This window comes from Deefgea piscis, from assembly GCF_013284055.1.
In the GTDB taxonomy this organism is placed as follows: Bacteria; Pseudomonadota; Gammaproteobacteria; order Burkholderiales; family Chitinibacteraceae; genus Deefgea; species Deefgea piscis.
The window spans coordinates 169,515-226,457 of the sequence record NZ_CP054143.1 but is presented as its reverse complement, the minus strand read 5'-3'; the positions used below and the strand labels follow the sequence as shown (position 1 = coordinate 226,457).

Below are 56,943 nucleotides of genomic sequence, written 5' to 3'. Positions count from 1 at the left end.
TGGTCATTTGGCGAGCTTAAATCAAGCGGCTAATTGGCTGGATAATTACCGCGAATTATTACGTGTTCCTAATCATTGGTGGGCAGTGAGTTTAACCGCGATGCTAATGGTATCGGGGTTTTTGGTGATTCCATTTATTGCCCCCACTTTGATTGCCAACGTGGGTTTGGCGCCCGAAGATTTAATGTATTTTTATTTAGTCGGTGGTGCGGCGACGATATTTAGCCGTCCGCTGATTGGCCGTTTAACCGATCGTTACCCAGCAAAAAAAGTGGTGGCGTATTTAATCTTGGCGAGTTTTATTCCGATTATTTTGGTTACGCAAAATTTAGCCGTGAGTTTGCCTTGGCATTTGGCGATTTCGGTATTGTTTTTTATTTTTGTCAGTGGCCGCTTTATTCCATCATCGACGATGGTGGCGGCAGCCACTCAGCCGCATTTACGCGGGCGCTTAATGGCGTTTAATTCGGCAGTACAAAACTTCGCCTCGGGTGCGGCCTCTTTGCTGGCCGGATTAATTTTAACGCAGCAAAGCGATGGCCATTTAGCCAATTATGCTTGGATTGGTGTTCTGAGTTGCGTTGCTGGTTTGCTGGCGATTTTCTTGGCGCGTAAAATTAAAGCCATTTCTTAAAATCGGTGGTGCAGCTTTTCGCTGTTATTTTTGGCCAATATTGATTTTTCTGCTGCTGATGCAATGGTTAAATCACGCTGGATCAAGATCTATTTGCGTGGTATTGGCCCGTTTATACCTAGGTATATTCGGGTCGCTAGTTGATTGCATCAATGACTCATCCAAATTATGGCTAGCGATACTTGTCGCTAAAGTAGCAAATCAGCATTTTATTTTGCGGCGCACGCCGCATTGTCAAATCAACTTCATTAAAATCGTTTATTCTCTATTTCCTATTTTTATTCAGGCATTTCATTGGCGCGCAATATAGGCCATTGGCTGGCTGCTTATTTCGTATTCCGATTGCGACGATTGCGAATGGCTTAATACGACATCAGCGTATGAGTTGGGATTTATTTTTGTGGTGGATGTATCGATCCACCTTGTTTTGAGGTTTTGATGACAATAGCGCGTGTAGTTGTTCGCCTTCATGCTCAGGGTGCGCTGGGAATTGAAGATTGGCTGGGCTTTGATGCCAATGGGCGTCAAGTGGCGCAAGGGCAGTCGGCAGTTTTGCCTGCTGCGGCCACGTATGAAATTGCGCTGTCTGCGTGCTGGCTCACCGTGCATTGCTTGACCTTGCCTGCAGTGGCGGCCAAACAGCAGCAAAAATTGATTCGCCAAGCACTGGAAGATCGGGTTTTAGGTGCTTTAGATTCACTGATATGGCGCGCCAGTCCGGCAGTGGCCGGTAAAACCTGGGTGTATTTACTCGAACAATCGCGCTGCGATCAAGTGCAGCAGTGGCTGGCCAGCCAAGCATGGACTGCGACGCGCTGGGTGCCGGAGTTTGCTTTATTGCCAGCGGGGACTGCGTGTTATGCGCCAAGCGACCATGGCGTGATGTTGGCGCATCACGGTGAGTATGCTTGGCTTGATAACGAGGCCGATTTACTTGCGCTGTATCCGGATGAAACTTGGCAGGCACTGACGACGGCAGATTTAATTGCGCCCGATGCGGCGAGTGTGTCCTTTTTTAAAAGTAATAAATCTAATGTATCGTTAGCAATGCATTGGCAGCAATGGCGTAGCGCGGTATACCTATTGTTTGTGTGCGTGGCGTTGCTGTTGCTGAGTACCATCATTGAGTGGCGGAGTAGCGTAGGACAAGAGCGCGCTTTGCGACAAGAAATTCGACAAACCTTTGCCAGTGTCTATCCCGGGGTGCCAATTGTTGACCCAATTTTGCAATGGCAAAGTCAGCAAAAAGCCGGTGAATCCACTGGGCGCGTTGGGCAGGGCGATGCATTGGATTTGCTGTATCAACTGGCTGGGCAAATTGATTTAGCAGTGGGGGTTGATAGCTTGAGCGTGAAAGACGGCAAATTACAGATGGTGATGAATGAGGGCAAATCAGCGCCTTTGATCGCTAAATTGACGGCACAAGGCAGCAAAATGAAGAGCCAGTCGATGGGCGATGGTCGTATTCGGATTGAGGTTGAGCAATGAGCGCGTATACAAAATATCTGGCTCAAGCGCACAGCTACTGGGCGCGTTGGCGGGTTTATTGGCTGGCGCGCAATCCCCGCGAGAGAAAAATGCTGCTGATTTGGGCGGTTTTAGTCATCAGCGGCTTGTTGTATTTTGCGGTGTATGCGCCGCTTAATGCGCAAATTAATCGCTTGCAAATGCAGATTCCACAGCTGGAAAACCAATTAATGGCCATGCGTGGTAGTAAACCCATGGTGGTTGCTTCGCGTACCGCCAGTACGCAGGATTTGCGTTCGGCCACATTTGCTGAATTATCCAGCAAAGGCATCAGTGCCGATGTGCGCTCGATTTCCAATCAACAGCTTGAGGTGCGGAGTAATTTGCCAAGCATTGCCGAGGCTTTGCAGTTGGCCAATGCTTTACGCCATAGCGTTCAAGCCAAAATTACCGCCATTCAAATTACGCCCGATGCCGCTAGCGTGAGCTTGGTGCTGGTATTGGAGCGTCAATAATGCGAAAAATAATCCAGCAGCGAGGCCTGTGGATCAGCATTGCGGGGCTCTTTTTGCTATTGATTTTAGTGCTGCGCATGCCGGTAAGTACCATCAATTGGTTTTTACCGAGTAATGTGAGCGTGGTGCAGCCGCAAGGGACCATTTGGTATGGGCGCGCTAGCGCCGTGGGTTTAGAAGGCGTGGTGTTGCAACAAAATTTGCGTTGGGCTTTTCTGCCTAAGGCTTTATTGACTGGGCAATTGGCATGGCAAATGCAAAGCGAAGCCTTAGATACTCACAATCAAGCCCGCGTTTTCGTTGGTTTTGGCGGCGTGGCGCTCGAGCAAGTGGATGTGACTTTGCCGCTTGAAGGTGTTTTTCGCGCTATTCCGCAAGTGGCGCAATGGGGTTTAGGTGGCCGCGCCACCTTGCGTAGCGCGCATCTCTCAAAACAAGTCGGCGCACAAGCTGAGCTATTGCTCGATCCGGTCTTTAGTCAGCTGGTGCCAAGCCTCATGCCAATGACCACCTTGCGTGCTCAGCTCGCGGTGGTGGCCGATGGGGCGACATGGCAAATTTCACCTGCTGGCGCCAGCGCGATTGCAGTGAATGGCCAAGGTCAATTGGCGTGGCAGGGGGCGGCACACGGCACGATTAATCTCAATCCGGATGAAAAAGTTCGCCAGCAATTAGCGCCCTTATTAATGCAAGTTCCCGCCACGGCCGAGGGTTACCAAATCAAGTTTTAAGTCTTAATCAGCTCGGCGACGCCTTGCCGTCGTTCGAGCAAGACTTGCGTGGGTAAACAAAGGTTTGGCTTGCGTTAAGGATTGCTCCGTGGCCAGCCCAAAAGCGCGCATATTAATTTGGGATGGTTTGCTTGCTGATGGATTTGTCGGTAATGCTGACATCCAAAATATTAAATGGAATGTCCACGCCTTCTTGCGTTAATTTTTCCAGTAAAAAGGCCATTAATTCGCCGCGAACTTGATAGTAATGCGCTCTATCGGTCCACACCATAAATAAGATATTAATGCTGGAATCGCCATAGCTCATCACATGAATAAACGGCGTTTGGTTTTGATCTAGCCCCGGATAGCTGGTGGCAATGTTTTCTAAAATTTGTAGCACTTTTTTCATGTCGGAATCATAAGCGACGGACACCGTAATTTTAATTCTGCGAATTGGATTGGTGTCGTAGTTGATGATATTGCCACTAATCATGACATTATTCGGAATGATAATTCGACGTCCATCCAAGCTATTGATATGGGTGGAGAAGATTTCAATTTCGGTCACATTGCCCATCACGCCATTGACTTTAATAAAGTCGCCAATGACAAATGGGCGCGAAAAAAACAACACCACCCCACCGGCAAAATTAGATAAAAATTCCTTTAAAGAAATACCAATCCCTAAGCCAATGGCACTAATCATCGTGGCTATCGAGCGCTCGCTAAAGCCAAAAGCGAGTAAACCGAGTAAGAAAAAAGCAATATATAAACCCAACTTGGTCATTGAACGGCTAAATTGCTTGGTGTTTTCGTCGGTATTGAGGATGTAGACCTTAGAAAAATATTTATCGACTTTTTTGACCAAGTAAGAGCCAGCAAAAATAATCAATGCAAATAAAAAAAGTCGAAAACAAAAAATGATCGCATCATGAAACAGTAGATGAAATAAAGATTCTTCTTGGTTGATATTCAGTACGTTGAGATAGTGATTCATAGTCGATTTACCTGCATCAGTCAGTGTTGATTGCCAATCAATCAGTAAGCGGTAATGCGACTTGCTGACTAAATTAATTCATTATTTTGACAGAATAAGCATTGCTGAAGACAGTGAGTGCAATATTACCGCTGGGCTGTTGATATAACTTACAAACGGCAGGAAATGGGCTCGGGTCTGCGCAGCAAATGAGTAATAAACGGCATAAACTGCTTAAAAATAGAATATTTACCTTAGGAAGCGGTATTTTTATGGTTTTGTGGTCATAAAAATGTTCTATCATGTGCGCCGTTTCATATTTTGATTTTATAGTAAGCAGAGGAATAGTAAATTCAATTACTTGGTTACTTTTTTAGTCAGCAATATGAGCAAAAACAAAAAGGATATCAACATGTATACATTAAATCAGCGTTTAGCTGCTGAATTCATCGGCACATTTTGGCTAGTTTTAGGCGGTTGCGGCAGTGCGGTTTTGGCTGCGGCCTTTCCTGAATTAGGTATTGGTTTTGCCGGTGTGGCTTTGGCATTTGGTTTGACGGTGTTAACCATGGCCTTTGCCATTGGCCATATTTCAGGCTGCCATTTAAACCCAGCGGTGTCATTTGGTTTGGTCGTTGGTGGCCGTTTCCCCGCCAAAGATTTAGTTCCCTATGTTGCTGCGCAAGTGCTTGGCGGGATTTTGGGCGCCACGGTGCTGTACTTTATTGCAACGGGTAAGCCTGGCTTTGTTGCCGGCGGCTTTGCCAGTAACGGTTATGATTTATTATCACCAGGGCATTACGCAATCACTGCGGTATTTTTATGTGAAGTGGTGATGACGTTTATGTTTTTATTCATCATCTTGGGCGCAACCGATGCGCGCTCGCCAGCGGGTTTTGCGCCGATTGCGATTGGTTTGGGCTTGACCTTGATTCACTTGATTTCTATTCCGGTGAGCAATACTTCGGTCAATCCGGCGCGTAGTTTGGCTGCCGCTTTATTTGCCGATACTGCCGCATTGAGCCAAGTTTGGTTATTCTGGGTCGCCCCATTGATCGGCGCGGCGATTGCGGGCGTGGTGTACAAAATGGTGGGCGGTGACGGTAAGCAAAAGTAACACTGAACTAGATTAATGATAGGGGTATTGCCATCAAGGCTTTTTAAAAAAAGGCCTGGTGGCAATACCCCTTTATTTTGGATCAAAGCTAAACGGGCCGCTGTTGACGCTGGTGGATTTTTTTTTGCTTGCTCCGCCGTCCTTGGCCGCGATTTAAAGCGCCGGTTTGCGGGGCACGCCGGATGATTGCTGGTAGAACAAAGCCGTGGCTCTACTTATTGATTCTTAAAGGCTGTTAAATCCATCGTCATTAAAGCACCTTTTTTCGGTAGATCGGCAACCGCAATGACGGTGCGAGCAGGGCGATGCTGGGGCAATATTTCGGCATAGGCTTGGTTCATCGCGGCAAAATCAGCGACGTTTTTTAAGTACACATGAATTTGCATCACATCATTGAGCGACGCGCCAACTGATTCGAGCAGCAATTGAAAATTAAGCAAAATCTGTTTGGCTTGCGAATAAGCGTCAGGGCCGGCGAGTTCACCCGTTTGGCTATCAACACCCGGTGTTCCCGAAATCACAATAAACGGCCCAGATTGGGCGATATGACTATATGGCCCAATCGGTTGAAATAGATGTTCGGGGCTAAATGTTTTTATCGTCATCATCGGCCTATGCGAGGTTTAATGGCTGCTGCGGGTGATTCTAAGCATTTCTTCAAAGCTACTCACGCCTTCAAGTACACGCGCTGAAGCGTCGCTGCGTAAGCTGGTCATACCGAGGCTTTCGGCGTAGTTGCGAATGTCTTGCTCGTTGGCCGAATTATGAATCTGGGTGCGCATCGCTTCATCAACCACGAGTAATTCATGAATCCCACTGCGGCCACGATAGCCGGTTTGGGCGCAATGTGGGCAGCCCACTGCACGGTATAATGTGATTTTTTCTTGGGTATTGACCCCAAGCTCAATTAATTCATCATCGCTAGCGATATACGGTGCTTTGCAGTCGGAGCATAAGTTGCGTACCAAACGCTGCGCCAAGACGCCGATGGTCGATGAGGCGAGTAAAAACGGCTCAATGCCCATATCCACCAAACGAGTAATCGCGCTGGCCGCATCGTTGGTGTGCAAGGTGGCGAGGACTAAATGACCGGTGAGCGAGGCTTGAACGGCAATTTGCGCGGTTTCCAAATCGCGAATTTCACCAATCATAATAATGTCGGGATCTTGCCGCAAAATCGCCCGCAGCGCCCGAGCAAAACTCATTTCGATGCGAGTATTGACTTGGGTTTGGCCGATGCCGTCTAAGTCGTATTCAATCGGGTCTTCCACCGTCATAATATTGCTGTTTTTGGCGTCCATACTGCCCAGCGCCGCGTACAGCGTGGTGGTTTTGCCCGAGCCGGTTGGGCCGGTTACCAGCACAATGCCATGCGGCGCGGCGAGTAATTGATTCAGTGGTTTCAGCGTGGCCTCACGCATGCCGAGTTTGGCTAGCTCTAAACGGCCAGCGGATTTATCGAGTAAACGCAGTACGGCGCGCTCGCCGTGGCCGGTGGGTAATGTGGAAACGCGAATATCGACCGGGCGACCGGCAATGCGCAGGTTGATGCGCCCGTCTTGCGGTAAGCGTTTTTCGGCAATATCTAGCGCTGCCATCACTTTAATCCGCGACACCAAGGCGGCATGCAGCGCGCGATTGGGCTCGACCACATCGCGCAAAGTGCCGTCCACCCGATAGCGCACCACGGAGCGCGTCTCAAAAGGCTCGATATGCACATCGGAGGCATTTTCGCGTAGCGCTTCGGTAAAAATCGCATTGATCAGGCGAATGACCGGGGATGATTCTTCGGCCTCCATGAGGTCTGAGACTTCGGGCATGTCTTGAATCAAGCGCGCCAAATCGGCCGATTCTTCGATGTCGTCCACCATATTGATGGCGCTGGTTTTGCCGTTGCCAAAGTGCTGCGTTAAGCGGGCATCAAAGCTAGCTGCGGGCAAGATATGTAATTGCGTTGGGCCGCATTGGCGGCGAACTTCGCCCAACGCCGCTGCGCTGGCGCCTTGTCGCACATAAATCGGGGTGATGCCATCGTGAATTGGGCCGTCAAATAGGCCAAATTCACGTGCATACATATATGAAACAACACTCATTCGGAATTGCCATTGGCTAAAGGTGGCGGGGTAAGGCGTAGCACTTGGCCGACTTTTATGTCGTTGTGATTATTGAGCCGATTCCACAGCGCTAAATCCCGCAAGCTTTGCCCAGAACGCAATGAGATTTGATATAAAGTATCGCCGTCTTTAACCGTATGCGATTGCGCTGTCGCGACTGCGTTTTGCGGCTCGGCCCTCGCTTGTGGCTCGGAGTTGACTACGCTGCTGTTCTCTTTGGCCGGTTCGCTCGCTACCGCACTGGCAGGCGTTGGTAGCGAGTACACTGATTGGCCGTTGTCTGGTGCGCGATCGGGGAGTTGCACTTTGGGCATATCTTGCAAGAAAACATGACCGTCGACTTTGTAATCGCCTTGTTGTTTTTGTAAATACTGATAACGATCATCAGTCAGGCGGCTATTGGCGGCGCTGTCGCGAATCACCACGGGGCGCAAAAACACCATTAGGCTAACTTTTTGCCATTCGCGGCTATCATATTTAAACAAGTTGCCGATAAGGGGTATATCGCCCAAGCCCGGTACTTGATTGCCTTTGTTGCCAATACGGTCTTCAATTAATCCACCAAGCACTACAATTTGCCCGTCATCGACTAAAACTTTGGTTTCAATCGTACGCATTTTGGTCGCCAAGCCGGCCCCGGCAGTGTTGACGGTATTGTCGATGCTCGAGACTTCTTGGTACACATTGAGCGTAATTACGCCGCCTTCAGACACTTGTGGGCGAACGCGCAGTTTAATCCCGATGTCTTTGCGTTCCACCGTCACAAATGGATTGGTGTTATTGGTGCTGGACGATTGCGAGCCGGTAATAATTGGGATGTTTTGCCCGACGGTGATTTTGGCTTCTTCATTGTCCAATGTCAGCAAATTGGGCGTGGATAACACATTACCATTGCCGCTACTTTGTAAGGCCGAAGCCAACAGCCCTAAGCTGGCGCTGCCATTACGTGGGTCACCATTAAAAATCCCCAAAGTGAGTCCGGCAGGAATTCCGGCTGGGGTTTTGTTAATGATATTGCCGATGATATTACCCAAGCCGCCGGTGCCAGGGTTGATATTGGTCACGCCGCCCGCGCCGATTTTATCGTTGCCGCCGGCCAATAACCATTGAAAACCAAATTCAGAGAGTTTGGATAAATTGACTTCGGCAATCATCGCTTCAACATAAATTTGCGAGCGGCGAACGTCGAGTTTTTCAATCACGGCGCGCAAATTATTATAAATATTTTGCGGCGCAGTAATGATTAAGGCATTGGTGGTGCTATCGGCCTGAATTCTGACCGTAGCGCCTGCAATCTGTACATTGGTGCCGCTATTGGTATTGACCGGATTGAAGTTATTGTTACCGCCGGTATTGCCGCCATTATTGATATTGGCGCTGTTATTGTTGAGGTTTTGATTGGCATTTGCATTCATGCTGGATGAATCTTCTTGCCCAGTCAAAATGCCTTTTAATGTCGCGGCTAATTTACTGGCTTCGGCATTTTTTAAATACACCACATTAATGGTGCTATCGCTGGTGGCCGCTTCATCCAGATTGGTAATCAGCTGGCGTAATTGGCTGGTTTGCGCTGCATTGAGTGCGCGCACCATTAAGCGATTACCACGCGGATCGGGCACCACAATCGAACGGCGCACGCCGTCATTACTCGGAATCGGCGCGCCGCCGACTTGCACGCTCACTTCAGGCATCAGGCGGGCAATGTTTTGCGCCACATCCAGCGCCGAGGCATTGTTGAGTTTGATGGTAAAGACGTCGGTATTTTTCGGCTGATCGATATTGTCGATAATGCGCGATAGGCGACGAATATTGTCGGCGTAGTCGGTAATCACCAAGGTATTGCTAGTACCCGATTGATACGCGCTAATCAGGCTGCTTGGTGACGCCAGTGGCCGCAACATGGTCGCCATTTGATTGGCGCCTTCATTATTGAGGGCAAAAATCTGGGTGATAATTTGCTCGCCATTGGCATTTTCGCCGCGAACCAAGGTTTTGTTACTCAGCGCTTTACTGTCGGCTTCGAGCTGAATTTTGATCGCGCCATTGGCTTGTACGGTACTAAATCCAGCTTGCCGTAGTGCCGATTGCAAAATGGGGTAGACCAAATCTTTCGATACCGGTTGGGTCGACACGATGTTGATCGTGCCTTTTACGCGCGGATCAATAATAAAGTTTTTGCCGGTAATTAGGCTAATGGCTTTTACCGTGGTTTCAATATCGGAATTAATGAAATTGAGCATGACTTTGTCGTCAGCGTCGGCAGCAAATATCAATTGGCTACATAAAAGTGCGCCAATAATTAATTTTTTCATGGATTCACGGTGTAGCTAATAGTTTGAGATTGATCTTGCCGTTGAATTTGCAAAGATAGCTGATTTTGTTGGCTAAATGCGCCGTAGAGCAAAGAGAGATCGTCGAGCTTATTGAGTGAGCGGCCATTAATGGCTTTAAGAATATCGCCGTCGCGCAATTGCAGTACTTGCGCTAATTGCTGTTGGTTGGCTTGCTCAACTACAATGCCGCCAGCAGCGCTGGTGCCTAAACCTTTACTCCAATTGGCTAAATTGCCACCTTGTAAAATTCCAGTGAGCTGGCCGCGCGTTAAGCTCACCGCGGCCTCGGTACGGCTCGGTGCAGTGGGCGCTGCGGTATGGTTGATTTGTGGCGCAACCGAGTTGGCTAAGGGCGTACTGGCTGCAGCGGGTAAGTAGATTTTCTTCTGTGTGCCGTGTAAATCGAGCACGATGTGATCGTGCTGTGCGGCAATCAATTGGCCATATGCACCCACTTGATCACCCACTTTAACTGCGACTGCGCTCGCTTCTAGCCCATCAATAATCGCGATACCTTGCGCACCTGAAACCAAGGCGCGTAATGACAACTGCGATGCTTCATTGGCCACACTATTTGAGGCGGTAGCAAATAGTTTGACAACGGCATCGGGGTTAAAGGACTGTATTTTTGGCGCAGCATAGGCCAAACGCAGCGCAGGGCTGCTGGTGCGGGGGGTAATCCATTGCCAGATTAAGCCAGCAAACAACCAAATGCAGACCGCAGCGAGCAGGTATTGGATTAGCAAGGGGAGTCGTTTAAAGGAAAAAGACATCAAGCAGATAAGACGGTAAAGGTATTGAATTTCATATTGTTTTTAGTCGTTTAATCCCGATTTATGGTGATTTGTTGCGCTGTGGTTTTTTATTCGCGCAATTTAGTCATCACTTAGCTCGCCAAGCATAATCTCAAAGCAGTGGATAAAGTGATTTGTTGCAAAAAAAGTCAAATTGATATGTTGTCATTTTTGCAAGGTAAACTACTGGCTTCAATCTGTTTTTTCTAAGCATTAATTGGCGATGATTCAGATTTTAATGCTTGCTGTGAGCAGAAAATTTAACATCCTCGGTCATTATTTCATAGAAAAATTTATTGAGTGCAGACATTGAATCACAACTAAATGACTGTAATATGGCAATTCTCTTTTAATTAGCAATTTTTGGCTAGGGCGATACTCGCCCCTGTAAGTGACGCTCGTGACTGCATTTATTTATCAAGCGCTGCCGATTGTGGGCGGCAAAGAACGTCGAGGGCAAATTGATGCCGATTCGCCGCGCCATGCCCGCAGTCTTTTGCGCGAGCAGGGCTTGTTGGCCACGCAGTTGCAGCCAGCGCAAAATATCGAACAACAAGCCGCACGTTTAAGCCTATCGAGCCAGCAATTATCCACACTGACACGGCAGTTTTCAGCGCTGCTCGATGCCGGCCTGACCATTGACGAGCTGTTGATTGTATTGGCCGAGCAAACCGAGCATCGCAAAACGCAGCAAGTGCTGGCGGGTTTACGGCAAGACGTGATGGCTGGGATGCCGCTGTCGCAAGGTATGGCGCAATTTCCACGGGTTTTTCCGATGCTATACCGCACGCTAGTTAAAGCCGGTGAAGAATCGGGCAAGCTCGCTGGCGTGATGCAGCGCTTGGCCGATTACCTAGAGGCGCGTGGCGACTTAAATAGCAAAATTGCGATTGCGTTTATTTATCCTGCCGTGGTGATGCTGGTCTCGGCCTTGGTGATTTTAGGCATGCTCACTTGGGTGGTGCCGCAAATGGTGCAAGTGTTTGAGTCGGCCAAACAAACCCTGCCGCTACTCACTCGAGCGCTGCTCTGGACGAGTGCGGTGATTCAAAGCATCGGCGGCTGGGTGTTGCTGGCTGTGATTTTGGCCAGTGTGGCGGCGTTTTATGCGCTTAAAAAACCCGAGTTGAAATTACGCTTTCATGTTTGGCGTTTAACATGGCCGCTATTGGGCTATTTAGATCGCCTGGCCAATACCGCCCGTTTTGCCAGTACCTTGGCGATTTTATCCGGTAGTGGCGTGCCTTTATTAAAGTCACTCGATGCTGCCGAAGGCGTGATGAGCAACCTCAAACTGCAAAGCGCGGTGGCCGAGGTGGCTGCTCAAGTGCGTGAAGGTGTGAGTTTGGCTCGAGCGATGAAAACTGCCGCAGTGTTTCCGCCGTTATTGCTGCATTTGGTCGCCAGCGGCGAAGCGACCGGACGTTTGGCGCTAATGCTCGATCGTGCCGCTACCGAGCAAAGTAAAGAGCTCGACCGTAAAGTCACCGCGTTTACCAGCTTACTTGGCCCTGTGATGGTGTTAGTGATGGGCGCCGTGGTGATGATGATAGTGATGGCGATCTTGTTGCCGGTGTTTGAGATGAATCAGTTGGTGAAATAGCGGCGATTAAGCCTAGTTGGCATTTGGCGCAGCGTTAACTTTTAGTCGTCATACGGTGTTAAAGCAGGGGGTTTAGATGCAGCAAGTCGAAATTAGGCATAGCACCATGGCCGATATAGAAGCGATTAATGCCGTGCATGCGGGGCCCAAAGCGTATGCGGGGACGCTGGACTTGCCGTATGGCAATCCCACGAAATGGCAAAAAATGTTGAGTGACTTACCCCCGAATTCGGTGAGTTTGGTTGCACTGCGGGAAGGGCAATTACTCGGGCATTTGATGCTGGGGATCGATCCGCATCCTCGTCGGCGACATATTGCTTGGTTTGGTATTTGGGTTCGCGATGATGTGCAAGGGCAGGGCATTGGTCAACAGCTGCTCGCCGCCGCCATTGATTTAGCTGATAACTGGCAAAATATTCACCGCCTAGAAATTACGGTGTATGTCGATAACGTGGCGGCGATTGCTTTATATCGCAAATTTGGATTTGAAGTTGAAGGAGAGGGCAAAGACTATGCTTTTCGCGATGGTCGTTATGTGAACGCCTATTACATGGCAAGAATTCGACGCCAGCCGCTTTAGTATGATGTATTGCTTTGAAGGTTTGATTTAGTTTGCCTTATGGCTTAATACCCCTGTGGAGTAGAAATGAAAGCAAGTCGTGGTTTTACTTTAATTGAGATTTTAGTAGTGGTTTCGATCTTGGCGATTTTGGGGGCACTGATTGTGCCCAAAATTATGGATAGACCCAACGAAGCGCGAATTGTCGCGGCCAAGCAAGATGTGTCGTCGATTATGGCGGCGCTTAAATTATATAAATTAGACAACGGTCGCCTGCCGACCACTGAACAAGGCCTCAAAGCCTTGGTACAAAAACCAACGACTGATCCGGTGCCGATGAACTGGAAATCTGGCGGTTACCTCGAGAAAACCCCGAAAGATCCATGGGGTCAAGATTATGTGTATTTAAATCCCGGTGTTCACGGTGAAATTGACGTTTTGAGTTATGGTCCAGAAGGCCAAGCGGGGGCGGATAAGCCCGAGAATTTAATCGGCTCATGGCAATAATGATTTTTGCTACTGCGAACCGCAAATCCGGCGTTATTGCTGCGGGGAAAAATCCTCATTTACTTAATGTAAATTCCGGTTTTTCTCCTCGCAATGCCTGGTCTTTGCAGTTCTCGCTACGCAAAATCAGAGCTACTGCGAACTGCAAATCCAGCGTTATTGCTGTGGGGAAAAATCCTCATTTACTTGATGTAAATCCCGGTTTTTCTCCTCGCAATGCCTGGTCTTTGCAGTTCTCGCTACGCAAAATCAGAGCTACTGCGAACCGCAAATCCAGCGTTATTGCTGTGGGGAAAAATCCTCATTTACTTGATGTAAATTCCGGTGTTTCTCCTGCTTGGTCTTTGCAGTTCTCGCTACGCAAAATCGTTGCTACTGCAAACTGCAAATTCGGCGTTATTGCTGCGGGGAAAAATCTTCATTGCTGAATGTAAAATCCGGTTTTTCTCCTGCCTGGTCTTTGCGGTTCTCGCTACGCAAAATCTGGCCGTTTTCGGGCCGAAGAAACGCTTCTTTTGCTAATGCAAACACATTTTGGAAATTAACTCCCATTGATGGTTAAAAAAAGTATTTCGTCGCCATTGCAGTCCGGATTTACGCTGCTCGAAATCCTCGTGGTGACGGCGATTATTTTGATTGTCACCAGTGTGACGGTGTTTCATTTTAATCGGGGTGATGGCGCACAAGCGGCGGCGGAGCGCTTGGTGCTGCAATTTGAAGCGGCGCGCGATGAGGCTTTGGCCAGTGGCCATGCTTTGGCATGGACTAGCGATGGTGCTGCATATCAGTTTTGGTTTAAAAATCCGCGCCAAGAGTGGGAAGTATTAAAAGATCGTGAGGGTTTACGTGCTTTGCCGTGGGCGGAAGAGGTGCAGGTTCGCGGGCAAAAAATCAATCAGCAAAATCGTCCTTTGGGTGACAAGATTATTTTCCCCGCCGATGGGGTAATTGAATCTTTTGAACTTGAGCTACAGGGGCGAGATACACAATGGCAAATTACAGGCGATGTGATGGGGCGGTTTAAAGTTCAAGCGGTAGCGGCGCAGTGATGGCGCGCCGATCTTGGGGATTTACTTTGGTTGAAGTGCTGGTGGCGCTGGCGGTGCTGGGCATTACTTTGGCGGCCGCGGCTAAATTGGTGATGGGCTCAACCGACACCTTAATTACCTATCGCACGCGCACATTGGCCAGTTGGGTGGCGAGTAATTTGGTCAATCAGCATTTGGCGATGCGGGTATTTCCAGAAACCGGTTCTACACAAGGGCAAGTGCAGCAAGGCGGGGAAGCGTTTATTTATCGGATGAACGTGAGCCCAACGCCTAATTATAGTTTTCGCCGGATTGAGCTATTAGTTTCGGTGCCGAGTGACCCTGAGCATGCTTTGGCGCAGCAGGTGTTTTATGCTGCGCGAGTGGATTAAGCCGATGTCGCGTGGATTTACTTTGCTTGAGGTGTTGGTGGCACTGGCGGTGTTTGCGATCATGAGTTTGATCACCTATCGCGGTGTTAGTATGGTGATTGATACGCGCAGCGCCGTGGTCAGCGAAACGCAGTACTGGCGCGAGCTCACCTTGGCTTTTGAGCGAATGGAAAGCGATTTAAGCCAAATCGCGCCAAGGCCCTGGCGCGATGCGGCGGGACAGCTTAATCCGCCGCTGCGTAGCGTAAGCCGTAGTGAAGCGCCGGTGGGTTTGGAATTTATTCGTTTTGATGGCGATCGAGCGCCATTGCATGGGATTTATGAGTGCCAAGATCAAGCGCTCAATCTGAAGCTTTACCCTCGCGCGGATTTGCAAGCGGGTGATGAGGCGGTAACGCATCAGCTGCTTGCGCAATTAACGCGCTGTGAGCTTGATTTTCTCGACGCCAAAAATCAGTGGCGTTCGCAATGGACTGAGGCCAGTGAGCGGCCTCGGGCGATCCGCATTCGGCTCGCCTTTGCGCAGCGCGTAGGCGATTTTGAACGGATTTTTTTACTGCCATGAAGTGCAAAATCAATCCAAGCCGGCCAGCGTTGCGCCAAGCTGGCGTTGCCATTATCGCCGCCTTGATGGTCGCGGCTTTAGTCGCTTCTATCGCGGGCTTATTGATGGTGCGTCAGCAACGGGCGCTACAGCAATTAGAAATCCGTAAAGACACGGCGGAGGCGCGTGCGGCGACATGGTCGGTGCTGCAATTAGTGCGTCTCACCTTGCGGGACGATGCTCGAGCTGGCCAGCCCGATCATTTACGTAAGCCGTGGGCTGTGCCGATTCCCGAAATTAAAATCGAAAATGGTGCCATGAGCGGGCGTTTGATTGAGCTTAATGGCCGCTTTAATTTAGGTAATTTAATCGATCAAAACGGCCAGCCGATTCCTGCCGCATGGGCCGCTTATCAGCGTTTATTGGCCAATTTAGGGTTACCGAGCAATTTGGCGGACAACTTGCGGCAATATCAGGTGCAGCATGCAGTGCCGCAGGGCGAGAAAAAAATCTGGCTGCCGCTGATTGATCCCAACGAATTGGCAAATGTGGCGGGCTATACGCCCGAGGTCATGCGCCAGCTTGAGCCCAGTATTGTCACCTTGCCCGTGGCAACCGCACTCAATGTGAATTTTGCTTCGCCCGAAGTGCTGGCAGCTTGGCTGCCGAAACTCACCGTATCTGCTGCTGAGCAAGCCTTATCAAAGCGTAGAAGCCAATACTTCAATAGTCCGGCCGATTTAATCGCCCATTTACCTAAGGAGGCGCAAGCTGATATAGCTGATCAGCTACTTACGGTGAAAAGCCAGTATTTTTGGGCTGATATGGGCGCTCGCTTTGGAAACGTCTTAATGCAGCACCGCGCATTATTGGATCGCTCAAAAAATGATATGCCCGTGGTCTTGTCAGTTCGGCGAATGTATTGAGTATGCGGAGGCATTAATCCGTGCTGTTTGCTGCTGGCGGCTTGAATATCAGCTTATTGTGTTGATGTAAGCACAATTACTACGATGGCACTTTTCGCTGAAAAGCCTACAATGGCGGCATTCCTATATCGAGAAGCGCATCATGCAGATTACTGTCGTTAATCACCCATTGGTTCAACATAAATTGGCTTTAATGCGCGAAGCTGATGTTTCGACCAATAAATTTCGTTTGCTGACTGAAGAGTTGGCGCGTTTGCTGGCTTACGAAGCCACGCGTGATTTACCACTCGAAGACGTGACGATTAATGGCTGGTGCGGTGAAGTGGCCGTCAAAAAAATCAAAGGCAAGAAACTCACCGTGGTACCTATTTTGCGCGCGGGTTTGGGCATGCTCAATGGCGTGCTCGATTTAGTGCCTTCGGCCAAAATCAGCGTAGTGGGTTTGGCGCGCGATGAAGAAACTTTGCAGCCAGTACCTTATTTTGAGAAATTCGTTGGCGATTTAGAAGATCGTTTAGCTTTGATTATCGATCCAATGCTGGCGACTGGCGGCTCTTTGGTGGCAACGATCGATATGCTCAAACGCAATGGCTGCAAAGAAATCGTCGCCATCGTGATGGTGGCTGCGCCAGAGGGTGTCAAATTGGTCAATGAACAACACCCGGATGTGCAGATTGTTACTGCATCACTCGACTCGCATCTGAATGAGCAAGGCTATATCATTCCGGGCTTGGGCGACGCTGGCGACAAGATTTTCGGTACAATTCATAAGTAAAGTCGTACTTGGCTTGGCAAAACACAGCTTTAATGCTTTTTGCCTCGCTAGCGCCGAACTAGGCATCTGCGAGTCCGACTGCAGTATTTAATTCAGGCATATCCATAAAATCAATGACGGCACGCGAACATAAATCATGTTGGCGTGACCGCTTGGGGAGAAATCATGTTTTCCGAAGTAAAACAATTTATATCTGGGGCACAAATTTTATTTGTCGCCTTTGGCGCGCTGGTGCTGGTGCCACTCTTGACCGGGCTGAATCCGGCGATGGCACTGTTAGGTGCCGGTGTCGGTACTTTGATGTTTCAGTTGATTACCCGTCGGCAAGTGCCGATTTTTTTAGGTTCATCATTTGCCTTTATCGGCCCAATTATTTTTGCCATGCAAACTTGGGGCCAGGCCGCTACGCAGTTCGGCTTATTCTTTGCTGGGTTTATGTATTTCATCATCGCCGGTTTGATTAAATGGCGCGGCATGGGCTTTATCCATAAATTACTGCCGCCGGTGGTGATTGGTCCGGTGATTATGGTGATTGGTTTGTCGGTGGCTGTTGCGGCTTCTGGCATGGCGATGGGTCAAGGCGGCGGTAAACAGATCGTGCCTTATGGTGTGTCGTTATTTCTAGCCACATTGTCTTTGGCAACGACGATTGCGGTGTCGGTGTTTGCTGGCGGCATGCTGCGTTTGGTGCCGATTCTATCCGGTGTGGTGGTGGGTTATGTTGCGGCAATCTTTTTAGGCGTGGTTGACTTATCGAGCATTGCTGCTGCGCCATGGTTTGCGATGCCGCACTTTGTGAAGCCTGAAATCAATTGGGCGGCCGCTTTGTTTATGTTGCCAGTGGCGATTGCGCCAACGATTGAGCATATCGGCGCGGTAATGGCGGTGGGTAAAGTAACAGGTACTGATTACACCGAGAAGCCAGGCTTACATCGCACTTTGGCTGGTGATGGCTTGGGGGTGTGTTTTGCTGGTATGGTCGGCGGCCCGCCAATTACCACGTATTCGGAAGTGACGGGTGCCTTAATGATTACCCGTAATTTTAATCCGGTGATCATGACCTACGCGGCGATTTTAGCGGTGATTTTGGCGTTCTTCGGCAAATTTAATGCGATTTTGGTTTCGATTCCATTGCCAGTGATGGGCGGAATTATGGTGCTGTTGTTCGGTACAATTGCTTCAATTGGCTTGAAAACCTTGATCGACAGTAAGCTCGACTTAATGGCGCCACGTAATTTAGTGATTGTGTCAGTCGTGCTCACGTGTGGTATCGGCGGTTTGATGGTGCAAGTGGGTAATTTCAACTTGGCCGGTGTTGGCTTAGTGAGCGTATTGGCGATTGCTTTAAATCTATTGCTACCCGCTGATAAGCGCCACGATGGGATTGTTGAAGGGCAAGATATTTAAGGGTATTGCTGTCTAAGCATTATATTTAATTGCTTGGATTGAAATACCCAAGGCCGCTATTGCGCTAGTCGCGATAGCGGCTTTTTTGTGTCTGCCGTTTATGCAAAGTGGGGTGGTTTTTAATCGACAATAAACAGCGTGGCACCGAGTCGGGTGGAGGAGCGATGGGTTTCGGCTTGATCGGCCACTTGATAACTATGGCCTGCGCTTAGTGTAAAGCTGCGGCCGTCTTCAAGTTCGGTGATCAATTCACCGGCTAAGCACAATAAAATGTGGCCTTTGCTAGGGGGCTGTTGACGTTTGGTTTTCCGCCGCGCGGGAGTGCTTTTCGCGGCGAATCAAGGCGTAGTAAGCGATACATAGTCATTCTATGTGAGCTTGCTACAACACAGAGTCGCCGCGAAAAGCGCCCAGCCCGCAGGGTTTGGCGGCTTTTGGCCTGATGCTGCGTTACAAAGCGCTGGCGTAGAATGACTACGCTGCGCGCTTCGTGCCTTGCCTCAGGCCAAAATCCGCGCAAACGCGGTTGGCAAACCAAACGTCAACAGCCCCTCAACCAATGATCTGCGAGATAGCCCGCGCTATATTCGACCATTCGCACTCGAATCGTATCAAATTGCTGGGTGCGCCAATAGGCCATGCCGGTGATGCCGGGGTGTTCGGTTTTTTCGATATTGGCCCAGTCGGTAACGCCAAAAGGAATATTTGCGATTTGCATGGCAGGATGCTCATTCCAATAATGGCCACTTTATACCACGCGCTGCGATAGAGAAGGCAGTGAACGCGTTGATTTGGTAGAATCGCTACTTATAAAAGACAACTCCAGAGTTTGAGCCGCAATGAGTGAAAAAATGAGCCCTGCAGCGAGTGCAGAAACCGCACCTGTAAACAGTAATTTTATCCGCCAAATCATTGATGCCGATCTAGCTAGCGGCAAGCACACCGCGGTGCAGACGCGCTTTCCGCCTGAGCCAAACGGCTACTTGCATATCGGCCACGCTAAATCGATTTGCCTTAATTTTGGCATTGCTCAAGATTACAACGGTCTGTGCAATTTACGCATGGATGACACCAATCCAGAAAAAGAAAACATTGAGTACGCCGCCGCCATTGAAGACGACGTGCGCTGGTTGGGTTTTGCATGGAATGGCGATGCACGCCATTCTTCGGACTATTTTGAGCAGCTCTACGGCTACGCCGTTGAACTAATCAACGCCGGCAAAGCGTATGTTTGCGAATTAAACGCCGAGCAAATGCGTGATTACCGTGGCGACTTCCAAAAGCCAGGCCGCAACAGCCCGTTCCGTGATCGCACGCCTGCTGAAAATCTCGATTTGTTCACGCGCATGCGCGCTGGCGAGTTTGAAGACGGCAGCAAAACGCTGCGCGTTAAAATCGATATGCAGTCGCCAAACTTAAATATGCGCGACCCAGTGATTTATCGCATTAAACGCGCAACGCATATCAAAACCGGCGATAGCTGGTGCATTTACCCGATGTATGACTACACACACTGCATCTCGGATGCCTTAGAGGGCATTACCCATAGTTTGTGTACCTTGGAATTTGAAGATCACCGCCCGCTCTACGACTGGGTACTCGACAATATCAGCCTTGAATGCCATCCACAGCAGATCGAATTCTCGCGCCTTGAGTTGCTGTATTCGATCACTTCGAAGCGCAAACTCAATCAATTGGTGACCGGCAACTTTGTTTCGGGTTGGGACGATCCACGCATGACGACCATTAGCGGCATGCGCCGCCGTGGTTATAGTCCAGAAGGCATCCGTTTGTTTGCGCAGCGAATTGGCGTGAGCAAAGGCGAAAACATCATTGATTTCACCACGCTCGAAGGCGCGGTGCGCGAGCAGCTTGAAGGCAGCAGCCCACGCGTGATGGCGGTACTTAATCCACTGAAAGTCACACTAACTAATTTTGAAGCTGGCGTAACCGGTTCACGGACTGCGCCGTTCCATCCGCACCACGAAGAATTTGGCGAGCGTGAAATCCCGATTGCGCGTGAGATTTGGATTGAACAAGACGACTTCGCTGAAGAACCACCCAAAGGCTGGCAACGTCTAACCGTTGGCTCGGAAGTGCGCTTGCGCTATTCGTATGTGATTAAGTGCGATGAAGTGGTGAAAGACGCAGATGGCAAAGTGATTGAATTGCGTTGCAGTTTGGATACCGAAACGCTGGGTAAAAACCCAGAAGGTCGCAAAGTGAAAGGTGTGATCCACTGGATTTCTGCTGAGCACGCAGTGCCTGCGACGGTGAATTTGTACGAACGCCTGTTTACTGAAGCGCGCCCAGATGCGGTGCGCGGTGAAGATGGTCAGTATGTCGATTTCACGCAATTCATTAACCCTGAATCGCTCAAAACCATCACGGCTTACGTGGAAAGCTGCGTCGTGAATGCGGCACCAGAAACCCGCTATCAGTTCGAACGTTTGGGTTATTTCATTACCGATCGTCACAACCATCAAGCGGGTGGCACGCCGGTGTTTAATCGCACGGTCACGTTGAAAGACAGTTGGGCGAAGTAATCAAACTGTCGGTCGGGCTTGCTGGCCGGTTTGCGATGCCGGGTTAGGCCTTGGTCTAACCCGATTTACTCTCTAATACTTTGGGAATTCAGATGAAATCAATGCTTGTCTTGCTGCTGGTCGCTTTGAGTGGTTCCGTAATGGCCCAAACAGTCGCTTCTCCCGTGATTTACACCGGTAAAGTCGGTAGTGCGCCGGTGCAAGTGGCGTTTGATTATTTGAAAGATCGGGTGGCCAATGAGTATGGGATTGGCGAGTATCGCGAACTGTTGATTCAGCAAAAATCCGCCAGCGCAGAAAACACTAAAAAAGTCAGCTTGGCATTGCAAATGCAAGGTCTGCTGGATGATGCAGTGAAAGCGCAGCGCTATCAATTTACGCTTAACTTTAATGATGAATTGAATGTGTGGTTGATCGACAGTGTGAAACAAGATTGGCAGTGTCGACGTGGCGCGAGTAAAGGCTGGACGCAAAAACCCTGCTAATAAATCATGCTGTTGGCCGCGTTGTCGTAGCGGGGTAATTTGACAAACTGGGGGGTAACCCCCGTTTTTATTGCTATCGTTTTTGATCTAGTTGAGCTCAATTCAATGAATACAAACGCCGCGCAAGCGCCAAAAGTGAATCATTTGTTTCGCAATTTTTGGCAATTGGCCAAACCCTATTGGGTGTCAGAAGAAAAATATCGAGCTTGGGGCTTATTGGCGCTGATTATTGCGCTATCGCTCGGCATGGTGTTTATGAATGTGCAGTTTAATAGCTGGTACAAAGAATTTTACGACACGATGCAAAACCTGGATAAAAAGGGTTTTGAGCAGGCTTTATATAAATTTGGCTATCTGGCGTTTATCTATATCGTCATTGCGGTCTATGCGATGTGGTTTCAGCAAATGCTGGAGATCCGTTGGCGACGTTGGGCGACGGAGCATTTTACGGCGCGCTGGTTGGCGGATAACAATTTTTACCGGATTCAATTAACCGATCAGGGCACTGATAATCCTGATCAGCGGATCGCGGAAGATGTTGGGCAGTTTATTTCGATTTCGCTGTCTTTATCTCTGGGTTTGTTGCGGGCATTGGTCACACTGGTGTCATTTATTGGTATTTTGTGGACGCTATCGGGGCCGATTAGCTTTATGCTGGCGGGCTCAGAAATCACCATTCATGGCTATATGGTCTGGGTGGCGATTATTTATGCCGTCATTGGCTCGTTGATTACCGTGCTATTGGGCCGGCCTTTGGTGAGTTTGAATTTCTTGCAGCAACGCTTTGAAGCGGATTTTCGTTTTGGCTTGATTCGCGTGCGCGAAAATGCTGAGTCGATTGCTTTATATCATGGCGATCAAGAAGAGCAGCAGCGTTTATCTCAGCGTTTTACTGCGGTGGTCGGCAATTTTTGGGCCTTGATGCGCCGAAATAAAAAGCTCACTTGGTTTACGTCGTTTTGGGGGCAATTGGCGATTATTTTTCCGCTGATTGTTGCTGCGCCACGCTTTTTTGCCAAAGAAATTTCTTTTGGCGGCTTAATGCAGATTAATTCGGCCTTTGGTCAGGTGTATGGCGCTTTGGATTTTGTCATCGGCAGCTTTAGCACCTTGGCCAATTGGAAAGCCATTATTGATCGTTTATCGACGTTTGAAACTAGTTTGCAAGCGGCACAAGCCTTGCCTCGGTTGGCGGTGACCACCAAAGACGGGGGGATTGAGTGGCGGCAGATTTGCGTCAGTAAACCCAATGGTCAGTTGCTGATTGAAAATTTGAATTTGCAATTGCGTGCGGGTGATTCGGTGTTGATTCGGGGGCCTTCGGGGGCTGGTAAGTCGAGCTTGTTACGCGCCCTAGCAGGGCTATGGCCTTATGCTTCGGGTGAGTTGGCGATGCCAGCAACAACGCAAGCGTTGTTTTTGTCGCAAAAACCTTATATGCCATTGGGCACTTTGCGCGCGGCTTTGTTCTACCCAAAAACAACTGGGCATGAAGACGCAACGCTGGCCGATTTGCTTGAATTAGCCGGGCTTAGCCATTTATTGCCACGGCTGGATGAAGTGGACTCATGGTCGCATGTGCTGAGCTTGGGTGAGCAGCAACGCGTGGCTTTGCTGCGCGTTTTATTGCTGAAACCGGACTTTTTATTAATGGATGAATCCAGTTCCGCGCTCGATGCGGCTGGTGAAGCCAAGCTCTATGCCGCCGTTGCCGAGTGCATGAAACAAGGCGTGATGGTGAGCGTAGGGCATCGCTCGGGTCTGATTGAATACCACCGCCAAGTGCTCGATTGCCATGGACAGGGGCAGTGGTCGCTCAGTCACTAAACAATTGAACCACAGCGGCACCAAGGCGCAGAGAAAAAGCGGGTTGGCTGACTCTGTGCCTTGGTGCCTCTGTGGTAAGTTTTTATTCTTGTGGATTTTAAAATGTTAAAAAACGATACTTTCTTGCGCGCTTTAATGCGTGAACCGGTTGAATACACGCCAGTGTGGATGATGCGCCAAGCGGGGCGTTATTTGCCGGAATATTGCGCGACGCGCAAACACGCGGGCTCATTTTTGCAATTGTGTAAAAACACCGAGCTAGCGACCGAAGTGACCTTGCAACCGCTAGAGCGCTTTCCGCTCGATGCGGCGATTTTGTTCTCGGATATTTTGACCGTACCGGACGCGATGGGTTTGGGTTTGTATTTTGCTGAAGGCGAAGGCCCGAAATTTGAGCGCACCGTGCGTACCGAAGCAGACGTGGCGAAATTATTCGTACCCGATGTTGGCACCGAGTTGAAATACGTCACCGATGCGGTGAGCTCAATTCGCAAGGCGCTGGATAACCGCGTGCCGTTGATTGGTTTTTCAGGCAGTCCATACACTTTGGCCTGTTATATGGTGCAGGGCGGCAGCTCTAGCGATTATCGTGAAATCAAAACCATGATGTATGCGCGTCCAGACCTTTTGCACCGTATCTTAGAGGTCAATACCCTTACTGTTATTGATTATCTAAATGCGCAAATCGAAGCGGGTGCGCAAGCGGTACAGATTTTTGATAGCTGGGGCGGCTCTTTGCCATACGGCAAATACCAAGAATTCTCTTTGCAATATATGGCGCGAATTGTGGCTGGCTTGAAACGTGAAAACGATGGCCGTCGTGTGCCGGTGATTGTGTTTACCAAGGGCGGTGGCCAATGGCTCGAAGACATCGCCGCGATTGGTTGCGATGCGATTGGTTTGGACTGGACTACTGATATTGGCGAAGCGCGGCGTCGTGTCGGCGACAAAGTGGCGCTGCAGGGTAATTTTGACCCCGTGGCGTTGTTTGCGCCGCCGGCGGCAATTGAAGCGGAAGTCGAGCGCATCTTGACCAGTTATGGTGGTGGCACCGGCCATGTGTTTAATTTGGGACACGGAATTTCGCAATTTACTAATCCAGATCATGCTGCGGCTTTGGTTGCGGCGGTGCATCGCTTGTCGCGTAAGGATTAACTTAGGCTGGGTGTTGGCGAGTTGTAATTGCGATGAAAATCAATACTTTGCAGCGGGTTTGTGTAGTCATTCCTTGTGAAGTTACATCAAGTTATGCACATTTGTTAAATTGGTGATTTTTAACTTGTCAATCCCCTATTAAAAATTTGATGTAAATCGTTGACAAAGTTAAGTTGTTGATTTTATTGGATTTATTTTTGTGTCCAATTTTTGTGCAACCTAAGCATAGGCACAGCTTTATTGGGGTTTTTAGGCTTTTTTGCAACTTGCCCACAAAATTATCCACAGAAACTGTGTATAACCTACTGGCGAAAGCTTTTGCATGATAAAGAGAGAGAAAGTGACTGCTTTTGCCTTGGTTGCACTTGACGTACCGCTTAAAAAGTTGTTCGCTTATGCCTTAACTGGCCCTATACCTGCAGTCGGCTCGCGGGTGCTGGTACCGTTTGGTCCACGCCGCATTTCGGGCGTGGTACTTGAATTACGCGACGATGCGGCAGATTTTAAAGGGACGCCCAAAGCCATTTTGGCGGTTTTGGATGATTTACCGCCATTGCCTGCCGAAACCTTGCAGTTGTGTCAGTTTGTTGCACATTACTATCACTATCCCATTGGCGCGGTGATTGCCGCTGCGCTGCCGAAGGTCTTTCGTAGTCCAACCGTGTTTCGCGAGCCGGCGCCAAGCTTGGTGTATTTTGCCGAGGATGTTGCCGAGTTATTGCAGCAAATTCCCTCAAGAGCGCCAGCGCAGCGCCGCGTGGCTGCACATTTGGCGGTGCCACATACGCCTGCCGCACTGCGCCGTCTGCATGACAGCGCTTGGCGTTGGGTTAAGGTATGGCACGAGCAAGGTTGGTTGCAATCGGCGCTAGAGGCCAAAGTGCTGGCCAAGGCCAGTGACAACTTGGCGCTCAATGCAGAGCAAAGCCAAGTGCTGACGGAGCTGACTGGGGCGCGTGGTTTTGCGCCGTTTTTGCTGTATGGCATTACCGGTAGCGGCAAAACCGAAGTGTATTTGCAAACCATTGCGCAAGTGTTGGCGCGAGGTCTGCAAGTTTTAGTGTTGATTCCCGAGATTAATCTGACGCCGCAATTAGAAGGGCGCTTTCGTGCGCGCTTTCCGGGTGTGCCGATGGCGGCACTGCATAGTGGCTTGAATGATACTGAGCGCGCGGTCAATTGGCTGTCGGCGCTACGTGGCGAAGCTAAAATTGTCTTGGGTACGCGTTTGGCAGTGTTTACGCCGTTGCCGCAGCTGGGCATGATTATTGTCGATGAAGAGCATGATCCTTCATTCAAGCAACAAGAAGGTCTGCGCTATTCGGCGCGTGATGTGGCGGTGTATCGGGCTAGGCAGGCCAAGGTGCCGATTGTGCTCGGCTCTGCCACACCGAGCATTGAAAGCTGGGCCAATGCCAAAGCTAAGCGTTATCGCATGCTCACTTTGTCTGAGCGCGCAGTGCCGGGCGCGGTCTTGCCCAAAATCACTTTATTACCGGTTAAAAATGTCGGGCTCGTCGATGGCTTGCATGTGATGGCACTGGCTGCGATGCATGCCGCGCTCGATCGCGGTGAGCAGGTACTGATCTTTTTAAATCGGCGTGGTTTTTCTCCTGTTTTGCAGTGCGGTGAATGTGGCTGGATGGCCTGTTGTACCCATTGCTCGGCGCGCTTGGTGTTGCATTTAAAAGAGCGCCGTTTGCGCTGCCATCATTGTGGTTATGAACAGGCGATTACGCCGGCTTGCCCTGATTGTGGCAATCATGATTTAAAACCGGTTGGGCAGGGCACGCAGCGGATGGAAGAGTCTTTGCCACTGCATTTTCCAGGCAAAAAAATCTTGCGAATTGATCGCGATTCAACCAGTAAAAAAGGCGAATTGGATGCGGCGTTAGCGCAAGTGCATTCCGGCGAGGTTGATATTGTGATTGGCACCCAAATGCTCGCCAAAGGCCATGATTTTGATTTGCTCACAACGGTGGTCGTGCTCAATGCCGATACGGGCTTATATAGCGTCGATTTTCGCGCTGAAGAGCGTTTATTTGCATTGTTAACGCAAGTGGCCGGGCGAGCTGGGCGGCGTGAGCTGCCTGGCGAAGTATTTATCCAAACTGCGTTTTCCGATCATCCGTTTTATCATCAATTGTTAGCGCGCGATTTTGCGCCATTTGCCGATCGCACTTTGCATGAGCGGCAAATGATGTTGTTGCCGCCAGCGAATGCTTGGGCTTTGTTTCGTGCCGACGCCCCCGAGTTAGAGCAAGCATTGTCGGCATTGGCGCAAATTCGTGCCTGTATTGCACCTGAGCCCCATTTATTGCTCAATCAGCCGGTGGCGGCGACGATGCTCAAAAAGGCGGGCGTAGAGCGGGCGCAATTATTGATCGCCGCGCAATCAAAGGTGCAATTACAGGCGGTGCTCGATGAGGCTTTGCCGACGATTGCCGCGTTGAAACTGCCTAAAGTGCGTTGGAGTTTGGATGTTGACCCGATTGAAGTATAGGGTATGTAAGTCCAGCTTATTATTTACCAAGATTGCGTTGATATACCCTTTGGGTACGAATGAAGGGGTCTGCCTTGCTGGGTCGCGTGAGTGGATTTTAAATAGAGTGATGAGACGTAAAAATGCCAGCATCAGCTGGCATTTTTAATGGTGATCTTTTATACCGCTTGATCGTTGGTTTCACCGGTGCGGATACGAACTACATACTCAACTGGACTGACGAAGATTTTGCCGTCGCCAATCTTGCCGGTGTGAGCGGCTTTAATAATGCCTTCGATGGCTGTTTCAACCTGGTCATCCGATAAAACCACTTCGATTTTAACTTTTGGCAAGAAGTCGACGACATATTCGGCGCCACGGTAGAGCTCGGTATGCCCTTTTTGGCGACCAAAACCTTTCACTTCAGTGACGGTGAGGCCGGAAATGCCCAGTTCAGATAAAGCTTCGCGAACTTCATCCAGTTTAAATGGTTTGATAATCGCTTCGATCTTTTTCATGCGGCATTCCGTTTAAAGTGTAAAAGGTGATGCCCGAGTATAACTAGGTCGGCTAAATCACGCCAAGTGCTGTGATTTATTTGCTACTGGAATGCAAATAAACCGGTCTTTTTAGTCGTATTTAGTTGTGGCGGTGATTTTTATTTACTAGATGAAAAAGGCTAGTTCCTTGAAAATAAAAGCATTAATTTTTAATCGCGGTTTTTTTTAATAAAAAAGTACGAAAAGACTAGACCACTCGGGGCTTGTTCTGTAAGATGCGGGTCTTGTTGGGGGGTTGGCGGAATTGGTAGACGCACTGGATTTAGGTTCCAGCGCCGCAAGGTGTAAGAGTTCGAGTCTCTTATCCCCCACCAGAACAACGATGCGATGCATCAAAACTGAAAAGCCACTTAGCGTATGCAAGTGGCTTTTTTGCGTTTGAAAAAAATAAGCCACCATCTTGAAATTACGCTTTTGAATCCGATTTGTTCTGTATTGCGCTGTTTTTCGTTATCTTGACACGGATCAGCGCGTGAGGTGGTCGATGGTCATGCTGTAAAGACTTTGCTATAATGTTGAGCTTTACTGAGTAAAGCTGTCAGAATGGCGCTTTATGGGCATGATTAGGGCAATACGGTGGCCAAGTCGGCTTTGAACCGGTTGTTTTATATTTTATTGATTAATAATTTCTTCTGGATGAAATTCATCTGGAAATACGTTTGAGGAATACTGGTAATGCAAGCACAACTGGAAACCCTGAGCGCTCTTGAGCGTCGTCTGTCCATTTCGGTGCCACGCGAAGAAATCGCACAGCAAGTGAATGCCCGCCTCAAGCGCGTTGCAAAAACTGCAAAAATTGACGGTTTCCGTCCTGGTAAAGCACCAATGAATATCGTGGCACAAAGCCATGGTTTCCGTGTGCAAGAAGAAGTTTTAGGTGAAACGGTTGAGCGCGCTTTTGGCGAAGCAGTCGTTGAGCAAAAATTGCAAGTTGCTGGCTACCCACGTTTTGAAGCCAAGCAAGATTCAAGTGCCGAAGGCGATTTCGAATTTTTAGCAACGTTTGAAGTGTACCCAGAAGTTAAAGTGGGCGACTTGAGCGGCATCGAAGTGCAAAAACCAACTTTAGTGGTTGGCGATGAAGAAGTTAACAAAACCATCGATATCTTACGTAGCCAACGCACTCGTTTTGAACGTGTTGAGCGTGCTGCAGAGACCGGTGATCGCGTGATCATCGACTTTAAAGGTTCGATTGATGGCGTGGCTTTCGCTGGTGGTTCATCAGACAACTACGCTTTCTTGATCGGCAAAGGCCAAATGTTGCCTGAGTTTGAAGCCGGCGTGATTGGCATGAAAGAAGGCGAAAGCAAAGACGTTAGCGTTGCTTTCCCTGCCGATTACCATGGTAAAGATGTTGCAGGTAAAACTGCAGTATTTGCAATTACAGTGAAAAACGTTGCTGCTGCAAACTTGCCAGCTGTTGATGCCGACTTTGCAAAAAGCTTAGGTATCGAAGACGGCGACGTTGAAAAAATGCGTGCAGAAGTGAAAGGTAATTTGGAACGCGAAGTGCGTTTCCGCCTTAAATCACGCATTAAAGAAAGCGCAATGACTGCGGTGATTGAAGCGACGCCAATGGATTTACCACGCAACCTGATCGCGCTTGAAATCGGCCGTTTGGTTGAAGGTGCGAAGGGCGATTTGCAAAACCGTGGTATTGATCCAGCGACAGTACCGTTTTCACCAGCGATGTTTGAAGCGCAAGCTAAACGCCGCGTACATCTTGGTTTGGCTTTGTCTGAATTGGTTGAAATCGAAAAACTTTCAACTCAACCAGAACAAATTAAAGCCATCATTGAAGATTTGGCACAAAATTACGAAGATCCAAGCGAAGTGGTTGCTTGGTACTACGAAAGTGCTGATCGTTTATCTGGCCCAACCAATATGGCTTTGGAAGACAATGTGGTTGAGTTTGTATTGTCAAAAGCTAAAGTAACTGAACAAGCGATTGGCTTTGATGAATTGATGGGCCAACAAGGTCAATAATTTAAACTGAGAGGTTGGAATGTCCAGAATGGAATTTGATCCGCAAAATATCGGTCTAGTGCCTATGGTCGTTGAGCAAAGCGGCCGCGGTGAACGTGCGTATGATATTTATTCACGCTTGCTGAAAGAACGGGTCATTTTCCTGGTCGGTCCAGTGAATGATCAAATGGCCAATCTTGTGGTCGCTCAGTTATTGTTTTTAGAGTCGGAAAATCCAGATAAAGATATTTCGCTCTATATCAATTCTCCAGGCGGTTCAGTGACTGCAGGGATGGCGATTTACGATACGATGCAATTTATTAAGCCCGATGTCTCTACTTTATGTGTGGGTATGGCGGCTTCAATGGGTGCATTCTTATTGTCTGGCGGAGCGAAAGGCAAGCGTTTTTCTTTGCCAAATTCGCGGATTATGATTCATCAACCTTTGATTGGCGGTTTACAAGGCCAAGCTTCGGATATTGAAATTCATGCGCGAGAGTTAATTAAGACCAAACGTACTTTGAACGAATTGTTGGCCAAGCATAGCGGACAGGATATTGAAACGGTTGAGCGTGATACTGACCGTGATAATTTCATGAATGCAGATGAAGCTAAAGCATATGGTTTAGTAGATGAAGTCTTGGTTTCTCGGGCGACTTTGGCAGGTTAACCTCAAGCCGATCTCTAAGTAGCCGCCAGCGAGTCTGGCGGCTTTTCTTTCCTCGGCGAGTTATATTCGGAATGGCTGTTCATGTCTGATAAAGAAAAATTATTGTATTGTTCCTTCTGCGGCAAAAGTCAGCATGAAGTAAAAAAATTGATCGCAGGTCCGCAAGTCTTTATTTGTAATGAGTGTATTGATTTGTGTAATGACGTCATTCAAGAAGAAGTGACGGATTTAACCGCTGATTCAATCACTACCGGCGAAGGTAAGCGTTTACCTAAACCAACAGAAATTCGTGATGAGCTCAATCAGTATGTTGTGGGCCAAGAGCGAGCCAAAAAGATTTTATCGGTTGCGGTTTACAATCATTACAAACGTTTGTCGACCAAAGGTCGTGCGGGTAATGACGTTGAGTTGGCTAAATCGAATATTCTGCTTATTGGTCCAACTGGCTCGGGTAAAACCTTGCTGGCACAAACCATGGCTAAATTGCTTGACGTGCCATTTGTGATTGCTGATGCAACTACGCTGACTGAAGCTGGCTATGTGGGTGAAGACGTTGAGCACATTATCGCCAAGCTCTTAGCGCAGTGCGATAACGACGTTGAGAAAGCGCAGCGCGGCATTGTTTACCTCGATGAGGTGGATAAAATTGCGCGTAAATCTGAAAACCCATCCATCACTCGCGATGTGTCGGGTGAGGGTGTTCAGCAAGCATTGTTGAAATTAATCGAAGGCACCGTGGCTTCTGTTCCACCGAGTGGCGGTCGTAAGCACCCAAATCAAGATTTACCTAAAGTTGATACCACCAATATTTTATTTATTTGTGGTGGCGCGTTTGAAGGTTTGGATAAAATTATCCGTAACCGTTCAGTTAAGGGTGGTATTGGTTTTGGCGCTGAAGTTAAAAGCAAAGACGAACGTAAAAACATCGGTGAATTGCTGCATGAAGTTGAGCCCGATGATTTGATTCGTTTTGGTTTGATTCCAGAGTTTGTTGGACGCTTGCCGGTTGTTGCCACATTGGCTGAACTCGATGAGGCGGCATTGGTCACCATTCTGACTGAGCCAAAAAATGCCTTAATCAAGCAATATCAAAAATTGTTTGAAATGGAAAATGTTGAGCTAGAGATTGGCACTGACGCTTTAGCGGCGATTGCACACAAGGCGATGGAGCGCAAAACTGGCGCGCGTGGTTTGCGTTCAATCGTTGAGCAAACATTGCTTGATACGATGTTTGAGCTGCCTGTGATGGAAGGTATTGCAAAGGTTGTTGTGAGCAAAGAAGTAATTACTGCCGCAGCAAAACCTGAGTTTATTGCCGCTGCACCGCAAATTGATACAGCTAGCAAATAAGTAGTTTTTTCCTCGCCCGCTGCTGCTTCCTTGTTTTGAAGCTGGATGCGGGCGTTATTGTTTATGGCTCTGCGATTGAATTTAAGCGCAGTGACCACATATTGTGAACATACTCTCGATCAGGTCATCCCAATATGTCTGAGCATCAATTACTACCGGTTGAATCTACTTCGTTCCCAATGTTGCCATTGCGTGACGTCGTAGTATTCCCACATATGGTTATTCCGTTGTTTGTGGGCCGTCCTAAGTCGATCAAAGCACTTGAAGCGGCAATGGAAGGCAATAAGCATGTTTTATTAGTGGCACAAAAAAATGCTGCTAAAGATGAACCGTCGATGGCCGATTTGTACCCGATTGGTACTGTTGCAACTGTTTTGCAATTATTAAAACTGCCCGATGGTACGGTTAAGGTTTTGGTCGAAGGTCTGCAACGCGCAGTAGTCGAGTCTTTAGAAGATCAAGATGGCTTTTATCAAGCAATAGCAACTCCTCAGCTATTGGCCGATGAAAGTAATCATGAAGCTGAAGGTATGCGCCGTGCTTTGTTGACGCAATTTGATCAATACGTCAAATTGAATAAAAAAATTCCACCGGAAATTTTAACTTCATTGGCTGGTATTGAAACGGCTGGGCGTTTAGCCGATACCGTTGCAGCTCATCTACCGTTGAAATTAGAGCAAAAGCAAGCTGTACTGGAAATGGACGACGTGGCAACACGTATGGATCATTTGCTCAAGCAGCTTGAGTCTGAGCTAGATATCTTGCAGGTAGAAAAACGTATTCGTGGCCGTGTGAAACGGCAAATGGAAAAAAGCCAGCGTGAATATTATTTAAACGAACAAGTTAAAGCGATTCAAAAAGAGCTCGGTGAGCTTGATGAAAGTGCTGACTTGGACGAGTTAGAAAAGAAAATAAAAAATGCGGGTATGAGTAAAGAAGCGAAGGATAAAACCGAAGCTGAACTCAAAAAACTCCGCATGATGTCGCCGATGTCAGCTGAAGCGACTGTGGTGCGCAATTACGTTGACACCATGTTGGCGTTACCTTGGAAAAAGAAAACCAAAATTAGTAAAGATTTGGCCGCAGCAGAAACGGTTTTAGATGCGGATCACTATGGTTTGGATAAGGTTAAAGAGCGAATCGTTGAATATTTGGCGGTGCAAACCCGCGTCGAAAAATTAAAAGCGCCGATTTTGTGCTTGGTTGGCCCACCAGGCGTAGGTAAAACCAGCTTGGGTGAAAGTATTGCACGGGCGACCAATCGTAAGTTTGTTCGTATGGCTTTGGGTGGTGTTCGTGATGAGGCTGAAATCCGCGGTCATCGCCGGACTTATATTGGCTCAATGCCAGGTAAAATTTTACAAAGCATGAGTAAAGTTGGTGTAAAAAACCCACTATTTTTACTCGATGAAGTCGATAAAATTGGTAGCGATATGCGGGGTGATCCGTCCTCTGCATTACTTGAAGTATTAGATCCAGAGCAAAATCACTCATTTAGCGATCATTATCTTGAAGTGGATTATGATTTATCTGATGTGATGTTTGTGGCGACGGCCAATTCACTGAATATTCCAGCGCCATTATTGGATCGGATGGAGATTATTCGTTTGTCGGGTTACACCGAGGACGAGAAAGTCAATATTGCGTTGAAATATCTCGTGCCTAAGCAAATGAAAAACAACGGCGTTGCTGACGGCGAGTTATTGATTGCGGATACCGCAGTGCGTGACATTATTCGTTATTACACGCGTGAAGCCGGTGTACGTAGTTTGGATCGTGAAATCGCTAAAATCTGCCGTAAAGTGGTTAAAGCGTTGCTCATGAAGCCAAGCGATAAGAAAATCACGGTAGCCAGTAAAAACCTAGATAAATATCTCGGTGTGCATCGCTTTGAATATGGTGTTGCTGAATTAAAAAATCAGATCGGGCAAGTGACCGGTTTGGCGTGGACTGAAGTAGGCGGTGAGTTGCTTACCATTGAAGCGGTCAAATTACCGGGTAAAGGTAAAATGATACAAACAGGTCAACTGGGCGATGTGATGCAAGAATCAATACAGGCCGCATTGTCTGTTGTACGTAGCCGTGCAGTGAGCTTGGGGATTGATCCTGAGTTTTACCAAAAAAATGATATGCATATTCATTTGCCTGAAGGTGCTACACCAAAAGATGGACCTTCGGCAGGTATTGGCTTGGCAACCGCATTAACATCAGTGTTGACGGGTATACCTGTTCGTTGTGATGTCGCAATGACGGGTGAAATTACTTTACGTGGTGAAGTTTTACCGATTGGCGGTTTGAAAGAAAAATTACTCGCAGCGCATCGTGGCGGGATTAAACAAGTCTTGATTCCCGAGGGAAATGTCAAAGATTTGGCTGAAATTCCCGACAATGTGAAGCGAGGGCTTGCTATTCATTCCGTCAAATGGTTTGATGACGTATTGGCGCATGCTTTAGAGCGTATGCCTGAGGCTGCGGCTGTTATTGCTGTGGAAGTTCCGGTCATTGAAGGAACTGAAGCACCGCAACCAAGCATTAAACATTAAGCGTTTGAGTTTGGGTTTTTGCCACGAGTTGTTGACGTTAAAACTACCCAACAAAGTATCAAGCGTAGTTGACACGTATTTTTACTGCTTGATATAACCGTTGTAGCAAACGAAATCACAGTTAAATTTAATTAAATTGAAAGGGGATGTAAGTGAATAAATCTGAACTCATCGATGCAATCGCTGAATCTGCTGGCTTATCAAAAGCCGCTGCTGGTAAAGCGCTGGATGCAACTATTGAAGCTATTTCTGGTGCACTGAAAGGTGGCGACGAAGTAACTTTAGTTGGCTTTGGTTCGTTTTATGTGTCTGAGCGTGAAGAGCGCACAGGCCGCAATCCACGTACTGGCGAAAGCATCACGATTGCAGCGGCAAAGCAGCCTAAATTCCGTGCTGGTAAGTCACTGAAAGACGCTGTTCAATAAGCTGTTTTTGCTGCATGGTATTTGAAATGACTGCAATGAGCATGGCTCGTTGACTGTGATTTTTTGATATGGAGTGGTAGTTCAGTTGGTTAGAATACCGGCCTGTCACGCCGGGGGTCGCGGGTTCGAGTCCCGTCCACTCCGCCAAATGAATTAAAGGGCAAACGCAAGTTTGTCCTTTTTTTTATTTTGCGATGCAAATCCCACTCGCTTACAGACAGTGCCGCTGCAATATGGCATGATAACGCGCATGAATAGCAGGAGTTAGCTGGGTATGTTTGATATTGTAAATAAGAATAAAACCGCAGTGACCGTGGTACTAGGTTTGGTCTCTTTGGGGTTGGTAGTTGGTTTGGGGCTTTCTGGTTACACCGCAATGGATGATGAAAGCACGCCTTATTTAGCTAAAGTAGGCGGCTATACGATTACTGATCGACATCTTGAAGAGGCTATTGGTAATCAGGCCATTCCGGATAATATGAAACCGATGGTGCTTGAGCAGTTAGTTCGCCAGCGTTTACTACAAGATCGGGCAATAGCGCTTAAATTAGCTGCGCCAGATCAATTGGTTCGTAATGCCATTATGCAAATTCCTGCATTTCAAGTTGATGGCCAATTTAATGATCAACGTTATCAGGAAATATTAGCTTCTCAACAAATGACTCCGGCTATTTTTGAAGAAAAAATGCGCCAAGACATTGTTATGCGCCAGTTGATGGATGGCTTTGTGCAAACTGGTTTTGTGTCAAATGCGGCGATGCAGCAGCTCAATCAATTGATGGCTGAAAAGCGTGAAGTGGCGACGGCAACAATTTCTGCCGAGCAATATTTGCCACAAGTGACGGTTTCTGATGCAGAAGTTAAAAAATATTTCGATGCTCACCAAGCCGACTACAAAAAACCAGAAATGGTCAAAGTTGAGTATTTGTTGTTGTCACAAAGTGATTTAGCGGCAGCGCAAACGGTGAGTGACGCAGAGGTTGAAAAATACTTTGCCGAACACAAACAAGAGCTGGCCAAGGAAGAACGTCGCGCTAGCCATATTTTGATTGCGGTTGATAAGAGCGCGAAAGCGGCCGATAAAACGGCTGCACGTAAACAAGCGGAAGAAATTTTAGCGCAAGTGAAAGCCAATCCGGCTCGCTTTGCTGAATTGGCCAAGCAAAAATCACAAGATCCAGGCTCAGCCGTTAATGGTGGCGATCTTGGCTTTTTTGCCAAAGGGATGATGGTTAAACCATTTGATGAGGTTGCTTTTAAATTAAATAAAGGCGAAATCAGTAATTTGGTAGAAACGGATTTTGGTTTTCACATTATTCAACTCAATGACGTGAAGTCAACATCGCTGGCTGATGTAAAACCGAGTGTGGTTGAGAAGTTAAAACAACAAAAAACTCAAAGTCAATTTCCTGCTCAAATTGAGAAATTCACCGAGTTGGTGTACCAGCAATCAAACAGCTTAAAACCAACGGCTGATGCATTGAAATTAGCGGTGAAACAAAGTGATTGGTTGACGCGTTCAAATGCGGCAGACCCTTTGCTGGGTAATCCGAAAATGATTGAGGCGATTTATTCAGATGATGTATTGAAGGCGAAACATAATTCTGAAGCTTTAGAGTTGGCGCCGGGTCAATGGGTATCGGCACGAGTTTTGGAATATAAACCAGCGAGCACTCAATCATTGCTTGAAGTTACGCCTATGATTACGGCAAAACTTAAGCAAGAAAAAGCCCTTGCTTTAGCACAAGCCGATGGCGCTAAGAAATTAGCGGCTTTGCAAGCGGGACAGGTTGAAAATCTAGCTTGGGGACCAGCGCAAGCCTTTACTCGGGTCGCCGTAGAGGGCGTCTCTGATGCCAACTTGAAGGCGATCTTTAAAGCCAATACCAGCAAATTACCTGCATATGTGGGTGGGGCTGTTCCTGGTCGTGGCTATGTGATTTATAAAGTGATTAAAGCCATTGATGCACCGGCCTTATCTGCAGAAGATCAGTTCCGTATGCAAGAGAATTTAGCCAAAATGTATGGCCAAGTTGAAATGTCGGCCTTTATTGATGCGATTCGTAAAGATGTAAAAGTGAAGTATCAAGCAAAGCCTAAAGCAGAATAAGGCGAGTGATTGATCTAAAAACGGCAGCGTGCAGCTGCCGTTTTTTTTGAATAAAAATTGCATTTTTAAGTAATCGAGTCGATATATTAAAAAGTAAGACGAGTTGTTTTTCGTTCCTCAATGCGTAAGACCCTAATGGAGGAGCACACCATGATGACTATTTTGGATATGGCCACTGGCCGAGCGCTTAGCGCTTGCAGTGACGTAAGCACTAAATCCATACTGGATGAGCAAATTAATGCGCAGCAATTGGCTTTACGTTTGCTTTCTGTTGCAGAATCTGAAGAAAAGCAGCCGATTCCTCGGCCGCGACCATGGCTTACTGTGAATTAATTTGTGTCTGCCAATAAGGGGCTCTTTGCTCTAAATATGCATTGAGCCCTTCTTGCGCTTCTTCGTGAGTCCGAATATGGGCGATTCGATGTGCGGTATCCGAGATCATGGCATCATCAATCGCACGATGGTTGACCGAAGTGATTAATCGTTTAGTTGCCGCCAGTGCATGTGGGCTATTTTTCCCAATTTCACTGATCCAGTGTTCAATATGTGCATCCATATGCTCATCATCTTGATGCTGCTCATTCATTAATCCAATTTGCAGGGCAACGACGCTATTGAATTTTTCGGCGGTCAAAAAATACCGGCGCGCTGCGTTACTGCCAATCCGGTTCATGATATAAGGCCCAACAATGGCAGGAATGAGGCCTAGCCTCGTTTCAGGGATCATAAACCATGCATTTTTGGTACAAATAGCTAAATCACAGCATGAGATAATACCGAGGCCAATGCCTAGGGCTGGGCCATGAACTCGGGCGATTGTTGGAACCGGAAGTCGATCTAGTGTGCGCAATAAGGTTGCTAACTGAATGGCATCTTCAAAATTAAGGTCGGCATCTGCTGATGCACCTCGCTTCATCCAATTTAAATCGGCACCACTGCAAAAACAATGACCAGTGGCTTGAAGAATAACGGCTCTGATTTGGCTATCTTGCTGCAAAGCAATTAAGTGGGCTGTGAGCTCGCTAATCATCACTTCATCAATGGCATTGCGGGTGGCGGGGCGGTTTAGGGTCACTGTTGCAATACCGCGTTGATCGATATTGCAATAGATTGTTTGATCCATTATGTAGCCCTCGACGTCGGTTTTTGCTTCCCAAATTGGAAGTTCCTAGGTGGTTTAGCGTAGAAAATCGTCTGGCGCTAGGAGATTTTTATTTCCATTGCAGAACCTGATGAGCGTCGAGTTTGGCGCAGACATTGAGCGTATTGACTTTGTTCATCGTGCTCGCTGTGGTAAAGTCGCAGACCTCGTTTTGTCTTCAAAGCTCTTACTGATGCAGCCTTCTTTTTTGCCGCAAACTGCAATTTCTCAGCACAGTAAAAATGTGGCGCTCTTAGTCTATCTCTTCACTTTGTTTTTCAGCGTTATTCCAGGCTTAGTGGTGTATGTATTTTTGCGTGATGACGCTTTTGTCTTGAGCACAGGTAAAGAAGCACTCAATTGGTCGATTACAATGCTGCTTTGTAGTTTTGTATTGAGCCTAATTCCGTTTGTTGGCTGGCTGCTTGCGGGGGTGCTGTATTGTATACATGTTATTTGTTGTATTTTGGGAGCCATTAATGCAAGAAAAGGGTGGCTTTATCGATTTCCTTTTGCACTACGTTTGATTGCTTAAATGAAAATTGTTCTGAGTTTTTTCTTATTACTAGTTTCCGTCTCTACTGCTGCAGAAGAAGTGGTCATTAATTCTGGCAAGGTGAGCCTTGCTGGCTTTTTTCTTGCCCCGCCCAAACCAATGGGGCCGGCGATCTTGCTTTTGCATGGTTGTAATCGTTTGGATCAAAACCAAGCGTCCAATCATGAGCGGTTGATGAAAATGGCATCGTTATTGCAAGAAATGAATTTTGGCATTTTGATGCTCGACGAAGATGGCCCAAAAGGAAAACGCCAAGGCTGTTTTTCTAGCCGTAATAAACGAAAAAACACTGGCTTAAGAGCCAATGATGCGCAGATTGCCATTGCTTGGCTTAAAGCGAGAAACGAAGTTGATGCTAGCCGAATTGCGGTGATTGGCTGGTCTGATGGTGCTAGCACGGTGCTGGCATTAATGAATCGACGAGAGCCTGGGGTTAAATCCGCCGTAGCATTTTATCCCAACTGCCAAATGTTTTTAGGTCGCTCACCTTATCGTGTGGCGGCTCCCACCTTATTGCTTGTTGGGGAAGAAGGGAAAAAAAGCACTGCCGAATCTTGTCGGCGCTTAGGTGAAAAATCAGGGCAAGACCTATTTCATCAAGTGAGTTATCCCGATGCGGAGCATGACTTTGCAGATGCTGAAGTATTCAAAAACAAAGCACAAATGAATAAATTAGTTGATAGACGCGCCAATCCCAATTCCTTTGCGGCACAAGACGCTTGGCGACGCTCGTTTAAATGGATTTCGCGCTGGTTTGATCCTGAGCGCAGTATTCAAGGCATTCCACCGAGCACTTTGCCTTAATTTTTGCGCTGAATTAATAAAAGGATTGCTCATCCCTTGTACGATGGTTAATGTAGCTGATTGACGTTTTAATCAATCTGCATAAGGGGTTTGCAATGACTCGATTTTTGAATCAAATCGCCGTTGGTGATTCAGATGAATTTCGTAAAACGCTGACTGAAACCGATGTTGTGTTATTTGCAGGACTCAGTGGTGACAATAACCCGATGCATATTGATGAAGAGTTTGCCAGCCAAACTCCGTTTGCTGGGCGAATTGCCCATGGGATGTTAACCGCCAGTTTGATTTCAACCGTGATTGGCACAAAATTGCCCGGCCCGGGTTGCATTTATATGGGGCAAAATTTGCGCTTTGTGAAGCCAGTACGGATTGGCGATACGGTGACTGCGCGGGTCACGGTGCTTGAAGTTCTGCTTGATAAACAAAGAGTGAAATTATTGACCGAATGCTGGGTTAAAGGCGAAGTCGTTCTGACTGGGGATGCCTTGGTCTGGGTACCCGATCAAAAGTAATGCCGCTTGAATGCGGCTTTAAATTAAAATAAGCCGCATGGCGATGGAGTTTTTGCAAATGAAGCAAATCGAAACAATGTTAGCGCAAGTCAATGGTGTACGCCTGACAACGTCTAGTGCTTATTATCAAACCGAGGGCGAGGGCTTAGCCCTATTGGTGGTTGAAAATACCTTGGGCTCGGCCGTGTTGGCGCTGCAAGGCGCGCACTTGATTTCATACATTCCTGCGCAAGGCCAAGATTTGCTTTGGCTGTCACCCAATGCCATTTTTAAGCCAGCTAAAGCAATTCGCGGTGGCATTCCGCTGTGTATGCCATGGTTTGGTGGCCACCCTGATGGCTTGCCTTCACATGGTTTTGCCCGTGCCATGGATTGGCAGTTGCGCTCAGCGCAAAATTTAGCTGATGGTGGTACCGAGCTGGTTTTATGCTTGCAAGACAATGAACAAACCTTGGCGATTTGGCCACATGCGTTTGAGTTTGAATTGACTGTTCGAGTAGGGCGTTGCTTGGATTTAAGTTTAAAAATCGAAAATCGAAGCGATACATCTCTACCGTATACCTACGCGTTCCATAGCTACTTTGCAGTTGAAGACTATACCCAGGTTGCTGTGCAAGGTTTGGCGGGTTGCGAATATATTGATACCGTCGGTGAGCATGTCCGCTTATTGCAAACGGGCGATATGACTTTTTCTGGTACCACCGATCGGGTGTATTTAAATGTGCCAGCCGAGCAAAAAATTGTGACTGCTCAGCGTAGCATTCAAATTGTTAGCGATACGCACAGTGCTGTTGTTTGGAATCCGGGCGCACATGCGGCCAATATTGGCGATCTTGGCGCGGGTGTGAATCAAACTTTTGTCTGTGTTGAACGCGGCAATGTGTTTGATAATGGCTTATTGCTCGCCGCAGGTGAAACGCATACCGCGACCATGAGCTTATCGGCTTAAATTAACGCATTAACGACGACTACGCCCGGTCATCACCGGGCATTTTTTTGGGTGGCTAGTTATGAAGTACCATGATTTGCGTGATTTTATGGCGCAGCTGGAAGTGCAAGGCGAATTAAAGCGGATTCAGATTCCGGTTTCGCCTCAATTAGAAATGACTGAGCTGTGTGACCGTATTTTGCGCGCCCAAGGCCCTGCCGTTTTATTTGAAAATGTACCCGGTCATACGATGCCAGTATTGGCAAATCTGTTTGGTACGCCGCGCCGCGTGGCGCTAGGGATGGGGGCACAAGAAGTCTCCGCGCTCAGAGAGATTGGTCATACTTTGGCCTATCTAAAAGAGCCTGAACCGCCAAAGGGCTTTAAAGATGCGTGGGATAAACTGCCACTGCTCAAGCAAGTGCTCAATATGGCGCCCAAAGAAGTACGCAAAGGGCTTTGCCAAGAAAACGTGATTGCCGGAACGGATGTCGACCTGACACAACTGCCGATTCAACATTGCTGGCCGGGTGATATTGCACCGCTGATTACATGGGGCTTGGTCGTCACCCGTGGGCCGAATAAAAAGCGGCAAAATCTGGGTATTTATCGGCAGCAATTAATTGCAAAAAACCAATTAATTATGCGCTGGCTGGCTCATCGTGGCGGCGCATTGGATTTTCGTGAGCATGCCAAACAAAACCCAGGCGTGGACTACCCCGTCGCCGTGGTGTTAGGTTGCGATCCAGCGACCATTCTTGGCGCAGTGACGCCGGTACCGGATTCACTGAGTGAATACCAATTTGCGGGACTGTTGCGCGGCAGCAAAACCGAGTTGGTCAAATGCATCGGTTCTGATTTACAAGTGCCAGCCAGCGCAGAAATCATTCTCGAAGGCGTGCTTAAAGCCTGCGAAACAGGATATAGCGGTTTTTCTGAGCATGGCACTCCGCTAAAAGAAGTGAATGGTTTCTTGCATGCCCTAGAAGGCCCGTATGGCGATCACACGGGTTATTACAATGAGCAAGATTGGTTTCCAGTGTTTGAAGTTGAGCGCATCACCAGTCGGCCGGATCCGATTTATCACAGCACCTACACCGGCAAACCGCCAGATGAACCGGCAATTTTGGGCGTGGCACTGAATGAAGTCTTTGTGCCTATTTTGCAAAAACAATTTCCAGAAATTGTTGATTTTTATCTGCCCCCCGAAGGCTGCAGCTATCGGATGGCGATTGTATCGATCAAAAAACAATATCCAGGCCATGCTAAACGCATTATGTTTGGTGTTTGGTCTTATTTGCGTCAGTTTATGTACACTAAATACATCATTATTGTTGATGATGATGTCGATTGCCGCGATTGGAAAGAAGTCATTTGGGCCATTACCACCAGAATGGATCCAGTACGTGACACCACGCTGGTTGAGCATACTCCGATCGATTATCTGGACTTTGCCAGTCCAATTTCGGGTTTGGGCGGCAAAATGGGCTTGGATGCCACCAATAAAATGCCCGGTGAAACCCATAGGGAATGGGGGCGGGTGATTGAGCGTGACGCTGGCGCTGTCGCCAGAATTAATGCGATTTGGAATGATTTAGGTTTGAAATAAAATTTGTTGTATCGCTAAACGTCAGTTAGCGTTGAGTTGAGCTGCTTAGTGGGGCTAATTGAAGTCAGAAGCTAGACATCAATTGTGCGACTGAGCAGCAATACTCATATAATCAGACCTAATGTGAACAGCCTCGAATACGCCGTTGTTATTTCTGGAAATGCCTACATGCTGTCTAATCATCGAGAATTTCAATTTACTGATGCGGACTTTGAAAAGGTTCGCACCCTGATTTACAACTATGCCGGTATTGCGCTGGCGAGCTCAAAACAAGATATGGTTTATGGGCGCTTGGCCAAACGCTTACGCGCATTAAATTTAAAATCGTTTAATGATTATTTGCATGTTTTAGAGCGCGGCGATCAAAAAGAATTTGAATTATTTACCAATTCATTAACGACCAATCTCACCTCGTTTTTTCGAGAAGCGCATCATTTTGATATTCTTAATCAGCAATTAAAAACGCTGCGTACCGTGGGGGTTATTAATATTTGGTGCTCTGCCTCAAGCACTGGCGAAGAGCCGTATTCAATTGCAATCACCGCCTGCGAAGCATTTGATAGCTTGCGCCCACCGGTGAAAGTCTTGGCTACTGACTTAGACACCAATGTGCTCGATGTTGCTCGCTTAGGGATTTATCCCGCTGATGAGGTACAAAAATTAGGTCCACAACGGGTGAGTCGATTTTTTAATCAGCAAGCGGATGGGCGTTATCAATTAAAGCAAGAGCTGCGCGATATGATTGTATTTCGCAAGCTGAATTTAATTGAAGCCAATTGGATGATTCGTGGACAATTTGATGCCATATTTTGTCGCAACGTGATGATTTATTTTGATAAACCAACACAGCTCAAAATATTGCAACGATTTGCCCCGTTAATGAAAACGGCAGGTTTACTGTATGTCGGGCACTCAGAAAATTTGTACCATGCTGTTGAGTATTTTAAATTGCAGGGTAAAACCGTGTATGAATTAGCCCAAGCCAGTCCTCTAGCTCGATAAATGCAAGCTCGAATTAGTTTTATTACCTTGGCGGTGAACGATTTAAATCGATCATTGATTTTTTATCGTGATGCGCTGGGGTTAACGCCGCGTAAAGTCACTGAGCAAGTGGTTTTTTTTGATTTCTCAACGCTGCAATTGGCGCTGTATTGTGCGGATGCTTTGGCGTGCGACTTGGGGACAACATTAGCGCCTGCTGGCTTAGGGCGCAGTGCCTTGGCGCATAATGTCGCCGCCGCGGGCGAGGTCGATCAACTGCTGCAGCAAGCGCTGCAAGGTGGCGCAGTCTTACTCAAGGCGGCGCACTGGGCGAAATGGGGTGCATATTGCGCCTTTTTTGCCGACCCTGATGGCCATATTTGGGAAGTCGTCTGGCACCCAGATTTTGTCTATTCTTAAAAATAAATTTAAAAATAAATCGTCAACAGACCCTAGGTATTGCGCTGTACTGCATTTAGCTTGTCTGCTTGGTGGCAATACCGGTCTTATATTTTCCTGAGTTGATACCACGTCTGCCCGAGTAGTTCACGCAGAGCGTTGCTGCTAGTGGCCAAATTTTTGGCGCGCGGCACGAAGCTTAAGATGCTGAATGCTTCATGGTGGTGATAGTCTGTTGGCTGAGGAAACACCGTAAAACCGGCTTTTTCAAAGCTACGGATTGCGCGTGGTAAATGATCGGCTGAACTGACTAACAGAATATTTTTGTGTTGTGGCAGTAATAATTTAGCGCTCTGGCTGGCATTGTCGGCGCTATCGTTTGAGCTTGATTCAAGCCAAGTGACCTTAACATTAAAATCATTGTGTAAGCTTTGTTGCATATATTTGGCTTCGCTCTCGCCGCCCAATGGCGAGCCACCGCTGACCAAAACGGGTAGCTGATGCAGTCGGTGAAGTTGTGCGGTATAACGGACACGCGATAAAGTCACATTATTAATGGTTTCACTTTCTGGCATATCAAGCGCGCCAAAACGTTTGCCTCCGCCAAGCACAACGATGGCTGTGGCGCTCGTGTTGGCCTCAAGCGGTGGTTTTAATTCAACTCGACTCGCAAGTGCATTACTCATTAGCGGCGTGCTAAATAGATACAGTGCCAATAATGTGGACCAAGATAGCCATAAACTCCATTTTGGCGCGCGATGGCGTAATGAAAAAGCCAGTGCCAATAATAAAATTAAGCTACCCGGAGGCAGTAAAAAGCTACTGATGATGCTTTTAAGTATGACGCTGAATGCCATTGCAGACTCAAAATAAAAAGGGGCTAGTTTAGTGGCAAAATAGCCACATTGCCGTATACATTGTCGTGGGGTGTGGCCATTTAAACCCATGGTTTAGTGTGTTTTTTGTGGCACTGTCATCTTTACGGCATCGTCATATCGATGAATTGACTGTGCCATTATGGGGTATTACGCTGTAGGCGTTTAAATTTATTGGCTATAACTAAATACCCAAGGCATAAAAAAGACTCGATCTCGTTGAGATAGATCGAGTCTTTTTATTACTTGCGGTAGGTGGATTACATCTGCGATTGCAGGTAGTTTTCCAAACTGATTTGACGAATCAACAATAATTGTTGCTCTAGCCAATGCGCGTGGTCTTGCTCGGTATCATCGAGCAAAGTGACTAAAATTTCGCGCGTCACATAATCGTGTTCTTTTTCGCAGATGGCGATCGATTTTTTGAGCGCTGCGGCCACTTCATATTCGGTATCTAAATCCAGCTGCAGCATTTGCGCGACATTTTGCCCAATGCGTAATGGCGTACGATCGGCCATATTTGGCGTGCCGTCTAAAAATAAAATGCGCTTGATGAGGAGTGTGGCGTGGCCAATTTCATCTTGGCGTTCATGATCGATGCGGGTAAATAGTTTGTCATAACCCCAGTTGTGATACATCTGGCTATGAATAAAATATTGATCAATTGAGCTCAGCTCAGCGGCAAGCAAACTATTGAGTGCTTGTAAAACGGCAGGATGACCTTGCATGATGTATTTCCTTATTCGCCAAACGCTTGTGATTGCAGATAGTTGGCCAGACCCATGTCTTTGATTAAGGTTTGTTGGGTTTCGAGCCAATCGACATATTCTTCTTCCTCTTCTAAAAGATGCACCAAGACATCACGGCTCACATAGTCTTGCGCGTGTTCACAGGACTTGATGGCATCACGTAGTGTCAGCAGCATGCTGCTATAGAGCGTTAAATCACAAGCGAGCATTTCGGCGACATCCTCACCGATCAGTAGCTTTCCTAGCTCTTGTAGATTGGGCAGCCCCTCTAAGAACAAAATCCGTTCAATGAGTTTATCGGCTTGTTTCATCGCATCAATCGATTGATGGTAAACCTTGCTATTGAGTTGTTGATAGCCCCAGTTTTTATAAATTCTGGCGTGCAAAAAGGTTTGATTAATGGCGATTAATTCATTGCCTAGTACGCCATTGAGTATTTTGAGTATTTTTTTATCGCCTTGCATCTTTTGCTCCAGTCGCTAAAAGGGAATGCACTTTTTGCTCATTACTGCGTGTTGAGGTTTGACCCGCTGCCGAAGTGGCGTACTGCAAATGGTTGCGAATATGGATAAAAGTGTACTCTTTTAGTCGGGAATTTCAATTTTTAATGATCAATGCCATGCGCTTATCAAAGTGCTCGCGTTTAAAGCAGTATTTGCGGCAAGTCGTAATAAAAAAATGAATTTACTGGCAGTGACATACTGCCTGTCATCAATTCCCCGTAAAATCATCTTATTTTTACCAATGGAGATGGTCGTGATTCCCAGCCCACAACAAATAGCGTTTGCGCAAAAATTAGCCGATGCCAGTGCCGCCGTGATTGCGCGTTATTACCGCACCGGTTTGGCTGTTGACGATAAGCTCGACGACAGCCCAGTTACGCAAGCTGATCGTGAGGCTGAGCAAGTGATGCGCGCTTTAATTCAGGCGGAACGGCCCGATGAGGGGATTATTGGCGAAGAGTTTGGTGCCGAACGAGAAAACGCCGATTGGGTGTGGGTGCTCGATCCTATTGATGGCACCAAAGCGTTTATTACGGGTCGACCGTTATTTGTCACTTTGATCGGATTGCTCTACCAAGGCCAGCCCGTGCTGGGCTTGATTAATCAACCGATTGCTAAAGAGCGCTGGCTCGGTGTGATTGGCCAAGGTTGTACGCTTAATGGTGAAGCGATCACTGTGAGCCAAATTAATGATTTAGCCCGCGCACGGGTAGGCACTACAGGTCCGCAATATTTTTCTGAACGCAGCTGGTCGTTATTTAATCCATTTCAAGCACAGGGCCGATTTACGGTGTATGGCGGCGATGGCTACCAATATGCTTTGGTCGCAACGGGCGGCTTGGATGTGGTGATTGAAGAGGGCTTAAAACTGCATGATTTTGCTGCGGTTGCACCGGTGGTGATTGCTGCTGGCGGCATGATGACCGATTGGCAAGGTCAAGCTTTAGTCAAAAACTCAGTCGGGCAGGTGATTGCAAGTAATGGGCCAGTATTACATCAACTGGCTTTAGCGGCGATGCACAACGCTTAAAAAAATAGCCCGTTTAAAACGGGCTATTTGCTTGATTATTTACAAATACCGAGGTCTTTCCAGACACCCCATTGGCCAGAAGCCGTTGGTACTTCACCGGCAGTCCACCATTTATTGCTATACAGGCGGCCGTTATAGCTCACTTTGGTATTGGGCGCGGCATAGGTGGTCGCTGTATTCCACGCTGGAGCGCAAGTCGCAGCAGGGCTAGTCGTTGGTGGCACTGGCGTAGCAGTGGGGGTTGCTGTTGGTGTAGGTGTAGCAGTTGGTGTTGGCGTTGGGCTGGCGCTTGGCTTGGCGGTCGGGGTTGGCGTCGGCACTGGGGTTGGCGTGGCGCCACCCGGTGCTGCGATATCAATTTGATAGCTCACAGCTAAACCACTGCGATTATAGACGCGGTTATCTTGCGTACTTTTCACTGGGTTAATGGTGTTATTGCTTTGTAATACGCCAATGCTGACATATTTTGAAACGCTATTAACTTGTTGCGCCAAGGTGTAAGGCCAGTTAGCCGCAAGATTGGTTTGCAAGCCGGTGAACGAATCAAAGCCCAGCGTGGTGCTGGTGCTTTCTAGGTCGCGCCCATCTTGATCAAATAAGCGGAAAGTGACCTTGGTGTTCGCGCTTAAGTCTTGTGCTGAACGAATTTGCCCGAGCTCTTTAAAGGTTGAAACGCCACCGGTGAAGTTGACATCAGAGCAAGAGTAAAATGCTTCTGCGCTGTCGCTGCGTTGCCAAACCAAATAGATAATATGCTGGCCTTTTTTGGCTGGCAGTTTGCATTGCAATTTATAACGTTTATTGCTGTCGACCGGCAGATTACCCAAGGTGCAGAATTTTTCTAAGTCAGCCCATTTCAATGCGGTATTTGGATTCCAGCCATCACGCGTGACAAACAACTGCCAGTCGCGGGTTTGATGCGGTGCTGTGCCGTTGAAAATAAACTCAAAATTACCGTTAGCATCCGGCGCGATAGGCGTTGTCGCCCAGTCGGTGCGCGGTAAATTTAAACCGGCATAATCACTACGACCACCACCGCACAGCTGGCCATCTGGCACAAAGGCTTGGTGATTGCCATTGGGCAATTGGCTCACACCGGGCCAATCGTACAGCATTTGCTTGCCTGAAGTGGCAGCAGCGGCTTCGCAAGCGGCTGATTTAAGTGTTTCAGGGCCTTCATTAAAACAGCTCAATCCGCGGCTCACTGGGACTTCCATTGAGCCGTGAGCTGAAACCATTTGCGGCATGAGTAGTGCGCCGCTTGAAACTAAAAAGCTGCTGGCCAGTAAGCCAGAAAGTTGTTTCTTATTCATTTGTCTTCTCCAGTATCCATTTTTTTATTCTTAGTCTTGGTTATTTAAGCTTTTGATAATATTGAATAACTCAGCTAAGCGGCGCTAATTTAGCATTTGCTTGGTGGCATCACAACTGTTTCTTACAAGGTGTTGCATTGCGTTTTATGCTGAGCTGGCGGTGAATTGAATGGCTGTAAATCACGCATCCGCGATGATTTTAATGCGGTGAATTAAGTGAGAGCAGTTCCTGCACGAGCCGACCCTAAAGCAACAGTTAGATTACATATGTTGACTCGAGTGGTAAGTTGGTGCGAGAAATGTCGTAATGACGCAGGCATAAGCGTTTTTACTCAGTCTCAGGAGAATTGAAAAATGCAGAGCATCAAGGAAAAAGCCATCTGGCTTTTTATTGCTTTAATGGGCGCGGCCGCATTTGGCACCATTGCGCTCAATCGAGGTGAATCGATTAACGCGGTGTGGCTGATTGTGGCAGCGATGTCGTGTTATGCGATTGCTTATCGCTTTTATAGCCGCTTTATTGCGGAGAAAGTATTAGAGCTCAACGATCAACGCCTCACTCCGGCAGAAAAGCACAGTGATGGCTTAGATTATGTACCGACCAATAAATGGGTGTTATTTGGTCATCATTTTGCTGCGATTGCTGGGGCGGGGCCTTTGGTGGGGCCGGTGCTTGCGGCGCAAATGGGCTATTTGCCCGGCACTTTATGGCTGCTGGCGGGGGTGATGCTCGCTGGTGCGGTGCAGGACATGATTATTTTATTTATCTCCACACGGCGCGATGGTAAGTCCTTGGGGGAAATGATTAAGGCCGAATTAGGTTCGGTGGCTGGCGTGATTGCGATGATTGGTATTTTGCTGATTATGGTGATTTTGCTCGCAGTCTTGGCCTTGGTGGTGGTCAAGGCGCTGGTGGGCAGTCCTTGGGGCACGTTTACCATTGCGGCGACCATTCCAATTGCCTTTTTTATGGGCATTTATATGCGCTATATCCGGCCCGGACAAATCGCTGAAATCTCGATTATTGGTTTTGTGTTGCTGATGCTGGCGATTGTTTATGGCGGCGATGTGGCGCAAAACCCAACGATGGCGGCGATGTTCACACTGAAAGGCGAAACCTTGGCATGGTCGCTGATTATTTATGGCTTTGTCGCTTCGGTATTGCCGGTTTGGTTGTTGCTGGCGCCACGGGATTATTTGTCGACTTTTTTAAAAATCGGCACCATTGTGGGCTTGGCCATTGGGATTATCTACGTGGCACCGACTTTAAAAATGCCTAGTGTGACGCAGTTTATTGATGGTTCTGGTCCGGTGTTTGCGGGCAATATTTTCCCGTTTTTGTTTATCACCATTGCCTGTGGTGCCGTATCGGGATTTCATGCGCTGGTAGCGTCAGGTACCACGCCAAAAATGATCGAGCGCGAAAGCCATATTCGGCCGATTGGTTATGGCGCGATGTTGATGGAATCCTTTGTGGCGGTGATGGCTTTGATTGCCGCTTGCGTGCTTGAGCCGGGGATTTATTTTGCGATGAATGCACCTGCGGCGCTGATTGGCAAAACCACAGCGGAAGCCGCCACGGTGATTTCGAGCTGGGGCTATGTGATTACCCCCGAAATGCTGACGCAAATGGCTAAAGATGTCGGTGAAACCACGATCTTGAGCCGTGCCGGCGGCGCGCCAACATTGGCCGTTGGCATGGCGCATATTTTAAGCCAAGTCTTTGGTGGTCCTACAGCGATGGCTTTTTGGTATCACTTTGCCATTTTGTTTGAAGCGCTGTTTATTCTAACCACCATCGATGCCGGTACCCGTGTTTGCCGATTTATGATTCAGGATTTACTCGGCACGTTTGTTCCGGCATTAGGTAATACACAAAGCTGGCCGGCAAACTTGATTGCCACCACGCTGGCGGTATCGGGCTGGGGCTACTTTTTGTACCAAGGGGTGATTGATCCACTCGGCGGGATTAATACCTTGTGGCCTTTATTTGGGATTGCCAATCAAATGCTGGCAGGGATTGCGCTGATTTTGGCGACCACGGTGTTGGTAAAAATGAAAAAGCAGCGTTATATCTGGGTGACTTTGTTACCTACCTTGTGGATTTTAGTGATCACGATGACGGCAGGTTGGCATAAATTATTTAATGCCAGTCCGAAAATCGGCTTTTTGGCGCATGCCGATAAATTCAAAGCGGCACTGGCGCAAGGTGAGTTACTCGCTCCAGCCAAAACCGCAGTGCAAATGCAGCAAATCATCGTTAATGATTATGTCAATGCCAGTCTGTGCGCGATTTTTATGGCGATTGTCATCACCATGCTGTTGGCCGCACTGCGGGTGATTCATAAAGCATGGCAGGCGGAGCATTCAACGGTACAAGAAGCTGAGTTGCTGCTGCGTGGTGATGAGGCGCCTGCCAATGCCTAAGGCGCCGTTGCTGGTGCTGGCACGTATTCAGCAGACTTTTCGTTTGATGGTCGGGGTGCAAGATTACGCGCACTATTTGGCCCATATGGCAGCTAAGCATCCGGAATTAACGCCGATGGATAAAAAAGCGTTTTATCGGGCCGCCATCGACGCGCGTTATCCGGGCAAAAGTGGCAAGCTGAGTAAATGCCCTTGTTAAATTGATATTCACCGCAAAACCGCCTGAAGTTAAGGCGGTTTTTTTACGCCTAGCGGCGTTGGTTGATGACGACAGTTGCCGACAACGCGACTGTATTGAATCGGGCTTAGGGGTATGATCAAGTAACCCTTTGATCCTCTATATGACAAGGAAATACCCATGCATGCAGTAATCAGCGTTTCGCAGTTGCAACAGCAGTTCAATGACCCGAAACGGGTGATTATTGACTGCCGGCATGATTTAAGTGATCCACAAGCAGGGCGTAATGCCTATTTGACGTCGCATATCAAAGGGGCACAATTTTTGCATTTGGATGAAGACCTTGCTGGCGTATTGACGGGCAAAAATGGTCGTCACCCACTGCCGGACCCTGCGCTATTGGCTAAAAAACTCGGTGCCTTAGGGATTGATGCACAAAGCCATGTTGTTGCCTACGATGCCAGCGGCGGCCCGTTTGCGGCGCGACTATGGTTTTTGCTGCGTTGGCTCGGGTTTGAACGTTGCCAAGTCCTCGATGGTGGTTGGGCTGCTTGGTTGCAAGCGGAAGGTGCGCTGGCATCAGGCCCGGCAACCGTATCCGTTCAAACAGAGTTCCTCGTTCAACTGCAGCCAGACTATATGGTGACCGCCGATGCGGTGTTGGCTAATTTAAGTACCCCGCAATTTACCGTGATCGATGCGCGTAGTGCCGAGCGATTTGCTGGGCGCGGAGAAACACTCGATCCGGTCGGTGGACATATTCCGGGGGCTAAAAATCGCTTTTTTATGCTGAATTTGGATCAGGGCTACTTTAAATCGAGTGAGCAATTACATCAAGAATGGCGCGATTTAATGGGCGAGATACCCAGTACAGAATGGGTGCAGCAATGTGGGAGTGGTGTCACTGCGTGCCATAATTTATTGGCAATGGAAGTGGCCGGATTTAAAGGCGGGCGCTTATACGCTGGATCTTGGAGTGAGTGGTGTAGCGATACCAGCCGCCCGATGGTGTTATCGAGCGAACTGGCATAGGGATTAAGATTTAAAACAAAAACTTAATCAAAATAAAACCGCTACCGACCGAGGTAATTGAGCACACCAAGCCGGGCAGCATAAAGCTGTGATTGAGGAGGTACTTACCGATTTTCGTCGTTCCGGTGCGGTCAAAATTGATCGCAGCGATGACGGTTGGGTAGTTGGGGATAAAGAAATAACCATTCACACTTGGGAACATCGCAATCAAGGCTGGCGTTGGTAAGCCGAGCGCAATCCCCAGTGGCAGCATGGCGCGAATCGTGGCGGCTTGCGAATACAATAAAATCGACATTCCAAATAGTGCCACGGCAAATAGCCAAGGCTGTGCAGTAACAATATCTTTGATTGAGCCAGAGAAGAACGCCAAATTGCCTTGAATAAAGGTGTCTCCCATCCAAGCCACACCAAAAATCCCGATCACTGCGGCGGAACCTGCGCGAAATACCGAGCCTTTAATGACTTCTTCAGGGTTTACTTTACTGCAGATCAAAATCAATGCCGCTGCAGAGAGCATGACCATTTCAATGGCTTGTGACATATTGAGTTTGATCGTTTCTCCATCAACCACCCACGATGGACGCAATTCAGGGAATGAGCCCAGCAAAACCACGCTGACGACGGCAATAAAAAACAGCCACACTGAACGGCGAGCACCCGTAGGCAATGCGCTTTGTTCGCGGTCTTTTTCGTGTGCAAAATCGCCGCGTTCTAGCCGTTCGCGATACACCGGGTCCAGATGCAACTCGCAACCTTGGCGGCTAGCCATTAAAGCGCCAGCCATGGTGCCGATTAAGGTCGCTGGAATCGCGATTTGCAAAATATCGCCTAAATGAATACCTGCTGGCGACAATAAGGCCAGCAGAGCCACGGTCGCGGCGGAGATCGGGCTGGCGGTAATCGCCGCTTGCGATGCAATCACCGCAATTGATAACGGCCGCTCAGGGCGAACGCCCGATTCATGTGCGACTTCGGCAATCACCGGCAAAACGGCATACGCCACATGGCCAGTACCGGCAAATAAAGTGAAGCAGTAGGTGACTAAAGGTGCAAAAAAAGTAATTCGCTTCGGATTACGGCGCAGGATTTTCTCGGCAATGCGCACCAGAAAGTCCATACCACCGGCCGCTTGTAAACAGCCCGCCGTAGTGATGACCGCGATAATCATCAGCATGACATCGATAGGGGCGGAGGTGGGTTGTAAACCAAAACCAAATACCAAAATCGCCAAACCTAGGCCGCCCATGACGCCAAGGCCAATTCCGGATATTCGCGCACCGAGTAAGATCGCCGATAAGACGACTAATAATTCAAGAGCAATCAAAACGTTATCCTCAATCAGAAGGGGGGCAATGCTGCCATAAAAGCCTGCGGTTGGCTTTGTCCGGTTCGACTATTTGGAGGGTAAGGGTAATATTTACGCCAACATCAGGTGCCGTGCTTGAGCTTAGGGGCAATCTCGGCGATTAACCAACACCAGCTTACTATGTTGTCGAATTTGCTGCGTTTAAAATGTCTTCTTTATGTCATTTTTAGACGGGTTGCTGACTTTTTTATAAAAAATGACCCGCTGCTCGATTAATATAAAGACGTGAATCCCACTTAGGAGGCGATCATGTCTGACGAAACCTGGTTTATGTTAGTGCTTTTTGCCGCAACTTTTTTCCCAATTGCCGCTTGGCTATTACCTTGGAAAAAAAATGTATTCCCCAATCAATCTGTGGCGCCAGAATGCGAGAAAAATCAGCGCTAGTGAATTGTTTGCATTGATTTTTGTATTCTAGTGCGACATCTGCGGGTTAAACGGCACAGTCAAAAATTCAATAACTCAACAAATAAACAGGGTATTGCCAGCAATGTGCTTTAAATAAAAGCCAAGCTGGCAATACCCTGATTTTTTTACACCCGCTCTAAATCAAATTCGTATCCATTTAGCGTTTGGTGAGCTCATCCCAGACTTTGTTTAAGCGCTTGAGCGATACCGGATACGGCGTTTTTAATTCTTGCGCAAACAGGCCAATGCGCAATTCTTCAATCATCCATCTAAACGGCAGTAATTTGGCGGTATCACGACCTTCTTTTTGCCACTTGCCGATTTCAGCGATATACCTTGCCATTAGCTCATTGACCTCGGCACCACGTTGACCATCTCGCGATGGGTTTTGCGCGCGTTTTTCTAAGCGTATTTTCATCGCTTTGATATACAGCGGTAAACGCGGCATTTGCTCCCACGGCGTTGCGCTTAAAAATCTCGGATAAATCAGCGTGGCCAATTGGGTTTTAAGTTCATTTTGAATATTGCCACCTTTGGCTAACAAGCCGCTGAGGGCGACAAAGTCAGGGGCAATCTCATTTAAAATCCGCAACACGCCATCTCGCACCGAGGGTAGGCGCACGCGAGCGCGGCTTTTTTGCTCGTTAAACGCTTTCATTGTGCGTGGCGCTTCATCGTCACCGAGAAAAGCGCGGTTGCAAATGCAGGCAATCACGTCGGCCATCAGCTCATCGCTATTGCCTAGGCTGCGAAAATGAATCGCCAGTTGATTAAAATTGGGTAGGCTTTTTGGTAGTTGTTTGAGGTGATCTTTCAGCTCAAATTGCAATAGTCGAATCACGCCAGCGCGATGTGCTTCATTGGCGGCATGTTCGGTATCAAATAAGCGGATGGCGACGCAGTCTTTGCGGCTACCATCAGCGGCGACTTCTTCATCGGGCACGAGTCCGGGATAGCCGGTCATGGCTTTGCCGTGGCGCTGAAAGCTCAGTTTATTCGGTAGGTCACCAAAATCCCATTTGGTAATGCCTGATTTTTCAATGCCGGTGGTTTCATCGGCCGTATCGCGGAAGGTGAGTTGGGCGGCTTCGCCCAATTGGGCGCGAATCGCGATTAAGTCACGGCCTTGGGCGAGTTCTTGCCCAGCATCATCGATCACCCGGAAGTTCATCCGCAAATGCAGTGGCAAATCATTGGGGTTGAGCTCGTCAGCGCTAACGGGTTGGCCTACGCCACGAGTAATGCATTGCGCCAGTTGCGGTAATAACGGTTCTTCACGGCTGGCTGTTTCCAGTGCCGTGAGCATTTTGGTAGCAAATTCCGGCACCGGTACGCACAGGCGGCGGATCGATTTGGGGAGCGACTTAATCAATAAGGTGATTTTTTCGCGAATCAGCCCTGGTACCAGCCAATCAAACGTAGCGTGATTGACGCGGTTAAGTAAATGCAAGGGTAGGGTAATGGTCACACCATCAAGGATATGGCCGGGTTCAAAGCGATACCCCAGTGGTAGTTTGACATCATGCAGGCGGAAAAACTCAGGGTATTGCTCCTCAGTCACCGCTGCCGCGCTGTGCTGCATTAAATCGTCTTTTTGCAGATACAGCAGTTGCGGATTGAGTTTTTCTGCACCTTTACGCCAAGCTTCAAAGCCGGCGCCATTAACAATGTCTTGCGGAATGCGCGAATCAAAAAAAGCAAATAAGGCATTTTCATCGACCAAGACGTCTTGGCGACGCGCTTTGTGCTCGAGCTCTTCAACGTCGAGCAGCATGGCAAAGTTATGCTCAAAAAACTTGGCTTTGGAGTTGTAATTAAAGCGCACTAAGGCTTCGCGAATAAACATCTCGCGCGCCTCAGTGGGATTGATACTGCCGTAGTGTACTTGCCGGCGGGCGACAATCGGTAAGCCATACAGCGTAATCCTTAGCGATGCATTCACTTGCGCGCTGTCTTTGCTCCAGTGCGGGTCAAAATATTGTTTTTTGATGAGATGCGGCGCGAGTTTTTCCACCCATTCCGGTTCAATCACCGCAACGCAGCGTGCGTACAGCTTGCTGGTTTCAACCAGTTCAGCGGCGACAATCCATTTAGGCCGAGCTTTTTTTAGGCTAGAGCCGGGAAACACATTAAATTTAAGGCCGCGAGCGCCAAGGTATTCGTCGTTTTCCGGTTGTTTAAAGCCTAAATTGCCGAGCAAGCCGGTAATCAAGGCTTTATGAATTTGCTCAAATGTCGCGGGCTTTTCGTTCAGGCGGAACGGTGCATGGCGGCTGCGCGAATCGCTGACCTCGTCGCTAATCACCATATCGGACAATTGTTTGTGTAGCTCGCGCCATTCGCGTAAGCGCAAGTAGGACAAGAACGACCGGTGACAATCTTGGACTAGCTGGCGGTTGGTGGTTTTGTCGGCCAGCAGTTTTTCAAAGAAATCCCACAAACGCAAATAGGATAAAAAGTCGGATTTTTCTTCATTAAACTTGGCGTGCGCTTGATCGGCTGCAGCGCGCGCATCATACGGGCGCTCGCGTGGATCTTGCAGCGATAGACCTGAGGTAATAATCAGCATTTCTTTCAGGCAGCCCTCATCACGCCCAGCCAGTAGCATGCGGCCAACGCGTGGGTCTACCGGCAGGCGGGATAATTGTCGGCCGATATCAGTGAGGGTATCGCTCTCGGTCACAGCACCTAATTCGCGTAGCTGTTGATACCCATCAGAAATAAGTTTGCTTGACGGCGCTTCTAAGAATGGAAACTGATCGACATTGCCGAGTTTAAGTGCGGCCATGCGCAAAATAACGCCGGCTAAACTGGAGCGGGTGATTTCTGGATCGGTAAATTCTGAACGCAGCAAAAAGTCTTGCTCTGAATACAAGCGCACGCAAATGCCGCTAGCGACGCGCCCGCAGCGACCTGCGCGCTGGCGAGCTGAGGCTTGCGAGATTTTTTCGATTAGTAACTGTTCGACTTTGGCGCGCGGGCTGTAGCGGTTAATTCGCGCTTGGCCGCTGTCGATGACGTATCGGATGCCGGGTACCGTTAAGGACGTCTCGGCCACATTGGTTGCCAGCACGATACGTCGGCCAGTGCTGCTCGGGCGAAAGATCCGCTGCTGGTCTTCATTGGATAATCGGGCAAACAGTGGCAAAATTTCAGCGTCACGCAATTTGGCTTTGCGTAGTTCTTCGGCGGTTTCGCGGATTTCGCGCTCGCCGGGCAAAAATACCAGCACATCGCCGCTACCGTCTTTGCGCCACAACTCATCCACCGCTTGGGCGATGGCTTCTTCCATTTCGATTTCTTGGTCGTCTTCGTCTTTGCTGGCGAGTGCTTTGTAGCGCACTTCAACCGGGAAGGTGCGGCCAGAGACTTCGAGTACCGGTGCATTGTTAAAATGCTGGCTAAAGCGATCCGAATCAATGGTCGCTGAGGTAACGATGACTTTGAGGTCGGGGCGGCGCGGGAGTAATTGCTTGAGGTAGCCGAGCAAAAAATCAATATTTAAGCTGCGCTCGTGCGCCTCGTCGATGATGATGGTGTCGTATTGATTGAGGTAGCGATCAGATAGCGTTTCGGCGAGCAAAATCCCGTCGGTCATCAATTTGATGTA

54 protein-coding genes and 2 tRNA genes (2 of these 56 running past the window's edge) are annotated in these 56,943 nt (G+C 48.1%); 41 read left to right on the top strand and 15 right to left on the bottom strand.

The features are described 5' to 3' along the window. The 4 genes from HQN60_RS01170 to gspN all read left to right on the top strand — a co-directional run. On the top strand, window positions 1-634 hold the 3' portion of the coding sequence (locus tag HQN60_RS01170) for an MFS transporter (RefSeq protein ID WP_173531964.1). The gene continues 536 nt to the left of window position 1, outside the view; only the last 634 of its 1,170 coding nucleotides appear in the window; its start codon lies beyond the left edge, outside the window; the stop codon is at window positions 632-634. Window positions 635-1,072: 438 nt separating this feature from the next. Further along, a complete protein-coding gene (gspL, locus tag HQN60_RS01165; protein ID WP_173531963.1) occupies window positions 1,073-2,122 on the top strand; it encodes a type II secretion system protein GspL in 1,050 nt (349 codons plus the stop codon). After that, window positions 2,119-2,616, top strand: a complete 498-nt coding sequence (locus HQN60_RS01160; RefSeq protein ID WP_173531962.1) for a type II secretion system protein M — start codon at window positions 2,119-2,121, stop codon at window positions 2,614-2,616. The genes gspL and HQN60_RS01160 overlap by 4 nt, the downstream gene beginning before the upstream one ends. After that, window positions 2,616-3,347: a type II secretion system protein N gene (gene gspN, locus HQN60_RS01155; RefSeq protein ID WP_173531961.1), complete on the top strand. Its 732-nt coding sequence runs from the start codon at window positions 2,616-2,618 to the stop codon at window positions 3,345-3,347. Before HQN60_RS01160 ends, gspN begins: the two co-directional genes overlap by 1 nt. A 112-nt stretch (window positions 3,348-3,459) precedes the next feature. On the opposite strand, the gene HQN60_RS01150 is transcribed toward gspN, so the two are convergent. After that, window positions 3,460-4,326, bottom strand: coding sequence for a mechanosensitive ion channel family protein (locus HQN60_RS01150; RefSeq protein WP_173531960.1), 867 nt, complete (start codon window positions 4,324-4,326; stop codon window positions 3,460-3,462). Window positions 4,327-4,717: 391 nt separating this feature from the next. Between HQN60_RS01150 and aqpZ the strand changes: the two genes are divergently transcribed. Further along, a complete protein-coding gene (gene aqpZ, locus HQN60_RS01145) occupies window positions 4,718-5,422 on the top strand; it encodes an aquaporin Z (protein WP_173531959.1) in 705 nt (234 codons plus the stop codon). A 215-nt stretch (window positions 5,423-5,637) separates the two neighbouring features. Here the strand turns inward: aqpZ and HQN60_RS01140 are convergent, their stop codons facing one another. The 4 genes from HQN60_RS01140 to HQN60_RS01125 are packed head-to-tail and all read right to left on the bottom strand — an operon-like array spanning window position 5,638 to window position 10,615. Next, window positions 5,638-6,030 (bottom strand): RidA family protein, encoded by a 393-nt coding sequence (locus HQN60_RS01140; RefSeq protein WP_254456656.1) that lies wholly within the window; start codon window positions 6,028-6,030, stop codon window positions 5,638-5,640. Window positions 6,031-6,045: 15 nt separating this feature from the next. Further along, a complete protein-coding gene (gene gspE, locus HQN60_RS01135; RefSeq protein ID WP_173531958.1) occupies window positions 6,046-7,515 on the bottom strand; it encodes a type II secretion system ATPase GspE in 1,470 nt (489 codons plus the stop codon). Next, window positions 7,512-9,848 (bottom strand): type II secretion system secretin GspD, encoded by a 2,337-nt coding sequence (gene gspD / locus HQN60_RS01130; RefSeq protein ID WP_173531957.1) that lies wholly within the window; start codon window positions 9,846-9,848, stop codon window positions 7,512-7,514. The genes gspE and gspD overlap by 4 nt, the downstream gene beginning before the upstream one ends. After that, on the bottom strand, window positions 9,845-10,615 hold the full coding sequence (locus HQN60_RS01125) for a hypothetical protein (RefSeq protein ID WP_173531956.1): 771 nt from the start codon (window positions 10,613-10,615) through the stop codon (window positions 9,845-9,847). The genes gspD and HQN60_RS01125 overlap by 4 nt, the downstream gene beginning before the upstream one ends. A 448-nt stretch (window positions 10,616-11,063) precedes the next feature. On the opposite strand from HQN60_RS01125, the gene gspF reads away from it, so the two are divergent. The 10 genes from gspF (at window position 11,064) to HQN60_RS01075 (ending at window position 18,404) form a co-directional block, all read left to right on the top strand. After that, entirely contained in the window at window positions 11,064-12,266 is a 1,203-nt protein-coding gene (gene gspF / locus HQN60_RS01120) for a type II secretion system inner membrane protein GspF (protein WP_173531955.1), read from the top strand. A 106-nt stretch (window positions 12,267-12,372) separates the two neighbouring features. Then, window positions 12,373-12,846, top strand: coding sequence for a GNAT family N-acetyltransferase (locus HQN60_RS01115; RefSeq protein WP_217390191.1), 474 nt, complete (start codon window positions 12,373-12,375; stop codon window positions 12,844-12,846). Window positions 12,847-12,912: 66 nt separating this feature from the next. Further along, the gene (gspG, locus tag HQN60_RS01110; RefSeq protein ID WP_173531953.1) at window positions 12,913-13,332 is read left to right on the top strand and encodes a type II secretion system major pseudopilin GspG; all 420 of its coding nucleotides are present in this window, start codon (window positions 12,913-12,915) and stop codon (window positions 13,330-13,332) included. Then, entirely contained in the window at window positions 13,323-13,760 is a 438-nt protein-coding gene (locus HQN60_RS01105; protein WP_173531952.1) for a hypothetical protein, read from the top strand. The genes gspG and HQN60_RS01105 overlap by 10 nt, the downstream gene beginning before the upstream one ends. A 126-nt stretch (window positions 13,761-13,886) precedes the next feature. After that, window positions 13,887-14,381, top strand: a complete 495-nt coding sequence (locus HQN60_RS01100; RefSeq protein WP_173534549.1) for a GspH/FimT family pseudopilin — start codon at window positions 13,887-13,889, stop codon at window positions 14,379-14,381. After that, window positions 14,381-14,752: a type II secretion system minor pseudopilin GspI gene (gene gspI, locus HQN60_RS01095; protein WP_173531951.1), complete on the top strand. Its 372-nt coding sequence runs from the start codon at window positions 14,381-14,383 to the stop codon at window positions 14,750-14,752. The genes HQN60_RS01100 and gspI overlap by 1 nt, the downstream gene beginning before the upstream one ends. Further along, window positions 14,733-15,317 (top strand): type II secretion system minor pseudopilin GspJ, encoded by a 585-nt coding sequence (gspJ, locus tag HQN60_RS01090; RefSeq protein ID WP_173531950.1) that lies wholly within the window; start codon window positions 14,733-14,735, stop codon window positions 15,315-15,317. Before gspI ends, gspJ begins: the two co-directional genes overlap by 20 nt. Beyond that, a complete protein-coding gene (gene gspK, locus HQN60_RS01085) occupies window positions 15,314-16,222 on the top strand; it encodes a type II secretion system minor pseudopilin GspK (protein ID WP_173531949.1) in 909 nt (302 codons plus the stop codon). The genes gspJ and gspK overlap by 4 nt, the downstream gene beginning before the upstream one ends. Window positions 16,223-16,364: 142 nt before the next feature. Continuing rightward, a complete protein-coding gene (gene upp, locus HQN60_RS01080; RefSeq protein WP_173531948.1) occupies window positions 16,365-16,997 on the top strand; it encodes a uracil phosphoribosyltransferase in 633 nt (210 codons plus the stop codon). Between the two features lie 165 nt (window positions 16,998-17,162). After that, on the top strand, window positions 17,163-18,404 hold the full coding sequence (locus HQN60_RS01075; protein ID WP_173531947.1) for a uracil-xanthine permease family protein: 1,242 nt from the start codon (window positions 17,163-17,165) through the stop codon (window positions 18,402-18,404). Window positions 18,405-18,523: 119 nt separating this feature from the next. On the opposite strand, the gene HQN60_RS01070 is transcribed toward HQN60_RS01075, so the two are convergent. Next, entirely contained in the window at window positions 18,524-18,652 is a 129-nt protein-coding gene (locus tag HQN60_RS01070) for a hypothetical protein (RefSeq protein WP_254456655.1), read from the bottom strand. A 293-nt stretch (window positions 18,653-18,945) separates the two neighbouring features. Beyond that, window positions 18,946-19,122, bottom strand: a complete 177-nt coding sequence (locus HQN60_RS01065; protein ID WP_173531946.1) for a DHCW motif cupin fold protein — start codon at window positions 19,120-19,122, stop codon at window positions 18,946-18,948. A gap of 121 nt (window positions 19,123-19,243) precedes the next feature. On the opposite strand from HQN60_RS01065, the gene HQN60_RS01060 reads away from it, so the two are divergent. The 5 genes from HQN60_RS01060 (at window position 19,244) to HQN60_RS01040 (ending at window position 26,920) form a co-directional block, all read left to right on the top strand. Beyond that, window positions 19,244-20,950: a glutamine--tRNA ligase/YqeY domain fusion protein gene (locus HQN60_RS01060; protein ID WP_254456654.1), complete on the top strand. Its 1,707-nt coding sequence runs from the start codon at window positions 19,244-19,246 to the stop codon at window positions 20,948-20,950. Between the two features lie 92 nt (window positions 20,951-21,042). After that, entirely contained in the window at window positions 21,043-21,435 is a 393-nt protein-coding gene (locus tag HQN60_RS01055; RefSeq protein WP_173531945.1) for a hypothetical protein, read from the top strand. 105 nt (window positions 21,436-21,540) lie between these two features. Continuing rightward, complete coding sequence (locus tag HQN60_RS01050; protein ID WP_173531944.1) at window positions 21,541-23,262, top strand: ABC transporter ATP-binding protein/permease; 1,722 nt, start codon at window positions 21,541-21,543, stop codon at window positions 23,260-23,262. 102 nt (window positions 23,263-23,364) lie between these two features. Then, complete coding sequence (gene hemE / locus HQN60_RS01045) at window positions 23,365-24,417, top strand: uroporphyrinogen decarboxylase (protein ID WP_173531943.1); 1,053 nt, start codon at window positions 23,365-23,367, stop codon at window positions 24,415-24,417. Window positions 24,418-24,757: 340 nt separating this feature from the next. Then, on the top strand, window positions 24,758-26,920 hold the full coding sequence (locus HQN60_RS01040) for a primosomal protein N' (RefSeq protein ID WP_254456653.1): 2,163 nt from the start codon (window positions 24,758-24,760) through the stop codon (window positions 26,918-26,920). A 158-nt stretch (window positions 26,921-27,078) separates the two neighbouring features. On the opposite strand, the gene HQN60_RS01035 is transcribed toward HQN60_RS01040, so the two are convergent. After that, window positions 27,079-27,417, bottom strand: a complete 339-nt coding sequence (locus HQN60_RS01035; protein WP_173531941.1) for a P-II family nitrogen regulator — start codon at window positions 27,415-27,417, stop codon at window positions 27,079-27,081. Window positions 27,418-27,688: 271 nt separating this feature from the next. On the opposite strand from HQN60_RS01035, the gene HQN60_RS01030 reads away from it, so the two are divergent. The 9 genes from HQN60_RS01030 (at window position 27,689) to HQN60_RS00990 (ending at window position 36,855) form a co-directional block, all read left to right on the top strand. After that, a tRNA-Leu gene (locus tag HQN60_RS01030) sits at window positions 27,689-27,773 on the top strand. Window positions 27,774-28,134: 361 nt separating this feature from the next. Continuing rightward, window positions 28,135-29,445, top strand: coding sequence for a trigger factor (gene tig / locus HQN60_RS01025; protein ID WP_173531940.1), 1,311 nt, complete (start codon window positions 28,135-28,137; stop codon window positions 29,443-29,445). A 19-nt stretch (window positions 29,446-29,464) separates the two neighbouring features. Then, entirely contained in the window at window positions 29,465-30,094 is a 630-nt protein-coding gene (gene clpP, locus HQN60_RS01020) for an ATP-dependent Clp endopeptidase proteolytic subunit ClpP (RefSeq protein ID WP_173531939.1), read from the top strand. Window positions 30,095-30,175: 81 nt separating this feature from the next. After that, window positions 30,176-31,444 carry an ATP-dependent Clp protease ATP-binding subunit ClpX gene (clpX, locus tag HQN60_RS01015; protein ID WP_173531938.1) on the top strand — a complete coding sequence of 423 codons (1,269 nt, stop codon included), beginning with the start codon at window positions 30,176-30,178 and terminating at the stop codon, window positions 31,442-31,444. A 134-nt stretch (window positions 31,445-31,578) separates the two neighbouring features. Further along, on the top strand, window positions 31,579-33,987 hold the full coding sequence (gene lon, locus HQN60_RS01010) for an endopeptidase La (protein WP_173531937.1): 2,409 nt from the start codon (window positions 31,579-31,581) through the stop codon (window positions 33,985-33,987). A 152-nt stretch (window positions 33,988-34,139) separates the two neighbouring features. Continuing rightward, a complete protein-coding gene (locus tag HQN60_RS01005; RefSeq protein WP_173531936.1) occupies window positions 34,140-34,412 on the top strand; it encodes an HU family DNA-binding protein in 273 nt (90 codons plus the stop codon). A gap of 70 nt (window positions 34,413-34,482) precedes the next feature. Beyond that, a tRNA-Asp gene (locus tag HQN60_RS01000) sits at window positions 34,483-34,559 on the top strand. Window positions 34,560-34,686: 127 nt separating this feature from the next. Continuing rightward, entirely contained in the window at window positions 34,687-36,522 is a 1,836-nt protein-coding gene (locus HQN60_RS00995; RefSeq protein WP_173531935.1) for a peptidylprolyl isomerase, read from the top strand. 150 nt (window positions 36,523-36,672) lie between these two features. Continuing rightward, window positions 36,673-36,855 carry a hypothetical protein gene (locus HQN60_RS00990; RefSeq protein WP_173531934.1) on the top strand — a complete coding sequence of 61 codons (183 nt, stop codon included), beginning with the start codon at window positions 36,673-36,675 and terminating at the stop codon, window positions 36,853-36,855. On the opposite strand, the gene HQN60_RS00985 is transcribed toward HQN60_RS00990, so the two are convergent. After that, window positions 36,842-37,645, bottom strand: a complete 804-nt coding sequence (locus tag HQN60_RS00985) for an enoyl-CoA hydratase-related protein (RefSeq protein WP_173531933.1) — start codon at window positions 37,643-37,645, stop codon at window positions 36,842-36,844. The two genes, HQN60_RS00990 and HQN60_RS00985, sit on opposite strands and share 14 nt — an antisense overlap. A gap of 109 nt (window positions 37,646-37,754) precedes the next feature. On the opposite strand from HQN60_RS00985, the gene HQN60_RS00980 reads away from it, so the two are divergent. The 7 genes from HQN60_RS00980 to HQN60_RS00950 all read left to right on the top strand — a co-directional run bounded on the left by HQN60_RS00980 (window position 37,755) and on the right by HQN60_RS00950 (window position 43,473). Continuing rightward, complete coding sequence (locus HQN60_RS00980; protein WP_254456652.1) at window positions 37,755-38,198, top strand: DUF4870 domain-containing protein; 444 nt, start codon at window positions 37,755-37,757, stop codon at window positions 38,196-38,198. Beyond that, window positions 38,199-39,023 carry a dienelactone hydrolase family protein gene (locus HQN60_RS00975; protein ID WP_173531932.1) on the top strand — a complete coding sequence of 275 codons (825 nt, stop codon included), beginning with the start codon at window positions 38,199-38,201 and terminating at the stop codon, window positions 39,021-39,023. It begins immediately after the preceding gene. A gap of 95 nt (window positions 39,024-39,118) precedes the next feature. Beyond that, window positions 39,119-39,535: a MaoC family dehydratase gene (locus HQN60_RS00970; protein WP_173531931.1), complete on the top strand. Its 417-nt coding sequence runs from the start codon at window positions 39,119-39,121 to the stop codon at window positions 39,533-39,535. Between the two features lie 58 nt (window positions 39,536-39,593). Beyond that, entirely contained in the window at window positions 39,594-40,484 is an 891-nt protein-coding gene (locus HQN60_RS00965) for a D-hexose-6-phosphate mutarotase (protein WP_173531930.1), read from the top strand. A gap of 61 nt (window positions 40,485-40,545) precedes the next feature. Then, window positions 40,546-42,072 (top strand): 4-hydroxy-3-polyprenylbenzoate decarboxylase, encoded by a 1,527-nt coding sequence (ubiD, locus tag HQN60_RS00960; protein WP_173531929.1) that lies wholly within the window; start codon window positions 40,546-40,548, stop codon window positions 42,070-42,072. Between the two features lie 168 nt (window positions 42,073-42,240). Next, complete coding sequence (locus tag HQN60_RS00955) at window positions 42,241-43,074, top strand: CheR family methyltransferase (RefSeq protein WP_173531928.1); 834 nt, start codon at window positions 42,241-42,243, stop codon at window positions 43,072-43,074. Beyond that, entirely contained in the window at window positions 43,075-43,473 is a 399-nt protein-coding gene (locus HQN60_RS00950) for a VOC family protein (RefSeq protein ID WP_173531927.1), read from the top strand. 86 nt (window positions 43,474-43,559) lie between these two features. Here the strand turns inward: HQN60_RS00950 and HQN60_RS00945 are convergent, their stop codons facing one another. The 3 genes from HQN60_RS00945 to bfr (HQN60_RS00935) all read right to left on the bottom strand — a co-directional run bounded on the left by HQN60_RS00945 (window position 43,560) and on the right by bfr (HQN60_RS00935) (window position 45,540). Beyond that, window positions 43,560-44,309, bottom strand: coding sequence for a YdcF family protein (locus HQN60_RS00945; RefSeq protein ID WP_173531926.1), 750 nt, complete (start codon window positions 44,307-44,309; stop codon window positions 43,560-43,562). A 278-nt stretch (window positions 44,310-44,587) separates the two neighbouring features. Beyond that, entirely contained in the window at window positions 44,588-45,055 is a 468-nt protein-coding gene (bfr, locus tag HQN60_RS00940; protein ID WP_173531925.1) for a bacterioferritin, read from the bottom strand. An 11-nt stretch (window positions 45,056-45,066) separates the two neighbouring features. After that, window positions 45,067-45,540, bottom strand: a complete 474-nt coding sequence (bfr, locus tag HQN60_RS00935; RefSeq protein WP_173531924.1) for a bacterioferritin — start codon at window positions 45,538-45,540, stop codon at window positions 45,067-45,069. Window positions 45,541-45,832: 292 nt separating this feature from the next. On the opposite strand from bfr (HQN60_RS00935), the gene hisN reads away from it, so the two are divergent. Further along, window positions 45,833-46,609: a histidinol-phosphatase gene (gene hisN, locus HQN60_RS00930; protein ID WP_254456651.1), complete on the top strand. Its 777-nt coding sequence runs from the start codon at window positions 45,833-45,835 to the stop codon at window positions 46,607-46,609. Window positions 46,610-46,644: 35 nt separating this feature from the next. Here the strand turns inward: hisN and HQN60_RS00925 are convergent, their stop codons facing one another. Beyond that, the gene (locus HQN60_RS00925) at window positions 46,645-47,922 is read right to left on the bottom strand and encodes a lytic polysaccharide monooxygenase (RefSeq protein ID WP_173531923.1); all 1,278 of its coding nucleotides are present in this window, start codon (window positions 47,920-47,922) and stop codon (window positions 46,645-46,647) included. 354 nt (window positions 47,923-48,276) lie between these two features. Between HQN60_RS00925 and HQN60_RS00920 the strand changes: the two genes are divergently transcribed. The 3 genes from HQN60_RS00920 to HQN60_RS00910 all read left to right on the top strand — a co-directional run bounded on the left by HQN60_RS00920 (window position 48,277) and on the right by HQN60_RS00910 (window position 51,559). Next, window positions 48,277-50,349, top strand: coding sequence for a carbon starvation CstA family protein (locus tag HQN60_RS00920; RefSeq protein WP_173531922.1), 2,073 nt, complete (start codon window positions 48,277-48,279; stop codon window positions 50,347-50,349). Beyond that, entirely contained in the window at window positions 50,342-50,548 is a 207-nt protein-coding gene (locus HQN60_RS00915; protein ID WP_217390187.1) for a YbdD/YjiX family protein, read from the top strand. The genes HQN60_RS00920 and HQN60_RS00915 overlap by 8 nt, the downstream gene beginning before the upstream one ends. Before the next feature lie 159 nt (window positions 50,549-50,707). Continuing rightward, a complete protein-coding gene (locus tag HQN60_RS00910) occupies window positions 50,708-51,559 on the top strand; it encodes a sulfurtransferase (protein ID WP_173531920.1) in 852 nt (283 codons plus the stop codon). Between the two features lie 10 nt (window positions 51,560-51,569). On the opposite strand, the gene HQN60_RS00905 is transcribed toward HQN60_RS00910, so the two are convergent. After that, on the bottom strand, window positions 51,570-52,883 hold the full coding sequence (locus HQN60_RS00905; protein WP_173531919.1) for an anaerobic C4-dicarboxylate transporter family protein: 1,314 nt from the start codon (window positions 52,881-52,883) through the stop codon (window positions 51,570-51,572). Between the two features lie 291 nt (window positions 52,884-53,174). Here HQN60_RS00905 and HQN60_RS00900 point away from each other — a divergent pair, with 291 nt between their 5' ends. Continuing rightward, window positions 53,175-53,312: a hypothetical protein gene (locus HQN60_RS00900; protein WP_173531918.1), complete on the top strand. Its 138-nt coding sequence runs from the start codon at window positions 53,175-53,177 to the stop codon at window positions 53,310-53,312. Window positions 53,313-53,490: 178 nt separating this feature from the next. Here the strand turns inward: HQN60_RS00900 and hrpA are convergent, their stop codons facing one another. Continuing rightward, window positions 53,491-56,943: the 3' portion of an ATP-dependent RNA helicase HrpA gene (hrpA, locus tag HQN60_RS00895; RefSeq protein WP_173531917.1), read on the bottom strand. Its footprint extends 495 nt past the window's final position; 3,453 of the gene's 3,948 nt are visible here — the last part of the coding sequence; the start codon falls outside the window, past its right edge; the stop codon is at window positions 53,491-53,493.

Excerpts from the sequence above, each read along its gene's own strand:
- HQN60_RS00955 (WP_173531928.1), top strand. The coding sequence starts at position 42,241 with ATGCTGTCTAATCATCGAGAATTTCAATTTACTGATGCGGACTTTGAA.
- HQN60_RS00945 (WP_173531926.1), bottom strand. The coding sequence starts at position 44,309 with ATGGCATTCAGCGTCATACTTAAAAGCATCATCAGTAGCTTTTTACTG.
- HQN60_RS00950 (WP_173531927.1), top strand. The coding sequence starts at position 43,075 with ATGCAAGCTCGAATTAGTTTTATTACCTTGGCGGTGAACGATTTAAAT.
- HQN60_RS01100 (WP_173534549.1), top strand. The coding sequence starts at position 13,887 with ATGGTTAAAAAAAGTATTTCGTCGCCATTGCAGTCCGGATTTACGCTG.
- upp (WP_173531948.1), top strand. The coding sequence starts at position 16,365 with ATGCAGATTACTGTCGTTAATCACCCATTGGTTCAACATAAATTGGCT.
- gspK (WP_173531949.1), top strand. The coding sequence starts at position 15,314 with ATGAAGTGCAAAATCAATCCAAGCCGGCCAGCGTTGCGCCAAGCTGGC.
- HQN60_RS01035 (WP_173531941.1), bottom strand. The coding sequence starts at position 27,417 with ATGAAAAAGATCGAAGCGATTATCAAACCATTTAAACTGGATGAAGTT.
- gspG (WP_173531953.1), top strand. The coding sequence starts at position 12,913 with ATGAAAGCAAGTCGTGGTTTTACTTTAATTGAGATTTTAGTAGTGGTT.
- gspD (WP_173531957.1), bottom strand. The coding sequence starts at position 9,848 with ATGAAAAAATTAATTATTGGCGCACTTTTATGTAGCCAATTGATATTT.
- aqpZ (WP_173531959.1), top strand. The coding sequence starts at position 4,718 with ATGTATACATTAAATCAGCGTTTAGCTGCTGAATTCATCGGCACATTT.
- hemE (WP_173531943.1), top strand. The coding sequence starts at position 23,365 with ATGTTAAAAAACGATACTTTCTTGCGCGCTTTAATGCGTGAACCGGTT.
- HQN60_RS01060 (WP_254456654.1), top strand. The coding sequence starts at position 19,244 with ATGAGTGAAAAAATGAGCCCTGCAGCGAGTGCAGAAACCGCACCTGTA.
- HQN60_RS00985 (WP_173531933.1), bottom strand. The coding sequence starts at position 37,645 with ATGGATCAAACAATCTATTGCAATATCGATCAACGCGGTATTGCAACA.
- HQN60_RS01115 (WP_217390191.1), top strand. The coding sequence starts at position 12,373 with ATGGCCGATATAGAAGCGATTAATGCCGTGCATGCGGGGCCCAAAGCG.
- HQN60_RS01105 (WP_173531952.1), top strand. The coding sequence starts at position 13,323 with ATGGCAATAATGATTTTTGCTACTGCGAACCGCAAATCCGGCGTTATT.
- gspE (WP_173531958.1), bottom strand. The coding sequence starts at position 7,515 with ATGAGTGTTGTTTCATATATGTATGCACGTGAATTTGGCCTATTTGAC.
- gspI (WP_173531951.1), top strand. The coding sequence starts at position 14,381 with ATGGCGCGCCGATCTTGGGGATTTACTTTGGTTGAAGTGCTGGTGGCG.
- tig (WP_173531940.1), top strand. The coding sequence starts at position 28,135 with ATGCAAGCACAACTGGAAACCCTGAGCGCTCTTGAGCGTCGTCTGTCC.
- gspL (WP_173531963.1), top strand. The coding sequence starts at position 1,073 with ATGACAATAGCGCGTGTAGTTGTTCGCCTTCATGCTCAGGGTGCGCTG.
- HQN60_RS00925 (WP_173531923.1), bottom strand. The coding sequence starts at position 47,922 with ATGAATAAGAAACAACTTTCTGGCTTACTGGCCAGCAGCTTTTTAGTT.
- HQN60_RS01140 (WP_254456656.1), bottom strand. The coding sequence starts at position 6,030 with ATGATGACGATAAAAACATTTAGCCCCGAACATCTATTTCAACCGATT.
- HQN60_RS00970 (WP_173531931.1), top strand. The coding sequence starts at position 39,119 with ATGACTCGATTTTTGAATCAAATCGCCGTTGGTGATTCAGATGAATTT.
- clpP (WP_173531939.1), top strand. The coding sequence starts at position 29,465 with ATGTCCAGAATGGAATTTGATCCGCAAAATATCGGTCTAGTGCCTATG.
- HQN60_RS01075 (WP_173531947.1), top strand. The coding sequence starts at position 17,163 with ATGTTTTCCGAAGTAAAACAATTTATATCTGGGGCACAAATTTTATTT.
- HQN60_RS00990 (WP_173531934.1), top strand. The coding sequence starts at position 36,673 with ATGATGACTATTTTGGATATGGCCACTGGCCGAGCGCTTAGCGCTTGC.
- HQN60_RS00915 (WP_217390187.1), top strand. The coding sequence starts at position 50,342 with ATGCCTAAGGCGCCGTTGCTGGTGCTGGCACGTATTCAGCAGACTTTT.
- HQN60_RS01150 (WP_173531960.1), bottom strand. The coding sequence starts at position 4,326 with ATGAATCACTATCTCAACGTACTGAATATCAACCAAGAAGAATCTTTA.
- clpX (WP_173531938.1), top strand. The coding sequence starts at position 30,176 with ATGTCTGATAAAGAAAAATTATTGTATTGTTCCTTCTGCGGCAAAAGT.
- HQN60_RS01160 (WP_173531962.1), top strand. The coding sequence starts at position 2,119 with ATGAGCGCGTATACAAAATATCTGGCTCAAGCGCACAGCTACTGGGCG.
- lon (WP_173531937.1), top strand. The coding sequence starts at position 31,579 with ATGTCTGAGCATCAATTACTACCGGTTGAATCTACTTCGTTCCCAATG.
- HQN60_RS00995 (WP_173531935.1), top strand. The coding sequence starts at position 34,687 with ATGTTTGATATTGTAAATAAGAATAAAACCGCAGTGACCGTGGTACTA.
- HQN60_RS00975 (WP_173531932.1), top strand. The coding sequence starts at position 38,199 with ATGAAAATTGTTCTGAGTTTTTTCTTATTACTAGTTTCCGTCTCTACT.
- HQN60_RS01055 (WP_173531945.1), top strand. The coding sequence starts at position 21,043 with ATGAAATCAATGCTTGTCTTGCTGCTGGTCGCTTTGAGTGGTTCCGTA.
- bfr (WP_173531925.1), bottom strand. The coding sequence starts at position 45,055 with ATGCAAGGTCATCCTGCCGTTTTACAAGCACTCAATAGTTTGCTTGCC.
- HQN60_RS01065 (WP_173531946.1), bottom strand. The coding sequence starts at position 19,122 with ATGCAAATCGCAAATATTCCTTTTGGCGTTACCGACTGGGCCAATATC.
- HQN60_RS00965 (WP_173531930.1), top strand. The coding sequence starts at position 39,594 with ATGAAGCAAATCGAAACAATGTTAGCGCAAGTCAATGGTGTACGCCTG.
- gspJ (WP_173531950.1), top strand. The coding sequence starts at position 14,733 with ATGCTGCGCGAGTGGATTAAGCCGATGTCGCGTGGATTTACTTTGCTT.
- bfr (WP_173531924.1), bottom strand. The coding sequence starts at position 45,540 with ATGCAAGGCGATAAAAAAATACTCAAAATACTCAATGGCGTACTAGGC.
- HQN60_RS00920 (WP_173531922.1), top strand. The coding sequence starts at position 48,277 with ATGCAGAGCATCAAGGAAAAAGCCATCTGGCTTTTTATTGCTTTAATG.
- HQN60_RS00900 (WP_173531918.1), top strand. The coding sequence starts at position 53,175 with ATGTCTGACGAAACCTGGTTTATGTTAGTGCTTTTTGCCGCAACTTTT.
- HQN60_RS01050 (WP_173531944.1), top strand. The coding sequence starts at position 21,541 with ATGAATACAAACGCCGCGCAAGCGCCAAAAGTGAATCATTTGTTTCGC.
- HQN60_RS00980 (WP_254456652.1), top strand. The coding sequence starts at position 37,755 with ATGAGCGTCGAGTTTGGCGCAGACATTGAGCGTATTGACTTTGTTCAT.
- ubiD (WP_173531929.1), top strand. The coding sequence starts at position 40,546 with ATGAAGTACCATGATTTGCGTGATTTTATGGCGCAGCTGGAAGTGCAA.
- gspN (WP_173531961.1), top strand. The coding sequence starts at position 2,616 with ATGCGAAAAATAATCCAGCAGCGAGGCCTGTGGATCAGCATTGCGGGG.
- HQN60_RS00910 (WP_173531920.1), top strand. The coding sequence starts at position 50,708 with ATGCATGCAGTAATCAGCGTTTCGCAGTTGCAACAGCAGTTCAATGAC.